Here is a 57,671-nt window from a genome sequence, read left to right as displayed (position 1 = left end):
CTTTGATTTACTGCATTGATCGACTCGTGCGGCGAGGGAAACGTCCCGCAAAGCCCGACGTTGAATCCAGCCCGCACGCATCGATCAATCGGTGATACCGAAATGAGCGACGACACCCTGGTCACTCCGGTTGAGACCAGACCCGTTCTGGATTACCCGTGCGGCGAGGCGGAGGTACCAGGGGCGGCGCGCGAGGTTGCGCCCGGGGTGTCGTGGATGCGTATGCCGATGCCGCTCAGCCTGATGAGTCACGTCAATCTGTGGGCCGTGCGGGACGGCAACGGGTGGGCGGCTTTTGACACCGGACTGCAGACCGGCGACACCGCAGAGGCATGGCGGGGGCTCTTCGCCGATGGTGGTGCGCTGGCGCAGGGTGGACTGACACGGGTCTTCGTCACGCACGCGCACCCGGATCATAGTGGCTTGGCAGGATGGCTGACGCGAAAGTTCGGCTGCCGGCTCTGGATGACACGGACGGAATACCTGATGTGCCGCGTTGTCGCGGCCGATGTCGGTCGCGATATGCCCGACGACGTCGTGAACTTCTATAGAACGGCAGGCTGGGACGAAGATGCGATCGACGTCTGCCGCACTTGCTTCGGCGGCTTCGGCAAGTATATGTACGCGCCGCCGGACAGTTATCGGCGCGTGCGTGACGGCGACGAACTGCGCATCGGCGATCACGTGTGGCGCGTCGTCGTTGGCACCGGGCACTCGCCGGAGCATGCGTGCTTCCATTGTTCTGAATTAAAGCTGCTGATTTCGGGCGATCAGGTGCTGCCGCGTATTTCGCCCAACGTTTCCGTCATCCCGACCGAACCGGACGCCGATCCGATGGGCGGCTGGCTGGATTCAATCGACAAGATGCGGCGGGAGATACCCGATGATGTCCTGGTTTTGCCGGGTCACGACGAGCCGTTTCGCGGGCTCCACCGTCGGCTCGGCTATCTGAAGCGTAGCCAGCACCTTGCATTGAATCGCGTGCGGGAGGCGTTGCGGGAACCGAGGCGAGCAGTTGACGTATTTGCGCAGTTGTTCTCGCGTCCCATAGGGCGCGATCCCGATCTACTGGAGGTGGCCACCGGTGAGAGCATTGCGCATCTGAACTATCTGCTGCAGCGGGGCGAGGCCGAGATGAAACTCGATAACGGCGGCATCGCGTGGTACCGCATGAAATGACGCAGAATCTCTCATCTGGCTCGAATTGCGCTGACCGGATCCTTGCAGGGATCGTCGCCAACACTACTGCGCTTCGAGCCATGTGGCGACCGCTTTGGCGTCGTCGGCATCCAGTGTGTGAGCAACGGACGTCATGACGGGGGCATTGGCGCGCGTCCCGTTCTTGAAGAACTCGATCTGCCGAAGCAAGTAGTTATGGTGTTGTCCCGCAAGCCGCGGAAATACGCCGGCACCCTGGCCTTGCGCGCCGTGGCACGACGCGCATGCCGGGGTGCCCCGGTCCGGGGCGCCATGCTCGAAAATATCCTTCCCTCGCGCCATCAGCGCGGCGTCGCCTGCGTTGCCATGCACCGGCTGCTGATGCGAGTAATAGTCGGCAAGCGATGCGATCGTCACATCGTCGAGCCGCGACGCGATGCCCCACATATACGCGCGCGCATGCGTCTCGCCCCGCGTGTGCTCGCGGAAGCCCTTGAGCTGCATGGCGAGATATTCCGGTGTCTGAGCGCTCAAGCGCGGGAACATGGGTGATTCGCTGTGTCCGCGAGCACCGTGGCAAGTGGCACAGAGCTGCTGGGCGAGACGCTCCCCGTCCTCAGCGCGAGCGAGCAACGGGAAGCTGCCGATCGCGATGACGATCGGTAGCAGTGACAACGGCAAGAGACGCATCTTCTTCACCTTTCCTTGCTGCCGGCCGAACCGCGGTGCAACCACACGACAGGCATCGGTCGCTTGCTTCGACACCAATGTTTTCCATAGCTGGCCAATGCTTGCAGTGTGAGAGTGCCGGAAGACGGCAATCTTGATTCAAGTCAAAAGCGAAAATATTTCGACGTCCTCGCCGTCCGGGGCGATCGCATGTTTCCCGTCGGACACCCATCCGGACCCTGGCGCGCACCGACGCATGCGGTTGCCGCGTACCGCGCGTCAGCGGCCCAGGCACGCGCGCAGCGTTTGCGCGTGACGGTGCGCTTCGGCCGCATCGGCGATGTTCGCGAACCCGATGATGAGGCCGCGCGGCGTTTGCCGCGTGTGGCTGTTCGTGTACCAGATCGACAGCGGCAACACCGCGAGCCCCGCGTCGCGGGCGCGCGCGGCAACGGCGACGTCGTCGACCGGCCCTTCGGGCCCGTCGACGAACCGCACCGCGAACTGGATGCCGCCGGACGGCAATTCGACGATCAGCCGCTCGCCGAACGCCTGCCGTAATGCGTGCACGATCAGCGTGCGTCGCTCGCCGTACAGCGTGCGCATGCGCTTCAGATGCCGGGCAAAGTGCCCCTGCTCGATGAAATCCGCCAGGGCCGCCTGCAACAGCGTCGGCGAGCCGGCATTCATGCTGCACGCCACGCGTTCGACGCGCTCCACCGCGCGCTCCGGCACGACCGCGTACGCAAGCCGCAAGCCGGGGTACATCGCCTTGCTGAAGGTGCTGCAATAGATCACGCGATCCCGCCGGTCGAGACTCTTCAACGCGGGCAGCGGGCGGCCGAGATAGCGAAACTCGCTGTCGTAGTCGTCCTCGACGATCCAGCCCGACGTTTTTTCAGCCCAATCCAGCAATGCGATACGCCGGGAAAGCGACAGCGTGTGCCCGAGCGGGCTCTGATGCGACGGCGTCACCAGCGCGAAGCGTGCGTGCGCGTCCAGTTGCATGCCGCGTTCGACGTCGATCCCGTCGGCGTCCACCGGCACCGGGACGAATTGCACCCCGGTCTCGGACAGGAAGCTGCGTGCGAGCAGATAGCCGGGATCCTCGAACCAGATGCGGTCGTCGGGACGCGCGAGGCTGCGCAGCACGAGTTCCAGCGTGGCACGGTAGCCGCTGGTGATGAACACCTGTTCCGGCATGCAGGTGACGCCGCGCGACAAGCCCAGATAGGTGGCGATGTGTTCGCGCAGCGGCCGGTAACCGGCCGGATGCGGATAGCCCAGCAATGTGCGTTCGCCGCTGCGCGCGCGCAGCGATACGAGCCGGTGCCATACCTTGCGCGGAAATGCGTCGAGCGCAGGGACCCCGGGTTGCAACGGGCGCGGCTCGCCGCTCATCGCGACGGCGATGGGCTGCGGGCGCTGCGCAGGCGGACTGTCGCGCGACATGCCCGGCGCCCGGAGCAAGTCGGCGTTTTCGACTTGCCATGCGTGTCCGTCGGGTCGCGCGGGCGCCGACCGCGTCAGCGATTTCGGCAGGGACGGCGATACGAACGTGCCTGCCGCGCCGCGCATTTGCAGATATCCCTCGTCGACCAGGATCGTGTAAGCCTGTTCGACGGTACCGCGTGCCGTGTTCAGCTGCGTCGCCAGACCGCGCAGCGCGGGGACGCGATCGCCGGGACGCAGGTGGCCCGCGGCGATCGCGGTCCTGAACCGCTCGCAAATCTGCAGATAGATCGGCAACTGATGTTGCCGGTCGATTTCGATGGTCAGTGTGGGCGTTTGCATGGACCAGTCCGATCGACGATTCCTGGTACTGATGGATAGGACATGATTCTTCCACAATTGCGCCACGCGATGCGACGGCCGACCAGTGGCTCGCCGCCGGAAGCTGATTCGCGTTCGCACGTCGATCCTCGCCCGCCGGCTTAGGTGTTTATACGAATGCTGATATCGATATCGCCTCAATCCAATATTTCATTGGAAGGTTATCGGACTTGCTCCTAGACTGATCCGGGGCCTGCATACCGGGCCGGCCGCGCGCGCCGGCCGGCTCGGCCCCGAACCGCGCCCGCGCCAAGCAGAAACAGAACAGCGCCGCGGCATACAACGACATCATCGGAGACGGACCATGACATTCATCTGGAAGCTGGCGGCCGGTGCGATCGTCGCCGCGGCGGCGGTACTCGCGCCGGGCGCGTTCGCGCAGCAAAAGCCGATCACGCTCGGGTTCTCGCAGGTCGGCGCGGAGAGCGCGTGGCGCACCGCGAACACCGTGTCGGTGAAGGGCGCGGCGAAGGACGCCGGCATCAACCTGAAGTTCTCGGACGCGCAGCAGAAGCAGGAGAACCAGATCCGCGCGATCCGCTCGTTCATCGCGCAGAAGGTCGACGTGATCGCGTTCTCGCCGGTCGTCGAATCGGGCTGGGAGCCCGTGCTGACCGAAGCGAAGGCCGCGCACATCCCGGTGATCCTGACCGACCGCGGCGTCGACGTGAAGGACCCGTCGCTGTACGTGACGATGATCGGTTCGGACTTCCTCGAGGAAGGGCGGCGCGCGGGGCACTGGCTGGAAGAGCGCTACAGGAACGACGCGGGCCCGGTCAACATCGTCGAGCTGCAGGGCACGGTCGGGTCGGCGCCGGCCAACGATCGCCGCGCGGGCCTGCTCGAAGTGATCAAAAGCAATCCGAAATTCAAGGTGATCGCGTCGCAGAGCGGCGACTTCACGCTCGCCGGCGGCAAGCAGGTGATGGAAGCGTTCGCGAAGACCTACGGCAAGCAGATCAACGTCGTCTACGCGCACAACGACGACATGGCGCTCGGCGCGATCCAGGCGATGGAGGAAGCCGGGATCAAGCCCGGCAAGGACGTGAGCGTCGTGTCGTTCGACGCGACGAAGGGCGGCTTCCAGGCGATGGTCGCCGGCAAGATCAACGTCGACGTCGAATGCAGCCCGCTGCTCGGCCCGCAACTGATGAGCGCGGTGAAGGACGTCGTCGCCGGCAAGCCGCTGCCCAAGCGGATCGTGACGAACGAGACGGTGTTCCCGATGAACGTCGCGGCGCAGGTGCTGCCGACCCGCAAGTACTGATGTCCTGCACGGGCCGCGGCGTCGCGACCGCCGGGACGGCAACCGCTTCGAGGGAGGGTTCATGACGCATCCGCCGGTGGTCGAGATGATCGACATCGACAAGGCGTTTCCGGGCGTTCGCGCGCTGCAGCGCGTGAGCTTCCGGCTGTTTCCGGGCGAGATCCACGCGCTGATGGGCCAGAACGGCGCGGGCAAGTCGACGCTGATCAACGTGCTCACCGGCGTGCATGCGCACGACGCGGGCGAGATTCGCGTCGGCGGCGCGCCCGTACGCTTCGCGGCGCCGCGCGAAGCCGAGGCGTCCGGCATCCGGACGCTCTACCAGGAAGTGAACCTGTGCGCGAACCTGTCGGTCGCCGAGAACATCTTCGCGGGCCGGCAGCCGATGCGGCGCGGCGCGATCGACTGGAAAGCGATCCATGCGCGCTCGCGCGCGGCGCTTGCCGAGCTCGACCTGTCGCTCGACGTCACGCGTTCGCTCGACGCCTATCCGATCGCCGTGCAGCAGATGGTCGCGATCGCGCGCGCCGTGTCGGTCGACGCGCGCGTGCTGATTCTCGACGAGCCGACGTCGAGCCTCGACGACGGCGAGGTCGCACGGCTGTTCGACGTGCTGCGCCGGCTGAAGGCGTCGGGCATCGCGATCCTGTTCGTCACGCATTTCCTCGAGCAGACCTATGCGGTGTCCGACCGGATCACCGTGATGCGCAACGGCGAGCGCGAAGGCGAGTACCTGGCGCGCGACCTGCCGGTCGATGCGCTGGTCGCGAAGATGACCGGCCGCGAGCGGATGTCCGACGCGCTGCGTGCGGGGGCGGCGGCCGCCGTGCCCGCCGCCGGCGCGGCCGTGCCGTTCCTGTCGATGCAGCGGGTCGGCCGGCGCGGGATGATGAGCGCGCTCGATCTCGACGTGCGGCCCGGCGAGATCGTCGGGCTGGCCGGACTGCTAGGCTCGGGGCGCACCGAAACCGCGCGGCTCGCGTTCGCCGCGGAGCGCACCGACACCGGCGCGATCGAGATCGACGGCGCGCGCAAGCGGCTGGCTTCGCCGCACGATGCGGTCCGGCAAGGGATCGCGTATTGCCCGGAGGACCGCAAGAAGGAGGGCATCGTCGCCGCGCTGTCGATCCGCGAGAACATCATCCTCGCGCTGCAGGCGCGGCGCGGCTGGTGGCGGCTGATCGGGCGTGCGCGCCAGCGCGAGATCGCCGACACGTATATCGCGCGGCTCGGCATCAAGGCGCGCGACGCGGAGCAGCCGATCGGACTGCTGTCGGGCGGCAACCAGCAGAAGGTGCTGCTCGCGCGCTGGCTCGCGACGGACCCGAAGCTGCTGATCCTCGACGAACCGACGCGCGGCATCGACGTCGCCGCGAAATTCGACATCATGGAGCGCGTGCTCGCACTGTGCGCGCAAGGGCTCGCGATCCTGTTCATCTCGTCGGAGATCGGCGAGGTCGTGCGCGTGAGCCATCGGATCGCGGTGCTGCGCGACCGGCGCAAGGTGGCGGAACTGACCGGCGCCGACGCGTCCGAGGAGCAGGTTTACCGGCTGATCGCGGGAGGCCAGCCATGACGCGCGTGCGCACGCTGCTTCGTCATCCGCTTGCGTGGCCGGTGCTGACGCTCGCGCTGCTGTTCGCGCTCGACGTCGCGCATCGTCCGGGCTTCCTGTCGATCGCGCTGCTCGACGGCCACCTGTTCGGCGCGCCGATCGACATCCTGAACCGCGCGGCGCCGCTCGCGATCGTGTCGCTCGGGATGACGCTCGTGATCGCGACGCGCGGGATCGACATTTCCGTCGGCGCGATCGTCGCGATCGCCGGCGCGGCCGCGGCGATCGTGCTCGAAGCCGATCCGTCGCGGGTCGGCGTGGCGCTCGCGGCCGCGCTCGGCGTCGGGCTGCTGGCGGGCGCGTGGAACGGCCTGCTCGTCGCGTTCGTCGGGATGCAGCCGATCATCGCGACGCTGATCCTGATGGTGGCGGGCCGCGGCGTCGCGCAACTGCTGACGGGCGGCCAGATCATCCCGATCGGCGCGCCCGGCTACCTCGCGCTCGGCGGCGGCTATCTCGCGACCGTACCGTGCGCGGTGTGGATCGCGCTCGCGACGATCGCCGCGACCGCGCTGCTGGTAAACCGCACGGCGCTCGGGCTGTTTATCCGCGCGATCGGCGTGAACCCGGTCGCGACGCGGCTCGTCGGGCTGCGCTCGGGTGCGGTCGTGTTCGGCGTGTATCTGTGCTCCGGCGTGATGGCGGCGCTCGCCGGCATCCTCGCGAGCTCGAACGTGCGCAGCGCCGACGGCAACAACGCGGGGCTGCTGCTCGAACTCGACGCGATCCTCGCGGTGACGCTCGGCGGCACGTCGCTGCTCGGCGGCCGCTTCAGCCTCGCCGGCTCCGTGCTCGGCGCGCTGATCATCCAGACGCTCACCTATACGACCTATTCGATCGGCGTGCCGCCGGAGGCGACGCTGGTCGTCAAGGCGATCGTCGTGATCGTCGTGACGCTGATCCAGTCCGACGCGGCGCGTGCGCTCGTGGTCCGCCAAGCGTCGCGGCTGCTGCCTTCCGCGCGTTCGCGCGCCACCCACGGAGCAACGCCCCGATGACCCGATTCCTTGGCCGGCTCGCCGACCCGCGCACGCTGCCGATCGTCGTGACGATCGTGCTGTTCGCCGCGCTGTTCGGCTTCGGGTCCGTGATGTACACGGGCTTCTTCTCGATGCAGGTGCTCACCGGCCTGCTCGTCGATAACGCGTTCCTGCTGATCGTCGCGATCGGGATGACCTTCGTGATCGTGTCGGGCGGCATCGACCTGTCGGTCGGCTCGGTCGTCGCGCTGACGACGATCTTCTGCGCGGTCGGCGCCGAGCGGCTGCACTGGCCGGTGTGGATCATCGTGCCGCTCGTGCTCGCGTTCGGCGCGCTGTACGGCGCGGCGATGGGCGCGCTGATCCATTATTTCCGGCTGCAGCCGTTCATCGTCACGTTGGCCGGGATGTTTCTCGCGCGCGGCGCGTGCTTCCTGATCACGACGCAGTCGATCACGATCAACGAGCCGACGTTTCATGCGATCGCGGGCATCAGCGTGCCGATCGGCGGCGGCACGCTGAGCGCGGGCGCGCTGATCGCGCTCGCGACGCTGGCCGCCGCGATCTACGTCGCGCATTTCACGCGTTTCGGCCGCAACGTGTATGCGATCGGCGGCAACGAGCGCTCGGCGCTGCTGATGGGGCTGCCGGTCGCGCGCACGAAGATCGGCGTCTATGCGCTGAGCGGGCTGTGCTCGGCGCTCGGCGGCGTGGTGTTCACGCTGTACGTGCTGTCCGGCTATGGGCTGCAGGGGCAGGGGATGGAGCTCGACGCGATCGCCGCGACCGTGATCGGCGGCACGCTGCTCACCGGCGGCGTGGGCTACGTGATCGGCTCGGTGTTCGGCGTCGGCATCCTCGGCACGATCCAGGTGCTGATCACGTTCGACGGCACGTTGAGCTCGTGGTGGACGCGGATCGTGATCGGCGCGCTGCTGTGCGTGTTCTGCCTGCTGCAGCGGATCATCGAGCGGCACGCGGCGCGGCGGCGCACGGGCGGCACGGGGCTTGGCGCGCAGCGGCCGCCGGCGCGTGTCGAAGGCGGCCGGCGCGCGCTACGCGTGAACCGCGACCCGGTACGCCGTCGTTTGACGATACAGCGCGCCCGGACGCAGGATGACGTCGTCGCGCAGGCCGGCCATGTTGACCTGATCCGGAAAGCCGCCGGCTTCGACGCATAGCGCGGCGTGTCGCGCGCAACGCGTGCCGCCGCTCACGCGCACGCCGTCCAGATAGTTGCCGGTATAGAGCTGCAGGCCGCGCTGATCGGTCGACACGACCAGCTCGCGGCCGCTTTCCGGATCGTAGATGCGCGCGACCGGCCTGACCGCACCCGCGCCGTCGCGCAGCACGAAGCAGTGATCGAAGCCGCGCGCCCGCGTGAGTTGCGCATGAGGCCAGTCGAGGCGCGCGCCGAGCGGCGCGCTGTGCCGGAAATCGAAAGCCGTGCCGGTCACGTCCGCGGCGCCGGTCGGGATCAGCGCGTCGTCGACTTCGAGGAACGCGTCGGCGTCGATGCTCAGCACGTGGCCGCGCACGTCGCCGCCCGCGCGGCCGCTGAGGTTGAAATAGCTGTGATTCGTGAGGTTGAGCGGCGACGGCGCATCGGCGACGCCGGTGTAGTCGATCGTCAGCGTGCCGTCGTCGTCGAGCGCGTAGCGAACCTGCACGCTCACGTTGCCCGGAAAGCCCGCGTCGCCTTCGGGCGAATCGAGCCGCAGCGTCAGCCCGCCGCAGTCGTCGACGACTTCCCAGCGCTGGCGATGAAAGCCGCTCGCGCCGCCGTGCAGCAGATTGCCGTTCTCGTTGCGATCGAGCAGGTAGTCGACGCCGTCGAGCGTGATGCGCGCGCCGGCGATCCGGTTCGCCCAGCGGCCGATCGTCGCGCCGAGGTAGACGCCCGATTCGACGTACTCCGCGGGCGTGTCGTGCGCGAGCACGATGTCGGCGAAGCGTCCGGTGCGGTCGGGCGCGAGCCACGACACGACGGTCGCGCCGAGGTCGCTGACGACGACGCGCATCCCGTGCGCGTTGCGCAGCGTGTAGCGCCGCACCGTGTCGCCGTCGGGCAGCGTGCCCCACGGCTCGGACTGCACACGTGCGACGCCGGGCGTCAGGCGGGGGGAATCGGTATCGATGTGCATGGGCGGATTCGATGTGAACGGCGGGCTTCAATGCGCGGCGACCGCGCGGTCCTGGTATTCGCGCGGCGTGCACCCCAGCTCGCGCCGGAACACCGCGTACATGTACTGCAGCGACGTAAACCCGCAACGGATCGCGACCTCGGCGCTCGACGCCTGCCTGCTTGCGAGCAGCGCCTGCGCCGCCTCGAGCTTGTGGCGCAGGATTTCCTGGTGCACGGTGCGCTGCAGTTCGCGCCGGAAGTGCTCTTCGAGCAGCGAGCGCGACACGCCGACATAGTCGGCGACCTGCTCGGTCTTGATGCCCTGGCACGCGTACTGGCGAATGAAGTGGCGTGCGCGCATCACGTGCGGGCTCGCGAGCGGCTGGTGGCGGGTCGATTCGAGCACGTTGATCCCGACCGGCGGCACCAGGATTCGCCGGTCGGAAAAACGCGCGCCGCGCAGCATCTGGTGCAGCAGATGCGCGGCGGTGCGGCCCATTTCCTCGGTGCCCTGGATCACGGAAGACAGCGGAATGCGCGTCAGCGTGCGCGTGAGCGGGTCGTTGTCGATACCGATGATCGCGACCTGTTCCGGCACCGCGAGGCCGGCGATCAGGCATGCCTGCAGCAGGTGCCGCGCGCGCGCGTCGGTCACCGCGATCACGCCGACGGGCTTCGGCAGTGCGTGCAGCCAGCCGATCAGCTGCTCGATCGCGTGATTCCACCCCGATGCGCTCGTCGACAGCCCGCGGTAGATCGGCGCGTCGAGTCCGTCCGCGTGCGCGAGCCGGTCGAACGCGAGCTCGCGCTGCTGCGCCCAGCGGTTCTGCTGCGCGACGGGCAGGCTGTACATCGCGAAGTGCGCGAGCCCGGCGCCGATCAGGTGCGTGTAGGCGAGCGACACGAGCTTCGCGTTGTCGGTCGCGATATACGGCACGCCGTCCGGATACTGCGCCGGATCCTCGTACGACGAGCCGAGCGCGACGATCGGCAGCGGCGAGCCCGCGAGCGCGTCGGCGACGGCCGGATCGTCGAAGTCGGCGATGATGCCGTCGCCGTCGAAGTGCTCGATGCCGGCGAGCCGGCAGCGGAAATCGTCTTCGAGGAACAGGTCCCATACCACGCGCGTCGAGCGCAGGTACTGGCCGATGCCGCTGATGATCTCGCGGTCGTAGACCTTGTTGGCGTTGAACAGCAGCGCGATGCGATGCGGCGTCTGGGTGGAAGGGGCGCGGGTCATCTCGGTCTCGTGGCGCGCGCCGTGCGGGGCGCCACGCCGTTGTCTCCGGGCGCGCGGGCGGGGCCGCGCGGTGCTCGTCTCTGTTGTCGGCGATTGTAGGACGGAACGCGTGCCGTGCGCAGCGTGCTGGCAAGAAACGTTAAGCGTGCTGCGCAATTTCGCAATTGCGGGCGCGGTTGGGGGCGGGCACGATCCAGCCAGATCGAATCCGGCGCGCGCCGTCGCGACGCGCGCCGCACCGCAACAAGAAACCGGACGGAGACGCCATGTCGTATTTCGAACAGATTCCCGCGATTCGCTACGAAGGTCCGCAATCGGACAACCCGCTTGCCTACCGGTATTACGACCGCACGAAGCGGGTGCTCGGCAAGACGCTCGAGGAGCACCTGCGGATCGCCGTGTGCTATTGGCACACGTTCGTATGGCCGGGCCACGACATCTTCGGGCAGGGCGCATTCCGGCGGCCGTGGCAGCAGCCGGGCGATCCGCTCGAGCGCGCGCGGCAGAAGGCCGATGCGGCGTTCGAGTTCTTCACGAAGCTCGGCACGCCGTTCTATACGTTCCACGACACCGACGTCGCGCCGGAGGGCGACGGCCTGCGCGAGTACGTCGAGAACTTCGCGCGGATGACCGACTACCTCGGCGAGCGTCAGCAGGCGACGGGCGTGCGGCTGCTGTGGGGCACCGCGAACCTGTTCTCGCATCCGCGCTTCGCGGCGGGCGCGGCGACCAACCCGAACCCCGAGGTGTTCGCTTGGGCGGCCACCCAGGTGCGCCACGCGCTCGACGCGACGCACCGGCTCGGCGGCGAGAACTACGTGCTGTGGGGCGGACGCGAAGGCTACGAAACGCTGCTCAATACCGATCTCGTGCGCGAGCGCGAGCAGTTCGCCCGCTTCCTGTCGATGGTCGTCGAGCACAAGCACCGGATCGGCTTCAAGGGCGCGCTGCTGATCGAGCCCAAGCCGCAGGAGCCGACCAAGCACCAGTACGACTACGACGTCGCGACCGTGCACGGTTTCCTCACGCAATACGGATTGCAGAACGAGATTCGCGTGAACATCGAGGCGAACCACGCGACGCTCGCCGGCCACTCGTTCCATCACGAGATCGCGAACGCGTTCGCGCTCGGCGTGTTCGGCAGCGTCGATGCGAATCGCGGCGATCCGCAGAACGGCTGGGACACCGACCAGTTCCCGAACAGCGTCGAGGAACTGACGCTTGCGTTCTACGAGATCCTGCGCCACGGCGGCTTTACCACCGGAGGCATGAACTTCGACGCGAAGGTGCGCCGCCAGAGCGTCGATCCGGAAGACCTGTTCTACGGTCACGTCGGCGCGATCGACGTGCTGGCGCTCGCGCTCGAACGCGCGGCGGTGCTGGTGGAAAACGACAAGCTCGACGCGTTGCGCCGCCAGCGCTACGCGCAATGGGACAGCGCATTCGGCCGCGAAATCCTGTCGGGCGCCTTCACGCTGGAGTCGCTTGCCGCCGACGCGCTCGCGCGCGGCGTGAACCCGCAGCATGCGAGCGGCGCGCAGGAACGGCTCGAGAACATCGTGAACCAGGCGATCTACGGGCTGCGCTGACGCCATGTACCTCGGACTCGATCTCGGCACGTCGGGCGTGAAGGCCGTGCTGCTCGACCGCGACGGCGCGGTGCGGGCCAGCGCGAGCCGGCCGCTGACCGTGAGCCGGCCGCGGCCGCGCTGGTCCGAACAGGCGCCGCACGACTGGTGGGACGCGGCCTGCGGCGCGCTCACGGCGCTTGTCGCCGATGCGCGCGCGGCCGGCATCGACCCGCACAACATCGGCGCGCTCGGCCTGACCGGGCAGATGCACGGCGCGACGCTGCTCGACGCGCACGGCGACGTGCTGCGCCCCGCGATCCTGTGGAACGACGGCCGCGCGGATGCGGAGTGCGCGGAACTTGAGCGGCTGGCGCCCGCGTTGCGCACGATCGCCGGCAACCTCGCGATGCCGGGCTTCACCGCGCCGAAACTGCTGTGGGTGCGCCGGCACGAGCCGGACGTCTTCGCGCGGATCGCACATGTACTGCTGCCGAAGGACTATCTGCGCTACCGGCTGACCGGCGCGTTCGCGACCGATCCGTCGGATGCGGCGGGCACGCTGTGGCTCGACGTCGCGAAGCGCGATTACGACGATACGCTGCTCGCCGCGTGCGGGCTGTCGCGCGCGCAGATGCCCGCGGTGTTCGAGGGCAATCGCGTCACCGGCACGCTGCTGCCGGCGGTCGCGCGCGCGCTCGGCCTGGGCGAGATTCCGGTCGTCGCCGGCGGCGGCGACAACGCGGCCGGCGCGGTCGGCGTCGGCATCGTGCGGCCCGGCGATGCGCTGCTGTCGCTCGGCACGTCGGGCGTGTATTTCGCGGTGTCGGACGGTTTCCGCGCGAATCCCGAATCGGCGGTGCACAGCTTCTGTCATGCGTTGCCCGGCACGTGGCACCTGATGTCGGTGATGCTGAACGCGGCCGGCTGCATCGATTTCACCGCGCAACTGGCCGGCTACGACGGCGTCGCCGCGCTGCTCGCCGACGCCGCGGCGAACGCGCATGCGGACCGCCCATGGTTCCTGCCTTATCTGAGCGGCGAGCGCACGCCGCACAACGACGTGAACGCGAAGGGCGTGTTCTACGGTCTGACGCCCGACACGCGGCGCGCGGATCTCGCGAACGCGACGCTCGAAGGCGTCGGCTTCGCGCTGCTCGACGGGATCGACGCGCTGCACGCGGCCGGGCTCGCGCCCGAGCGCATCACCGTGATCGGCGGCGGCTCGCGCAGCGCGTACTGGACGCAGATGCTCGCCGATCTGAGCGGCCGCGCGCTGACGCTGCGCGCGGGCGGCGAGGTCGGCCCGGCGCTCGGCGCCGCGCGGCTCGCGCATCTCGCGCTCGAACCGGATGCGCCGCTCGACGCCGTGTGCCCGCAGCCGCCGGTCGTCGCCGTGCGCGAGCCCGACATGGCGCGCCACGCGTGGTATCGCGACGCGCGGCGCCCGACGTTTCGCGCGCTGTATCGCGCACTCGAACCGGTGTTTGCGGCCGGGGCGTGAACAGGCCCTAACCGGTCGCCCGGCATTCGTAGCAGCAGTCCAATAAAGAGGAGTGGAGACACATGAAATCCGTGACGCGTCGTACCGTATTGAGTGCGCTGGCGGCCCTCGCGCTTTGCGCGCCGCTCGCGCATGCGAGCAAGGACAAGCCGGAGATCGGCTTCTGCATCGACGACCTTCGCGTCGAGCGCTGGTCGCGCGATCGCGACTATTTCGTCGCCGCCGCGACGAAGCTCGGCGCGAAGGTATCCGTGCAGTCGGCGGACGCGAGCGAGGCGCGGCAGATCTCGCAGATCGAGAACCTGATCTCGCGCGGCGTCGACGTGATCGTGATCGTGCCGTTCAATTCGAAGACGCTCGGCAACGTCGTCGCCGAGGCGCGCAAGGCCGGCATCAAGGTCGTGTCGTACGACCGGCTGATTCTCGACGCGGACGTCGATGCGTACATCTCGTTCGACAACCAGAAGGTCGGCGAGCTGCAGGCGCAGGGCGTCGTCGACGCGAAGCCGAAGGGCAACTATTTCCTGCTCGGCGGCGCGCCGACCGACAACAACGCGAAGATGCTGCGCGAAGGCCAGCTGAAGGTGCTGAAGCCGGCGGTCGACCGCGGCGACATCAAGATCGTCGGCCAGCAGTGGGTGCCCGAGTGGAGCGCGTCGACCGCGCTGCGGATCGTCGAGGACGCGCTGACCGCGAACAACAACCGGATCGACGCGATCGTCGCGTCGAACGACGGCACCGCGGGCGGCGCGATCCAGGCGCTCGCCGCGCAGCACCTGGCCGGCAAGGTGCCGGTGTCCGGGCAGGACGCGGACCTCGCGGCCGTCAAGCGGGTGATCGCCGGCACGCAGACGATGACCGTCTACAAGCCGCTGAAGCTGATCGCGAGCGAAGCGGCGACGCTCGCGGTGGATCTCGCGAAGGGCGCGAAGCCCGCGTTCAACGCGCAATACGACAACGGCAAGAAGAAGGTCGACACGGTTCTGCTGCAGCCGACGCTGCTGACGAAGCGCAACGTCGACGTCGTCGTGAAGGACGGCTTCTATACCCAGGCGCAACTGGCGAGCCAGTAACGGCGCAACGCACGCGGCCGGCCGCCGGTGCGGCCGACCGCCTATCGCGGGACATGAAGGCATGACCGAACCCTTGCTGACGATGCGCGGCATCGTCAAGGATTTCGACGGCGTGAAGGCGCTTGACGGAATCGACCTGACCGTGCGGCCCGGCGAGTGCGTCGGCCTGTGCGGCGAGAACGGTGCGGGCAAATCGACGCTGATGAAGGTGCTGTCGGGCGTCTATCCGCATGGCACGTGGGACGGCGAGATCCGCTGGGAAGGCGCGCCGCTCGTTGCGTCCGGCGTGCGCGACACTGAGCGCGCGGGCATCGTGATCATCCACCAGGAGCTGATGCTCGTGCCGGAGCTGTCGGTGGCCGAGAACATTTTCCTCGGCAACGAGATCACGCTGCCGGGCGGACGCATGCACTACGCGGCGATGGTCCGGCGTGCGGAGGAACTGCTGCACGAGCTGCGGATCGACGCGATCAACGTCGCGCAGCCGGTGATGAACTACGGCGGCGGCCACCAGCAGTTGATCGAGATCGCGAAGGCGCTGAACAAGCGCGCGAAGCTACTGATCCTCGACGAGCCGTCGTCGTCGCTGAGCGCGGCCGAGACGCGAATCCTGCTCGACATCGTGCGCGACCTGAAGCGCCGCGGCGTCGCGTGCGTGGTCATCTCGCACAAGCTCGACGAGGTCGAGGCGGTGTGCGACACGGTGACCGTGATCCGCGACGGCCGCCATGTCGCGACGGAGCCGATGCGGGCGCTGAGCACCGACCGGATCATCGCGATGATGGTCGGCCGCGAGATCCGCGACCTGTATCCGCGCGAGCCGCACGAGATCGGCGACGTCGTGCTGGAAGCCCGCCACGTGACCTGTCGCGACGTGACGAACCCGCGCCGCAAGCGCGTCGACGACGTGTCGTTCAGCGTGCGGCGCGGCGAGATCCTCGGCGTCGCCGGGCTCGTCGGTGCGGGCCGCACCGAGCTGATGCAGGCGATCTTCGGCGCGTACCCGGGCGCGAGCACGGCAAGCGTGCTGATGAACGGCCGGCCGCTTGCGATCCGCTCGCCGGCCGACGCGATTCGCGCCGGCATCGCGATGGTGCCCGAGGACCGCAAGCGCCACGGCATCGTGCCGCAGCTCGGCGTCGGCCACAACATCACGCTGACGGTGCTGCGGCGCTTCGCGACGCGCGGGCGGATCGACTCGGCTGCCGAACTGGACGCGATTCGTCACGAGATGCAGCGTCTGTCGGTGCGCGCCGCGCATCCATTCCTGCCGATCGCGAGCCTGTCCGGCGGCAACCAGCAGAAGGCCGTGCTCGCGAAGATGCTGCTGGCCGAGCCGCAGGTGCTGATTCTCGACGAGCCGACGCGCGGCGTCGACGTGGGCGCGAAGGCGGAGATCTACCGCCTCGTGTTCGCGCTCGCGAAGCGCGGCGTCGCACTGATCGTCGTGTCGTCGGAACTGCCTGAGGTGCTCGGCCTTGCCGACCGAGTGCTGGTGATCGGCGAAGGCGAGCTGCGCGGCGATTTCGTCAACGACGGCCTCACGCAGGAACAGATCCTCGGCGCCGCGCTGAAAGCCGGCCGGCGGCCGACCGAACCCACCGCAACGAGTCCGATATGAATTCCGAACTTTCCTCCTCCAACGCGGCGGCGCCGGATGCCGAGGCGCACCGCCTGACCGGTCGTCAGCTCCGCCAGGTCTTCGTGCGCTACAAGATCCTCGCGCTGCTGTTCGCGGTCGTCGCGATCTGGGTGTTCTTCTCGGTGCTGACCGACGGTGCGTTCGTCACGCCGCGCAACGTGTCGAACCTGCTGCGGCAGATGTCGATCACCGGCATGCTCGCGTGCGGGATGGTGTTCGTGATCATCGCGGGCGAGATCGATCTGTCGGTCGGCTCGCTGCTCGGGCTGCTCGGCGGCGTCGCGGCGATCCTCGACGTGAACCGCCACTGGCCGGTCGCCGCGACGGTGCCGGCCGTGCTCGCGCTCGGCGTGCTGGTCGGGCTCTTCAACGGCTGGTGGTCGACCTACCGGCGCGTGCCGTCGTTCATCGTCGGGCTGGGCGGGATGCTCGCGTTTCGCGGAATCCTGCTCGGCGTGACGGGCGGCTCGACGATCGCGCCCGTGTCGGACGGCTTCGTGTTCCTCGGCCAGGGCTACCTGCCGCGCGTGGCGGGGGATGGCCTCGCGCTGCTGCTGTTCGCGCTCGTCGTGCTGCTGGTCGTGCGGCAGCGCGGCACGCGGCGCCGCTACCGGCTCGCGGCCGCGCCGCCGTGGCAGGACGTCGTGAAGATCGCGGGCGCGGGCGCGGTGCTGTTCGCGTTCGTCGCGACGCTCGACCGCTACGGCGGTATTCCGGTGCCGGTGCTGCTGCTGCTTGCGCTGCTCGGCATTTTCTCGTGGATCGCGACGCAGACCGTGTTCGGCCGGCGCATCTATGCGGTCGGCTCGAATCTCGAGGCGACGCGGCTGTCGGGCGTCGATACCGATCGCGTGAAGCTCGCGATTTTCGCGCTGATGGGGCTGATGTGCGCGTTCGCCGGCATCGTGAACACCGCGCGGCTTGCGGCCGGCTCGCCGTCCGCCGGCACGATGGGCGAACTCGACGCGATCGCCGCGTGCTTCATCGGCGGCACGTCGATGCGCGGCGGCTCGGGCACCGTCTATGGCGCGCTGATCGGCGCGCTCGTGATGGCGAGCCTCGACAACGGCATGTCGATGCTGGACGTCGACGCGTACTGGCAGATGATCGTCAAGGGCGCGGTGCTGGTGCTGGCGGTGTGGATCGACGTGGTGTCGCGGTCGAACCGGCGGTGAGGCGGTGCCGGTCGCCGGTCAACGGGGGAAACACATGAAACGGAACACGTTTTTCGTGCCCGGCATCGTGAAGGCGGTGGCCGCGCCGTTCGCGACGCCGGATGTCGAACAGGACCACGAGCCGGTGCTCGACCTCGGTGATCCGCGCGACCGCCGCGTGATCGCGGATGCGCTGCGTGTGCTGCTGAGGGAGCGCTCAGAAGCGCTCGCGTTCGCGATGCGCATGGCGGACGAGCGCGACCGGCCGCGGCCCGACGCGAGCGATTTCGCGCTGTCCGACATCATTCGGCTGGCGCGCATCGTCGAGCGAGCGGAGCGATACGGCGACGCTGTGGATGAGGCCGCCCCGGTCGACGCGCGCTGACGCGCGAGGGGCTCGGCAGGCGCTGCACGCGCGCGTCGAACCTGATCAACAACCTGCCCGCAGGACTTATCGCAAGCTCGACGATCGACGTCGCGCGAAGCCCGCAAACGGTGATCGACGCGATCCTCATCGGCGTCGACCTCGGGCCGAACCTGTCCGTCACCGGATCGATCGCGACGATTCTGTGGCTCGCGGCGATTCGGCGGGAAGGGCTGCGAGTCGGTTTCGGCGCATTCCTCGCGCTCGGCGCGTGACGCACGTGACGCACGATGCCCGTCAGGAAACCGAACCGAACTAGAACGCGTAGGCGAGCGACGCGAACAGGCTGCGCGGTGCGCCCGGCGTGACCCACAGGCTGTTGTAGGAGCTGACGTAGGTGGTGCGATTGAACAGGTTGTTCAGCACGACCGACGCACGCAGGTGCTTGTTGACCTGCACGTAGCCGTTGAGCTGCACGGTCGCATAGGCGGGCAGCTCGAAGCCGTCCTGCGTGTTCGCCGTGTTGCCGGCCCGGCGCCCGACATAGATCACGCCTGCGCCGGCGCCGGCCTTGTCCGCGAACGGCAGCGCGGTTTCGTACATGAGCAGCGCGCTGCCGCTCAGGCGCGGAATGTCGACGAGGCGTGCGCCGGGCGTCAGCACGGTATCGCGCGTGACCTCGGCATCGACGTACGCGAGATTGACGATGCCGCGCATGCCATGGCCGAGGTCGCCGTTCCATTCGAATTCGACACCGCGGCTGCGCACCTCGCCGGCCGCGCGCGAGAAGCCGGCATTCGCCGGATCGGCGCTCAGCACGTTGCGCTTGGTGACGTGGAACGCCGCGACGGTCGCGAGCCAGCGCGCGCCGGCCCATTTCGCGCCGGCTTCGTAGCCATGCCCCTTCTCCGGGTCGAACGCGCGGCCGGTGACGTCGGCGCCGTTGTTCGGCCGGAACGAATACGCAGTGTTCGCATACAGCGACAGCGTGGGGCTCATTTCGTACACGACGCCGATGCGCGGACTCAACGCGGTCTGCAGCTGGCTGCTCGTCACACCCTTCAGGCGGTTCTCGACCGACTGGTGGAAGCGATCCCAGCGCAGCCCGGCGAGGATTTTCCAGTGCGGCCCGAACGCCAGCGTGTCCTGCGCGTAGATGCCCTGACCGTCATCGCGCTCGAGCAGGCTGGTCGCGGTGCGCGGCACGGGCGCCGGCTGGCCGTAGACCGGATCGAAAATGTCGATCGCATACGGCGCGGCGGCGGTCGGCGTCGAGCGCGCGACGAACTGGTCGTAGTTGAAGCGATATGCATCGACGCCCATCACGAGCGTGTGGCCGATGCCGCCGGTGCGGAACTTGCCGGTCGTTTCGATGCGGCCCTGCAAGTCGTTCGAATGAAACGCGACCTGGCGGTAGCGGCGCCACAGCGTGCGGCCGTCCGGCTGCAGCGCGAACGCTTCTGACGAGCGTCCGGACAGGTCGGTGGTGCGCTGCGCGAAGCCCGCGTTGATCGACCAGCCGGCATCGATGCGATGCTCGAGCGTGAACTGGTGGCCCGTGTTGCGCACGTCGTAGTCGCCGTCGCGCGGCTCGCCGAGGAAGCGCGAAGCCGGAATCGCGCCGAGCTGCCCGCCCACCGCCACCACGCCGCGATCGAGCGGCGCGCGCTGGCGCGCGCTCTCGAATTCGTAATGGAGCGTGGTATCCGCGCCGATGTCCCACGTGAATGACGGCGCGAACAGGTAGCGTTTGCTCGACACCGTATCGCGGAAGCTGCCGTTGTTCTCGTTCATCGCGACGAAGCGGTACGCGAGCGACTTCGTGACGGGCCCGGTCGAATCGAGCGTCTGGCGCAACGCGCCGTAGCTGCCGGCCGACACGCCGATGGTGTTCGAGCGCGCGAACTGCGGCTGCTTGGTCGTATAGCTGATGAGCCCGCCCGGATCGCCGCGGCCGTACAGCGCGGATGCCGGCCCCTTGAGCACTTCCATGCGCTCGAGGTTGGCGGTGTCGCGCGGGACGCTGATCCCGCGGTTCCACGAAAAGCCGTTGACGAGGTAGTCGGTGCCGGACGTGTTGCCGTCGCCGGCGAAGCCGCGCACCGCGTAGTTGTCCCAAAGGCCGCCGAAGTTGTTCTGCCGCGCGACGCCCGCGACCCAGTCGTACAGGTCCTCGCCGCGCGTCGCGGCGACGGTCTGGGCCAGTTTCGCGTCGACGCTGCTGACCGCGAACGGGATTTCCATCACGTCCGTCTCGGTGCGCGTCGCGCTCGTCGAGTCGGGCGAGCGAAACGGCGCGCTCGCGCGCTGCCCCGAGATCTCGATGGCGGGCAGCGACAACTCCTGCGCATCGGCTGCGCTCGCGCCGGCCGTGCCGACGATGATGGCCATCGGTGCGGCCGCCCAGTTCTTCCTGCTCATACCCGTCCCTTGATGTGGTCTGCGTTCGGGCACGGCGGACGGCCTCACGCCGACGTCTGTGTTCCAAACAGTACATTTGCGCGGAAATTTAATGCAAATGAGAGGCATTTGCAATCGTAAAGTCGTGCTGTTGCGTGTGACGCGAAGCGGCCGGCAACCGATGCGGCCGCCGTGGGTGAGCGGATATTTTTATCGCTATGGGTTGGGTGCGGACCGACGAGTGCGAATCAGGCGTGCTTCATATGGTCGAGATATAGCGTGAAAAGCGCGGATCGATCCGCGCGTCACGCCGCATGCGCGCGCTGCTCCGCCGGTGCGCGGCAGACGCGGTTTCGTCCCTGGCGCTTGGCGGTGTACAGCGCGAGGTCCGCTTGACGCGACAGCGCGTCGATGGACGGTGTGTGCGGATGGCGGGCGGTCGCGCATCCGATGCTCACCGTAAAGGCGGGAACCGCCTCGGCAAGTCCGGCGAGCCGGTTGCATTCCACTTCCCGGCGAATGGCCTCCGCGACTTTCGCGGCGCCGCTTTCATCCGTGTCCGGCAGCACCGCGACGAACTCTTCGCCGCCGTAACGCGCGGCGATATCGCCGCGCCGGCGCGTGTGAGCACGGATGCATTCGGCCAGGAACCTCAGCGCCGCGTCACCTTGCGCATGCCCATATCTGTCGTTGTACTGCTTGAAGTGGTCGGCATCGATGAACAGCACCGACAGGCTGGCGTCGTTACCGCGCTGGAGCCGTTCCCATTCGTCGGCCAGCGCGACATCGAGCGCGCGGCGGTTGCGCAGGCCCGTCAGCGGATCGGTGCGGGTGAGATCGGTCAGCCGTGTCTGCTTGCGAAGATTGTCCCGCAACGCGAATGCGAGCAGCCAGACGACGGCGCAGAAGAGCGCGCAGATGATCGATGCCGGCACGCCGACCGACCATGACATGCGTACGAAGCCGGCCAGCACGTCGTGCTCGGCGGGGGCGACCACCGCAATCAGCGGCGTACCCGGCACCCGCTGGAACGTATAGAGCCGCAAGGTTCCGTCGATGCGCGAGCAGGACGCATAGAATCCCGAGTCCTGGCTCAGCATGCGGTCGAACGCCCTCGATCGGCCCAGGCGGATCATCTGGTGATCGCTCAGCGGCGGATTTCTGGCGAGGATGGTGCCGTCCGCGCGCAGGATCGCGCTGATGCCGTGCGGCCCGACGTTCAGCCGGGAAAGCAGCTGATCGAAATAGTCGAGGTCGATGGCGACGACCGCGATCCCGTTGAACGCGTGGTCCGGCCCTTCGATGCGCCGGGAGAGCGCGATGGACTTCGTGTCGCCGCGCGAGCGCGCGCGATAGGCCTCGGACACGTAAAGGCCGACGTTCGCCGCGTCGCGATGGACCTTGAAGTAGTCGCGATCGCTGAAGTTCCAGTGGTGAGACGGGCCGCAGCAGCCGTCGATCAACTGGCCGAACCGGTCCGTCACGCCCATCCCGGTCACGTATTGCGCGGCCGCGCGCTGGAACAGCAGATCGTGCCGCAGCCCGGCATCCATGCGTCGGACCGCCGGCCTGCCGAGATCGGCGGCGAGCGACGTCAACGCGTTGTTGGACGTGTCGACGGTCCGCGCGATCTCGCTGACCAGCACCGCGGTGACGTTGCGCGACGTTTCATGCGCGTGCTCGACGACTTCGCTTCTCGCGGCCCAGAGCGTCATCGCGCTGAGGCCCAGCGCAGTGAGCGACATCAGTGTGCCGATCGCGCCGACGACAAGATGGTTTCGTCCCGCCCAGTCGGCGATCTTTTCGATGGAGATGGATGCGGGCATGCTACGCGCTCGAAAGGGAAGACCGGTGAGATAAAACGGGCTGCGCTGAAATCCGGGTTAACGGCAGGCAAGCGAGGAAATCGAGGTCCGGATGCGAAGCGAATCGGCGCGGCGTGGGCGCAAACGTGTGCGGCGGGCCAGGTTTGGTCGAAGCGGGTACGTCAGCCGGGCGTGCACGGCACCGGGGCTTCGGCGTGACGTTTCGCGGGCAATGCCGGGTCGACCGGTTCGCTCGACAGGGCCCGCATCTTGACGGCTGGACGGTCGACGCAGCGGAATTTGGAACCCGCGCCTGAATCGCCTTGGCAGCCGCTGCGTGTCTGCTGCGAAGGAAATTGCGATGCGCGCAAATGTGCGTTGGTGTCAGGGAAGCATTGGAGCCAATTGCCGACCTATGTTGTCGGCGGCGCGTTGTGCCGCTTGCCAAAGCGCGCACGATAATCGCTCGGTGACACGCCTGCATGCTTGGCGAACGCGCGCTGCAAAGCGTCCACGCTGCCGAATCCCGCGCGTTGCGCTATCCGTTCGAGCGGCCAGTCGGCCTGCTCCAGCAGAGACTTCGCGCGTTCGATCCGTGCTGCCAGGACGAACTGCACGGGCGACAATCCGGTTTGCTCGCGGAAATGGCGGGCGAGCGTCCGCTCGCTCATGTGCAGGCGTGCTGCCAGGGCTGGCACGCCGAGATTGCCGGTCGGATCGTCGATGATGGCGGTGAGCAGGGACCGCATGCGCGGCGTCGCGTTCGCCTGAATCTCGAGTCCGACGCTGAACTGTGCTTGACCGCCGGGACGGTGCACGAAAAGCACGAGTTCGCGTGCGACCGCGAGCGCGGTCGGTGCGCCGCAGTCTGCCTCGACAAGCGCGAGACACAGGTCGATGCCGGCCGTCACGCCGGCCGAGGTATGGAACGGCGGATCACTGACATAGATCGCGTCCGGCTCGACGCGAGCGTCGGGACACAGTGCCTGCAGAGTCGAACACTGCATCCAGTGCGTGGTCGCCCGTTTTCCGTTTAGCCAGCCGCCCGCGGCAAGCACGAACGCACCCGTGCAGATGCTGGCGATTCGACGCGTGTTTGCAATGCGCGTGCGCAGCCAGGGCAGCACGCCGGCGTCCGATGCCGCGTGACGCAGCGCGGCATCGCTGCCGCCGGCGATGATGATCGTGTCGATGTGCTCGGGCAGTGCCGTGAGTGCGGTTGGGCCGGCGAGTCGCAACCCGGCGTGCGTGACGATGTCGTCGCCGAGCTGCGATGCGAGCGTGAGCCGATAGGGTGCGGCATGATCCGGCAGGTAACGGTTCGCGACCGCGAACACTTCCATCGGACCGGTGATGTCGAGCGACTGCACGCCTTCTAAGCCGACGACGACGATGTCGCGCGCCGGACGGATTGACTGAGACATGGCAGAAAGTGCGGTGGAGTTGTCCTTGTGACCGCGGGCATGATCCTTGTAATTTTCCAGTCTTGCAATCGATTAACGCGGGCGGGCGATGCTGGAAAGAACGAGGAACAGGGCGACGCGCACGACGGTGGCGCTGTTTGCCTGCATGCAGTTTTGTGCGTGGGCGTGGGGTGCGTCGGCGCATGCGCCGGCGGAGCGCATGTTGCCGGACACACAGGCGCTGACGGTGTCCGCGCCAAAGGGCGGGCGCAAGCGGCCGCTCGTTGCGATCGTCGCGGACAACATGGGAACGGAGACGACCGATTTCATCGTTCCCTATTCGATCCTGAAGGCGTCCGGTGCGGTTGATGTCGTCGCCGTGTCGGTCGATGCGGGGCCCGTCGAATTGATGCCCGCGCTGCGCATGCTCGCCGATACGACCTTCGACCGTTTCGATGCCGCGATACCTGCCGGGGCGGATGTCGTGATCGTGCCCGCGATGCATCGCGCCGACCGACCTGCGGTATTGGCATGGCTGCAAAAGCAGGCGGCTGCCGGTGCGACGATGGTGGCGATCTGCGACGGCGCGGCGGTGCTCGCGAATGCCGGACTGCTGCGGCATCATACTGCGACGTCTCACTGGTACTCGCGCGGCGGCCTGCGCCGCCAGTTTGCCGATACGACCTGGGTTGACGATCGCCGCTACGTGATGGACGGCAATGTGATGACGACGAGCGGCGTGTCGGCGTCCATTCCCGCCTCGCTTGCGCTGGTGAGCGCGCTTGCCGGGCCCGCGGCGGCGCGTGAGACTGCGCGGAGCATCGGTGTGCAAGCCTGGAGCGACGCACACGACGGCAGCCGATATGGGTTGACCGCGCGTACGGTGGTGACCGCGCTGACGAATCGCGTAGCGTTCTGGCGGCACGAGACGCTCGATCTGCCGGTCGAGCCCGGTTTTGACGAATTGCCGGTCGCGTTGACTGCGGATGCGTGGGCACGGACGTGGCGCAGCGATGTCGTTGCGACGGGAGAGGGGCGGGAGGTCATATCAAGGCACGGGTTGAGGTTGTTGACCCGGCCGGAGAGTATCGAGCGCGCGCGGGTGACGATGCCGGACGGGCGGCGTGGAGATGCCGTGCTGCCCGGTGCGCTGGGAGATATAGCGGCGCGCTATGGCGCCGCTACGTCAGAGTGGATTGCGTTGCAGCTGGAATACGCGAACGACTAGCACGGCGTTCCCGGGATTTCATGGACAGTCGATAACCGACTGGCAGGAAGGTCGCCCGGCTGACCCTGACCAGAACCAGTCCCGATCGGAAGATGAAGCGGCCAATAGGCTCGGGCTATGGCCGGCAGAGCCAATCGATAGTTGTCAGCGTACGGAATTCCGCGTGTAATGGCCTGCGAAATTGGACGATGCTGACGAACGGATGGAGGAGCGACGCGTGAAGATCGTGGTAGCAGTGAAGCGGGTGGTCGACTGCAACGTGAAGGTCCGCATGAAGTCGGACGACACGTGCGTCGACATTGTGAACGTGAAGATGTCTCTCGGCGTTGCGCAAGCCGGACGGGTTCCGGAGGTGATCGATGCCATCTGATGCCGCGCTATCCGCCGGCGACGCCGCGCATCGAGCCGGCGGCGGACGCTCGATGCCTGCCCAGTCTTACCTGTTCGTGCCGGGGAACAAGCCAGAGCGGTTCGACAAGGCGCTCGCAAGCGGCGCCGATGCGGTCATCATCGATCTCGAAGATGCCGTCGAGCCTGAAGCGAAAACGTCGGCGCGCGACGCGATGGCACGGTGGATTTCACCCGCGCACCCGGTGCTCGTTCGGATCAACGCGCGGCACACGCCGTGGTTCGAGGCCGACGCCGCGCTCGGTGCGTTGAAGGGCGTGGCCGGCATCGTGCTTCCGAAGGCCGAGAGCGCCGACGACGTGTGCACCGCCGTCGCGCTCGCGCGCCGGCGCGTGCCCGTCTATCCGCTGATCGAAAGCGCGAACGGCATGTGGAACGCGCTCGATATCGCGAAAGCGCCGTACGTCGAGCGGCTGATGTTCGGCACGCTCGATTTCATCGCGGACATGGGCATGTCGGACGATGGCGTGCCGCTCAATCACTTCCGCTCGCAGCTCGCGTTGGTGTCGAGGGTCGCCGGCATCGAAGCGCCGGTCGACGGCGTGACGCCGGATATTCACGACGGAGAACGGATCGAGCGCGACGCGTTCAACGGCAAGCAACTGGGTTTCGGTGCGAAGCTCTGCATCCATCCGAAACAGATCGGGTTCGTGCACAAGTGCTACCGACCGAGCGAGGACGAGGTTCGCTGGGCGCGCCGGATTCTCGATGCGATGCGCGATTCCAGCGGCGGCGTGGTGACCGTCGACGGCAAGATGGTCGATCGGCCCGTGCTGTTGCGCGCCACGCGGATCGCCGGGCTGGCCGCTGCCGTCGAAGCCGCTTCGAACGAGGCGGCCGGCGAATGATGCGCAGCGATGTACTCGCGCAATACGGCCGACGCGAATCGATGGAACCCATGCCGTGATCGTCATCGGCGGCGGGTCGGGTTGCCCGGACCTGTTACGTGCATCTTCGACGAGGAAGCCGGCCCGGGTATCAACCGGGGCCGGCGTTCTTTTTTGTCGCGGCCGGTATGCCCGTCCGTCGGCAATCAGGCTTGCGATACCCCCGGGCTGACCGCCGCGCCGTCCGCGCCGTCCGTGCCCGGCGCGACTTCTTCCAGCGCCTGCCGTCCGGTTTCGACGCGCAGCAGCCCGATCGCGACACACAGCACGCCGAGCGTCGCGCTGATCATCGCGATCACGCCCGATACCCCGAACGCCTGATAGAGCGCGAGCGCCAGCGCGGGCGTGCCGATCGACGACATCCGTCCGCACATGCCCGCCGCACCGGTGCCGCGCAGCCGTACTTCGGTCGGGAACAGTTCGGGGATGTAGCCGAACAGCCCGAGCGTCGTGATCGTGTAGATCGCACTGACGAGACAGAACCCGACCAGGATGATCGCCGCCGTATCGCGCAGCGACACGTACAGCCAGCCGAGCGCGATGCTGAGAATCGACGCGATCACGATCCCCCTCGCGCGACCGATACGGTCCGCGATCAGGTAGCCGATCAGGCCGCCGACCGGCGAGCCGATCGACATCAGGAATACGAACCCGAGCGACTTGACGACGGACAGCCCCTGCGTGACGAAGAAGGTCGGCAGCCACGCGATGAAGCCATAGAGCCCCACGTTGACGCCGATCGCAGTCAGCGCGGCGACCACGGTGCGCCCGCGCATCCCCTTCGAAAACAGCACGCCGATCGGCACCTTGCCGACGTGCAGGTCGATCGTGCGCCGCACCGGCGGCAGCGTGCCGACCTGCTCGCTCACCTCGCGCTCGATCGCGGCAAGTGTCGCTTCGGCTTCGTCCAGCCGGCCGACCGATTCGAGCCAGCGCGGCGATTCCGGCATCCGCTTGCGCATGAACCAGACGACCAGCGCACCGGCACCGGCCAGCGCGAACATGTAGCGCCAGCCGAGATGCGGAATGATCCAGTACCCTGCGGCCAGCGCGGCAAAGAGGCCGCTGTTGGTGATGATCGCGAGCAGCGACACCCATTTGCCGCGTGTCTCGGGCGGCACGAATTCGGCGAGCGTGCCGGCCGCGACGACCAGTTCCGCGCCCAGCCCGATACCCATGATGAAGCGCAGGGCGATCAGCCACGCGATGTCGGGCGCGAAGCACGCGGCGATCGACGCGAGCCCGAACACCGCGAGATTGAGCTGATACGAGTACCGGCGGCCGAGCCGATCGCCGACGTAGCCGGCGACGAACGCGCCGATCATCATCCCGACGAACGTCGACGACACGAACATCGCGCCATGCCGCAGGTCGGTGAATCCGTCCTTGACCATGGCCGCGACCGCGCCGTTGGCGAGGTAGATGTCGAACGCATCGAGGAATGCGCCGCCGGCGATGAGTCCGAGTATCTTCCAGTGGAACCTTGAAGTCGGCAGCCGGTCGAGCCGGCCGGCGGCATTGACGGTGTTGGCCATGATGTCTCCGGTGGTGTGGCGCTCTCGCGTCCTTGGTCAGGCGCGGAGACGCTTCGATATGGGGGTGAGGGGCGCGCTTCGATCAGCGCGGAACGGGCCGGTCAGACAGTGCCGGATGCGTGCAACGCGTGAATCTGTTCGTCGCCATAGCCGAGTTCGTGCAGAACGGCATCGGTATGCTGGCCGAGCGCCGGCACCGGGTCCATGCGCGGATGGTCGGTCGGCCCGACGCCGGGCGGCAACAGCGCAGGGATCTTGCCGACAGGCGTGTCGACCCGGGTCCAGCGATGCCGGGCGGCGAGCTGTTCATGCGTCCAGACGCCATGCATGTCGTTCATCCGCGCGTTGGCGATACCGGCTTGCTCGAGCCGGTCGATCACGTCGGCGGCCGTCAGGGTCGAGAATGCACGGACGATGACGGCCGTGAGTTCGTCGCGATTCGCGACACGGCGGCTGTTCGAGCCGAAGCGCTCGTCGGCGGCCAGCCCGGGCATGCCGATCACGGCATCGCAGAAGCTTTTCCATTCGCGCTCGTTCTGCAGGCCCAGCATCACGGTGTTGCCGTCGCCGGCCTTGAACGGACCATACGGAAAGATCGTCGCGTGCGACGCGCCGGCTTGACGGGGCGGCGACTGACCGTCGATCGCGTAGTAGAGCGGATAGCTCATCCATTCGACCATGCTTTCGAGCATCGACACGTCGATGTGCCGGCCGCGCCCGGTGCGCCCGCGCTCGATGAGCGCGGCGAGGATGTTCGTGTAGCCGTACATGCCCGCCGCGATGTCGGCGATCGAGCAGCCGGCCTTGGCCGGCTCGCCGTCGGAGCCGGTGATGCTCAGGAATCCGGACTCACTCTGGATCAGCAGGTCGTACGCCTTCTTGTCGCGGAACGGTCCGTCGAGCCCGTAGCCGGAGATATCGCAGACGATCAGCCGCGGATGGCGCTCGCGCAGCATGTCGTAGTCGAGCCCCAGGCGCTGCGTCGCGCCGGGCGCGAGGTTCTGCACGAACACGTCGGCATCGGCGAGCAGCTTGTGCACGATCTCGAGCGCCGCGGGCTGCTTGACGTCGAGCGTGATGCTTTCCTTCGAGCGGTTGGTCCACACGAAGTGGGACGCGAGTCCCGACACGCGTTCGTCGTAGCTCCGCGCGAAATCGCCGACATGCGGGCGTTCGATCTTGATCACGCGCGCGCCGAGATCCGCGAGCTGCCGCGTGCAGAACGGCGCGGCGATCGCATGCTCGAACGTGACGACCTTGATTCCTTCAAGTGGGCGCATGCTGGACACTCCCCGTCAGAACGAACGCGGCAGGCCGAGGATATGCTCGGCGACATACGACAGGATCAGGTTCGTCGAGATCGGCGCGACCTGGTACAGGCGCGTTTCGCGGAACTTGCGCTCGACGTCGTATTCGCACGCGAAGCCGAAGCCGCCGTGAAACTGCAGGCACGCATTCGCGGCTTCCCACGATGCATCGGCCGCGAGCAGCTTCGCCATGTTCGCCTGCGCGCCGCACGGCTCGTGCGCGTCGAACCGGCGCGCGGCTTCGAAGCGCATCAGGCTAGCAGCCTCGACATTGACGAACGAACGGGCGATCGGGAATTGCACGCCCTGGTTCTGGCCGATCGGGCGGCCGAACACGACGCGATCCTTCACATACTGCGACACCTTGTCGACGAACCAGTAGCCGTCGCCGATGCATTCGGCCGCGATCAGCGTGCGTTCGGCGTTCAGGCCGTCGAGGATGTACCTGAAGCCCTGGCCTTCCTCGCCGATCAGGTTTTCCGCGGGGATTTCGAGGTTGTCGAAGAACAGCTCGTTCGTCTCGTGGTTCACCATGTTCGGGATCGGGCGGACCGTCATTCCGTTGCCGATCGCGTGATGCAGATCGACGATGAAGATCGACATTCCTTCCGACTTCTTCTTCACGTCCGACAGCGGCGTCGTGCGCGCGAGCAGGATCATCAGGTCGGAGTGCTGGACGCGCGAGATCCACACTTTCTGGCCGTTGATCACGTAGCGGTCGCCTCTGCGTTGCGCTGTCGTCTTGATCTTCGTCGTGTCGGTGCCGGTGGTCGGCTCGGTCACGCCCATCGCCTGCAGCCGCAGCTCGCCGCTCGCGATCTTCGGCAAATACTTCTGTTTCTGCTCGGCGGAACCGTGGCGAAGCAGCGTGCCCATGTTGTACATCTGGCCGTGACACGCGCCGGAATTGCCGCCCGCCCGGTTTATTTCCTCCATGATCACCGACGCTTCGGTCAGGCCGAGGCCGGAGCCGCCATATTCCTGCGGAATCAGCGCGGCGAGCCAGCCGGCTTTCGTCAGGGCGTCGACGAATGCTTCGGGATAGCCGCGCGCTTCGTCGATCTTGCGGAAGTATTCCGCGGGAAACTCGCCGCACAGGTCGCGAACGGCTTCACGGATGTCGTGGTAAGCATCGGTTTGATTCATGGAGCGTATCGAGGGAATCGTCGGAATGGCTCAGGCGAGGGTCGCGCGAGCGGACATGGTTAGCCAGCCGTCATGGTCCTTGGCCCAGAGATCGACGGTTCTGCCGTCGTCGGCGACGCGGCCGCATACGCCGAACGTGTTGCCGACGAAGGTCGGCCGCATCGCGCGGTACGCGTATTCGCGGACCGTCGCGCCGGGCAGCGAGCGCGTCACGAGGTCGAGCAGCAGGGTCGAGATCAGCGGCCCGTGCACGACGAGGTCCGGATAGCCTTCGACGTCGCGTGCGTAGGCCCGGTCGTAGTGAATGCGATGGCCGTTGAACGTCAGCGCGGAATAGCGGAACAGCAGCACTTCGTCCGGCGTGATGTCGCGCTGCCATTGCGCGTCGTCGGGCGCGGCGTGCGGCGCGGGCGCGACGGCGCCGGGCGCGGCCGGCCCGCGATAGACGATGTCGTGTTCTTCGCGGATCGCGACCGCGCCGGCGGACTCGATCACATGCTCGACGGTGACGAAGCCGAGCGGGCCGCTGCGCCCTTCCTTGCGTTCGATCGACAGCACGCGCGACGTGCGCGTCGCGATCTCGCCGATCGTCAACGGGCGCCCGAACGTCAGTCGGCCGCCGGCCCACATGCGCCGCGGCAGCCCCAGATCCGGGAGGAAACCGCCCTTGCGCGGATGGCCGTCCGGGCCAAGCTCGGACTGCTGCGCGATCGACCAGAAATAGAGCCAGTGCCACGCCGGCAGCAACGCGTCGCCCGCCGCAGGGCGCGTCGGATGGTCGAGCGTGGCGGCGAATGCCGCGGCACGTTCGGCGCTGATCAGGTCGATCGCGACCTGTTTGACATCGTCGCCGGCATGCGACCGGGGAGTGTTCATCGTCACCTCCATCGCCGGATACGCCGGCTGTCTTGACCTGGATTGAAGCGACTTTATGTGAAGCGGGAGCGCAGCGGAAATACCGTTTGAATGTGCCGGTCATAGGGGTACCCTATGACTTTCGCCTTGCCCGAACGATCATGGACATTCGTCAGCTCCGTTACTTTGTCAGCATCGTGGAATTCGGCAGCCTTGGAAAAGCGGCCGAAAAACTGTTTGTCGCGCAGCCGTCGCTGAGCCAGCAGATCGCGAAGCTCGAAGGCGACATCGGCGTCACGCTGCTGGTGCGCAGCCCCCAGGGCGTCAAACCGACCGCGGCGGGGCAGGCGCTCTACCGGCATGCGCGGCTCGTGCTCCGTCAGATGGAGCAGCTGCGCCAGGAAGTGCGGGAAGGCGCGGGCAGCGAGTCGGGCACCGTCGCGGTGGGCTTTCCGACGACGATGACGTCGATCCTCGCGATGCCGTTGTTCGAACGGGTGAGGGCGCGCTATCCGGGCATCCGGCTGCAGTACATCGAGAGCATGAGCGGGTTCATCAACGAACTGCTGGCGAACGGGCGGCTCGATCTCGCGATCCTGTTCCGCGAATCGAACACGACGGGCATCACCGCGATGCCGCTGTTCGACGAAGTGCTGCATCTGCTCGGCGAGCCGGGCGGCGCCGTGGCGCCGCGTGCGCGCACCTGCAGCCTGGCATCGCTCGCCGGCGTGCCGCTCGTCGCGCCCGGCGTGCAGAACGGGCTGCGCTTGCTGCTCGAGCGCACGTTTGCCCGCGAAGAGGTGCCGCTCAACATCATCGCGGACGTCGATTCGTTGCCGACGCTGATGTCGCTCGCGCAGTCGGGCATGGCGTGCACGATCCTGCCCGCATCCGTGATGGCGCTGCGCGAGCCGTCGAACCGGCCGAAAATGCGCCGGATCGTCGATCCGGAGATCCGCCGCCCCGCGAGCCTGTGCTGGTCGAATACGTCCCCCGTCAATTCCGCCACGCTGGCCGTCCGTCAAACGATCGTCGAGCTGATCGGCGAACTGGCCGCGAGCGGAACGTGGACCGGCATCACGCTGCGCGCGGCCGATTCGGCGCAGTCGTGACGCGCGGGCGCGGCTTTTTCGCGTCGGTCGCTCGACGAGACCACGGCGACTTTTACACGTAGACGACCTGCATGCGGCAGCACCTCGTCGACAGCATTCGGAATGCGAACGAAAACCGCGAGCGCAATTTTGCGACACAAGATGCGCGCCGAAGCCGTCGGCGCGGGGTGCTTACCGCACACGCTCCACGCGGGTCATCCGGCCCGCAGCCAGCAGACCGAGGGCAAGCAGCGCCGCGACATACGCGGCGACGCTCGCCCACGCGCCATGTTGCCAGAACGCGCCGCCGACCGACCCGAGCACGCTCGACCCGAGATAGTAGGCAAGCAGGTAGAGCGAAGCGGCATGCCCCTTGGCGGATCCCGCGAGATGGCCAACCCAGCCGCTCGCGACCGAGTGGGCGACGAAGAAGCCGATCGTGACGAGCACGATGCCGATGATGATCGCGACGAGCGAGTGCGATAGCGTCAGCACGAGGCCCGCCGCGAATACCAGAATCCCGCCGACAAGAATCGGCGCCCGTCCGAGACGGTCGGCGAGCGCGCCCGCGCTCGATGAAGCAACCATCCCGAACAGGTACGCGCCGAAGATCAGGCCGCATGCGGTCGGGCTCAGGTTGAAGGGGGCGGCCGTGAGTCGAAACCCGGCATAGTTGTATACCGTCACGAACGCGCCCATCACCAGGAAGCCGATCGCGAAAACGAACGGAAGCCGGGCGTGATGCAACTGCTCGTTCCACAGCCGCACGTGGTGGCGCAGCGTCAGATCGGTTCGCTTCACGAAGCGTCGCGATTGCGGCAGCAGCATCACGAAGGCGACCGCGGCGAGGAGATCGACGACGCCGATCGTCAGCATGGCCGTCCGCCATGAGAAGTGCTCCTCGAGCGCGCTCATGCCGATCCGGCCGATCATGCCGCCGAACGCGGTTCCGCCGACATAGAGCCCCATCGAGAAACCCAGCCCGGTGGACGCGATTTCCTCGGCGAGATAGGCCATCGCGACCGCCGGGACGCCGCCGAGCGCGAAACCCTCCAGCGAACGCCATACCAGCAGCAGATTCCAGCTTGGCGAGAGCGCTGCGAGCACATTGAACAGCGCGGCAAGCGTCATCGACGCGAACATCAGCCCGCGCCGCCCGACGCGTTCGGAAAGTGCACCGGCGCACAGGATGGAGACCGCGAGCATCCCGGTCGACAGCGACAACGATAGGGAGCTGGAAGCTGCGCCCAGATCGAACTCGCGTGCGAACGCGGGAAGTAGCGGCTGGACACAGTACAGCAGCGAGAAGGTGGAAAAGCCGGCAAGGAAGAGCGCCAGCGCGATGCGCTTGTACGCCGCCGAGCGCGGGGAAACGCCGGCAGGCAGCGCGTCGGACGCGGTTTTCTGCGTGCCGGGCATGGATGGGGAAATCGAAGGGGAGGACATGGATGCACTCGATGTGCGGGGAATGCCCGAATTCTTGCGCACCGTCATGTATATGTCCAATATATGAAATGAACCGTAGTGATATGTTTTAGCACTGGCTGGCAAGGCGGTCCGACTCACCGTGAGGTCACATAGCGAATGGAACTTCGGCATCTCCGATATTTTTTGGCCGTGGCGGCTACGTCGAATTTCACCAAGGCGGCTGACACGCTCGGCATCGGCCAGCCGCCGTTGAGCCAGCAGGTCAAGGCGCTCGAGAGCGAACTCGGCGTGGAGCTGTTCAAGCGGACTGCGCGCGGTGCCGAGCTGACTTTGGCGGGCGAGGTCTTCGCCGAAGAGGCGCGACGCGTGCTCGACGATGCCGAGCGTGCCGCACGAGCGGCCAGGCGAGCCGCGCGCGGAGAAATCGGGCATCTGCGGGTCGGCTTCACCGGAACGGCGGCGTTCAATTCGAAAGTGTCGGATTTGATACGCCGCTTCCGGGAGGCGTTTCCGGATGCGGAGCTGACGTTGCAGGAAGCGACTTCGGGCGTCCTGCTGGAGGCGCTGGATGCCGGGCGCCTTGACGTCGCGATCGTGCGGCCGGTGCGCCGTGTCGCCGCGACGCTGCGTGTATCCGACTGGGACGAGGAGCCCATGTTTGTCGCGCTGCCCGTTGCTCATCGGTTGGCGCAGCGGCGGCGAATCGATTTGGCCGAGCTGGCCGACGAGTCGTTCGTGCAAGTGCCGCGGGAGGCCGGCAGTGCGCTGTTCGACGACATCGTCGCCGCATGCAATGCCGCCGGGTTCGAGCCGCGCATGGCGCAACCCGCGCCGCAAATCACGTCCGCGGTGACCCTGGTCGCGGCCGGGCTGGGCGTCTCTATCGTGCCGAAGGCGATTACGCAGGTGCAGGTTGCAGGGGTGAGCTATCGGCCGATCGCGGGCAATGGACTCCGCGCAAGGCTGGCAATCACGTCGCGATGCGATGACCCGTCTGCCGTGGTCCGCAACTTTCTTCTGCTTGCGGGGCAGAAGGTGGGGTAACTGCATTTGGCGTCGGAACAACTGTGGTCGCCGGTGCTGGAGCCGGTCGTGGATTATGCGCTGCGGCGCATAATTACGGACTTTGTTGATGCCCATATATCATTCGATCGTGATATGGGCCGCCAAATAAAATCGCATAATTTCGACGTCGTGAATGGCGGGATGAATTGATTTGCGTGGAATTATTGTTAGTAAAAATGCCGCTATTTTGTATGAATTAATTATTGAAAATCGCGTTTAAACGTCGCGCGTTTTGTCGTAGACTGCGTTTCGCTTCGATGCTTGTCGCTCGAACCGGTGGCTGCGGGCCGCCGGCGCCGGAACGCCGTTGATCGGCCGATTTCCGTGCAGCGCCCTGTCGGGCGCCGAGACCAAGCCGTTTGCAAGCGGCCGATGAATCGCGCCGATCATTGATGCACGGAAAATAATCGAATCATTCGGAATTGTTTATCCGTGCAATCGACGGATTATTTCGAAATCGCGCTCGCCGCCGTGTGCGATTCGGAATGAAATCGGGCATTTCGGATCGCATCGGCGCCCGTTGTCGGGATTCGATCGAACAATTTCGCGATTTGCCGGTCAAGCGGCCGGTTCGTCTCACGCAGTCGAGTGTCAATCGGCTGCCGGCTCGTCTTCGCGAGGTCGGCGGCCAGTCAGGTAGGGATTCACCCGCAATCGTCAATCGACGCGTCCGCACGGACGCGCCCGGACGTTCGTTCACCACTTGCACCACCAGCATGGAGTACCTGCACCATGACGACATCCACTCTCGATTCGCCGCGCGTTTCCGAACACGAATTGCGCGCCACTCCGCCGCGCAACATCGTCGATCTGCTGTTGCGGGCCGCACGGCTGCATCCGCATACGGGCGTGCGTTTCATCGCCGCGGAATCCGAGGAAAAGGGCGCTTTCGTCACGTATCCCGAGCTGCTCGACGAGGCGCGCCGCATCCTGGGCGGTCTGCGCTCGCGCGGCTACCGGTCCGGTATGAAGGTCGCGCTGCTGCTCGAGCACGCGAACGATTTCATCCCGGCGTTCTGGGCGTGCGCGCTCGGCGGATTCGTGCCGTGTCCGCTCGTGCCGATCCGCAACGATCCGGAGCGTTGGGCGAAGCATCTCGCGCACGTCGACACGCTGCTCGACCATCCGCTGCTCGTCACCACCGAAGCGCTGAAGAGCGATCTGCCGGACGGCGCGTTCGCCGTCAACCTGAACGCGCTGCGCGCCGGCGCGCCCGACGAATCGGTTCATGCGGCGCAACCGTCGGACCCGGCCGTCTTCGTGCTCACGTCGGGCTCCACCGGCAATTCGAAGGCGGTCGTGCTCACGCACGGCAACCTGCTCGCATCGATGGCGGGCAAGAACGACAGGCAGCAGCTCGCCCGCGCGGACGTCACGCTCAACTGGATCTCGTTCGATCACGTCGCCGCGCTGCTCGAAGCCCACCTGCTGCCGCTCTACGTGGGCGCCGTGCAGCTCCATGTCGAATCCGCGGCGATCCTGACCGATCCACTGCGCTTCCTGCGGCTCATCAGCCGCTATCGCGTCACGATGACCTTCTCGCCGAACTTCCTGTTCGGGCAACTGAACGCCGCGCTCGAAGCGATGGGCGACGAGGCGCTCGCGGCGTGGCGCCGCTCGGTGGATCTCTCGTCGCTGCGGCACGCCGTGTCGGGCGGCGAGGCGATCGTCGTCGCGACCGGGCAGCGCTTCCTCGATCTTCTCGCGCCGTGCGGCCTCGCGCCCGACGCGCTGTGGCCCGCGTTCGGGATGACCGAGACGTGCGCGGGCTCCGTGTATTCGCGCGAATTTCCGCACGGCGACGCGGGCCGCGAGTTCGCTTCGCTCGGCCTGCCGGTGGCCGGGCTGCAGATGCGCATCGCGGACGACCGCAACAACGTGCTGCCGGAAGGCGAAGCGGGCGAGTTCCAGGTGCGCGGCCCGATGATCTTCCAGTGCTATTACAACAATGCCGAGGCGACGCGCGCGGCGTTCACGAGCGACGGCTGGTTCCGCACGGGCGATCTCGGGCGCATCGAGCGCGGCCGGCTGTGGCTCGTCGGACGCAGCAAGGACAGCATCATCGTCAACGGCGTCAACTACTTCAGCCACGAGCTGGAGACGGCGCTCGAAGCGCTCGACGGCATCAAGCGCTCGTTCGTCGCGGCGTTCCCGACGCGCAGCACCGGCGACGAATCCGAGCAGCTCGTCGTGACGTTCACGCCGTCGTTCCCGCTCGACGATGATGACGCGCTGTATCGCGTCATCATCGCGATCCGCAACAGCACGATCCTGCTGTGGGGCTTCCGGCCCGCGTTGATCCTGCCGTTGCCGGAAGACGAGTTTCCGAAGACCAGCCTCGGCAAGACCCAGCGCACGATCATGCGCAAGCGGCTCGAAGCGGGCGGCTACGACGGCTGCAAGGCGTTGGTCGCCGATCTCGCGAACCGGCAGATGGGCGGCTACGCCGCGCCCGAGGGCGACACCGAGGCCGCGGTCGCCGCGATCTTCGCGGAGATGTTCCAGGTCGCGCCCGACGCGATCAGCGCGACCGCGAGCTTCTTCGATCTCGGCGGCACGTCGCTCGACATCCTGAAGCTCAAGCGCCACGTCGAGCAGCGGCTCGGCGTCGTCGACCTGCCGATCGTGACGATTCTCCAGAATCCGACCGTGCGTGCGCTGGCCGCGCGCGTCGCGCCGGGCGAGCGCGTGACGGCGGGCGAATACGACCCCGTCGTGCCGCTGCAGCTCACGGGCGGCAAGACGCCGCTCTTCTGCGTGCACCCCGGCGTCGGCGAGGTGCTCGTGTTCGTCAATCTCGCGAAGTATTTCGTCAACGAGCGCCCGTTCTACGCGCTGCGCGCGCGCGGCTTCAACGAAGGGGAGGCGTATTTCTCCAGCTTCGACGAGATGGTGAGCACGTATGTCGACGCGATCCGCAAGCGGCAGCCGCGCGGGCCGTACGCGGTGGCCGGCTATTCGTACGGCGGCGCGGTCGCGTTCGAGATCGCGAAGGTGCTCGAATCGCAGGGCGAGCGCGTGGATTTCGTCGGCAGCTTCAATCTGCCGCCGCACATCAAGTACCGGATGGAAGAGCTCGACGAGGTGGAAGGCGCGGTCAACCTCGCGTTCTTCCTGTCGCTGATCGACAAGCAGCAGTCGCTGACGCTGCCGCCGCAGTTGCGCGCCGCGATGCCGGAGCAGGACCCGCTCGCGTACCTGATCGACCACGCGCCGGCCGGGCGGCTCGCCGAACTCGACCTCGATCTGCCGAAATTCCGCGCATGGGCGGGGCTCGCGCAATCGCTGCTGACGCTCGGGCGTTCGTACGTGCCGTCGGGCAGCGTGCAGGCGATGTCGATCTTCTACGCGATCCCGCTGCGCGGCACGAAGGACGACTGGCTGAACAACCAGCTGCGCCGATGGGACGAGTTCACGCGCGCGCCGAATCGCTACATCGACGTGGCGGGCGAGCACTACACGCTGATGGGACCCGCGCACGTCGCGACGTTCCAGGCGGTGCTGCGCGCCGAGCTCGATCGAGCGCTCGGCGGCAAATGACCGATGTCCGACATCACGATGAACAAGGAGAAGCGGCTCATGGCAGTGTCTGTCAACGAAGCGCGCGGTGACGCCAAACGGCGGCACGCGAAGCGCAAGGTTCTGATCACGGGCGCGACCGGCCAGGTGGCGCGGCCCGTCGCCGAAGCGCTGGCGGCGCGGGACGAGGTGTGGGCGATCGGCCGGTTCGGCGACGCGAGCGTGGAGGACGCGTTGCGCGCGAAGGGCGTGAACACGTGGCGGTGGGACATGGAGCGCGACACGCTCGACGGCCTGCCCGACGACTTCACGCACGTGCTGCACGCGGCGGTGAGGCGTGGCGAGGACGGCGATTTCGACAAGGCGATCGAGATCAACACGGTCGCCACCGGGCGCCTGATGACGCATTGCCGCCACGCGGAATCGTTCATCTACGTGTCGAGCGGCAGCCTGTATGCGCGGCAGGCGCTCGATCATCCGTATGCGGAGACGGACCCGCTGAACGGCGTCGCGCACTGGCTGCCCGCCTATCCGATCGTGAAGATCTCGTGCGAGGGCGTCGTGCGCGCGTTCTCGGCCACGCTCGGCCTGCCGACCGTGATCGCGCGCCTGAACGTCGCGTACGGCCCATACGGCCACGGCGGCGTGCCGGTGCTGCTGTACCGGCAACTGCTCGCCGGCAAGCCGGTGCCGGTGCCGCGCGAGGGCCAGAACTGGGCGTCGCTGATCCACACCGACGATCTCGTCCGCCAGGTGCCGCTGCTGTGGGAGGCGGCGAGCTCGCCCGCGCTCGTGCTGAACTGGGGCGGCGACGAGGCCGTCGGCATTCAGGATTGCCTGCAATACGTGGCTGACATCACGGGCGTCGATGCGCGTTTCGAGCGCAGCGACGTGACGCGCGAAACCTATGCGTTCGACAACACGAAGCGGCGCGCGCTGATCGGCGATTGCACGGTGCACTGGAAGCAGGGCGTGCGCCGGACCATCGAAACCCACTTCCCCGGCGCGGTGAAGACGCTGCCGGCCGAGCAGCGTTGACGCGCGAGACAGGAGCTATTTGCCATGTCGATCAACATGCAGACCGTGCGCGACTCATACGAGGCCTTCCACCGTCGCGACCTGCCCGGCGTGCTCGCGGCGCTCGCGCCGGACGTGCGCTGGACCCATCCGGACGGCATGAGCCCGTACGGGCTCGGCGGAACCAAGCGCGGCCACGACGAAGTGATCGCGTTCATCAGGCACGTGCCGACGCACATCGCCGAGATGCGGATCGCGCCGGACGAGTTCATCGAGTCCGGCGAGCGGATCGTCGTGCTCGGCACGCGCCGCGTCACCGCGGCCAACGGGCGCAGCGCGACGCTGAAGTTCGTGCACGTATGGCGGTTCGAGAACGGCCGGGCGATCACGTTCGAGGATCACTTCGACACGGCCGAGATGATCAGGCTGATCGCGGACTGACCGTACCGGCTCGCGCGGCGGCGGGCCGCATTCATACGCATTCTTACGCATTCGTATTTCGATCGATCGAAAGGAGAAATCTGATGACGGAATTGCAGGCGGGACAGCCCCCGCATATCGCGATACTGCAGATGGTCACCGGCAAGTGGCACGCGCAGGCGCTCTATGTCGCCGCCGAGCTCGGCGTTGCAGATCTGCTGGCGGAGCGGGAGCGGACGGCGGACGAGCTGGCCGCGGCGACGGACACCCACCCCGAGGCGCTTTACCGCGTGCTGCGCGCGCTCGGCAGTCTCGGCGTGTTCGTCGAGGAGGAGGGCCGGCGGTTTCGCAACAGCCCGCTCGGCGACACGCTGCGGCACGACGCGCCGGGCTCGATGCGCGGCTTCGTGCGGCTCGCGGGGATGGACACCGGATGGCGGGCATGGGGGCAACTGATGTACAGCGTCAAGACCGGACGCAGCGCGTTCGAGCATGTCGTGGGCGGGCCGGGCTTCGCGTACATCGATGCGCATCCGGAGATCGCGGCGATCGTCAACGACGCGATGACGAGCGTCAGCGAACTGGAATCGCCGGCGGTGGCACGCGCCTATGATTTTTCGCAAGCGCGCACGATCGTCGACGTGGGCGGCGGCCACGGCTTTCTGCTTGCGACGCTGCTGCTCGCGAACCCGAACGCGAACGGCGTGCTCTTCGAGCTGCCGCACGCGTGCGAAGGCGCGCGACAGCTTTTCGCGAAGCACGGGCTGACCGGGCGGGTGAAGGTCGTCGCGGGCGACGCGAGCAAATCGATCGACGTGCACGGAGACGTCTTCGTGATGAAGCACGTGATCTGCGACTGGGACGACGAGCAGGCGACGCGGATCATGACGAACTGCGCGAAATCGATGCGCCCGGGCGGCAAGCTCCTGCTCGTCGAGGCAGTGCTCACACCGCCGGGCGAGCCGCATTTCGCGAAGCTGCACGATCTCGAAATGCTGATCATGAGTTCCGGCGGGCACGGGCGCACGGCCGAAGGGTACGGGCGGCTCTATGCGGCGGCCGGGCTGTCGATGACGGCCGTTCATCCGACGCAAGGCGCGCATAGCGTGATCGAGGGCGTCAAGCCGTGACGGCGGGTGCGGCGGATCGCGGCGAGCGGCGCGGGCGGCTCGAGCAGTCCGCCGCGCTCACTCCGCTCGCATGAGTTTCGTGAGCACGTTCGCCCGGTGCCGGTCGCACGCCGTCCGCGGATCGCCGGTTGTTGAATGAAGCCGGTAAAAGTCCCCGGATGTCGAGTCTTCTGCGGCCCTGTGAGGCCGCATTACCTCGACGCGTTCGAGTGCCGCGGCGATTTACGCTCCGAGCTTGAAGAACTCGACCGTGGTATGAAGGTTTCTGCTTTGCGATCGGAGGGAATCGGACGCGGCTGTAATTTCCTCGACCAGCGCCGCATTCTGCTGGGTGGACTGATCCATCAGGGAAACGGCTTGATTGACCTCGTCGATTGCGCGGCTCTGCTCGCGCGCCGACGTCGCGATTTCGGTCGTGATGGTCGCGACGCCGGAGATCGCGTTGGTCAATTCCGCGATGGTCTTTCCCGCGAGCGTGACTTCCGCGGCGCCCGCATGCACGTTTCCGACGGATGCTTCCAGTAATGCCTTGATCTCTTTCGCGGCGCCTGTCGACCGTTGCGCGAGGCTGCGCACCTCCGCGGCGACCACGGCGAATCCTCGGCCGCTTTCTCCGGCTCGCGCGGACTCGACCGCGGCGTTCAGCGCAAGGATGTTGGTCTGAAACGCGATTCCCTCGATCATGCCGACGATTCCGACAATGCGGCCCGATTGTTCGACGGCATTTTCCATCGTCTGCACGGCGGTCGCAACGGCCTCGTTGCCGCGTCGCGCCGCTTCCACCATGCCCGAAGCGATCTCGTTCGCGTTCATCGCCAGGTCGGCCGTGCCGCGCACCGTCGATGCCAATTCCTCCATGCTGGCGGCCGTTTGCTGGATGGACGCCGCTTGCTGCTCCGTGCGGGCCGACAGGTCGAGATTGCCGGCCGACACCTCACTGGCGGCCAGCTCGAAATGATGGCTGGCGGACATCACCTTCACCAGTACGCCGTGCAGCTTTTCAACGAAGCGGTTGAATTGTCCTGCAAGATGGCCCACTTCGTCGTTGCTGACGAGCGGCAGACGTCGCGTCATATCGCCGTCGCCGGCGGCGATTTCGTACATGGATGCCGCGAGATTGCGAATCGGATTGGTCATTCTTCGCCCAAGCGCGGTCATGATGAGTAACGCGATGGCCAGAACCAACAGACCGGTTGAAATCAGCATGATCGTCAGCCGGTTTGCCGCGGCCATCATTTCCGACTCGGGTACAAGCGCGTAGTATTTCCAGCCATTTCGCGGTGACGTGTACACGTATGAGCGATAGGAGACGCCGTTCATGTCGATGCTGACGAGGCCGTCCTTCGCCATTGCCAGTTGCTCGTATCCGGGGCCGATGCCTTTGATATCCCGGAACTCGTGCGACTTCTCACGTGGGTCGATGAGCAGCTTCCCGCGGTTGTCCGTAACGATCAGATATCCGGTGTCGCCAAATCGAATGCCGCTCGTGAGGCGGGCGAAACCGTCGAGTGAAATGTCTCCTTCCAGAGCACCGATGACCTCGCCCTGGCCATTCTTCACCGCACGAGCGAACGAGATGATCGCGCCGCCTCCACCGGCCGCGCTAAGGTAGGGATCAGGACGTACAACCTGCTCCGGGGACGTCATCGCGAGCCTGTACCATGGCCTGACTCGCGGATCGTAGTGATCTCCGTTGAGGTTTTCCGGTGGCCATTGAACATATCCACCCCAGCGAGTGCCGATATCAAGGTAGCGCATGTTCGGATGCGCATCACCGAATTGCTTAAGCAGTCCAAAGATAGATTTTTCGACTTCGCCGTTCGCGTCCGGCGTCATCGGACCTCCATGTTTCAGATAATCGGTGATGCTTTGATCGGCGGCCTGCAACTGCACCGTTTTCGACAGGTATGTCAGGTTTTGCTCGACTTCCCGGAAGTTCGTGTCGAGCGATTCGTCAGCTTGGCCGATTCTGGCCCGACTTGCCTGCTCGAAAGCGTCGACCGCCTGGCGGCGTACGTTAATCGCACCCAATGTAGTCAACATGACGACGGTAATACCCAGGGCAGCGCCGGACACTGCGCTGAACTTGAAGGCGATAGACGTTGAGCGTTTCACGATGACCTCTACGTTGCTTCAGATGATCCATAGAGACGATCCCGTGAACCACGAATAATGGCACCGGCCGCACGGAACGATTGAGCCGGTTGTCGGCTTCCGCGATGTTTACTTGAGCCCATCCGGCGACATTTTCAGTAGATTCTTCGCAGCGTTCTTCGCGGTGTCGCTTCGATAAAAGATTGCGTCGCTCCGGCGATAGAGCGCGGCAGCGCGTGATGGTGGGCGAGGGCAATCGCCCAACGCCGATTTCAAGCCGGTCAAGCCGCTTTTGTCTCGCGGAGCGACGCGTTGTCGTAAGGGGAAGGGAGTATGTCGCGTCAGCAGTAGTGATTGGCGTCGCTTCGTGGTCTGATCTTCGCATGTCGTCCGGCGTGCTCGACGACACTTCCCGGAAATTGCTTTCACTTATACGGAATCCTTGAGAGTCACTACCTTGAGACAAGATCTGCATATTTTTCTGCATCGCGAAGCCCGCGCCGAAGCGATCATCGACGCGCCCTGGCCGGGTACGCCGGTCAGTGGCGATCCGCATACCGTGACGCTGAACGGGTACGAGTCACCCGACAAGAAGCAGCTGATGGGGATATGGGAATCCTCGCCGGGCGTCTGGAAAGTCGACTACCAGGACTGGGAATACTGTCACTTCCTCGAAGGTCGTTGTGTGCTGACGCCGGAGGGCGGGGAGCCGATCCATCTGGCGGCCGGAGACGTGTTCGTCATCGAGCCCGGCTTCAAGGGCACCTGGGAAGTGATCGAGCGGGTGCGAAAGTATTACGTATTCTCGTTGACTGGCGCCGCCTGATCGCGCCGGGAATGCCCCGGATGCGGCATCTCTTCGACATCCGGGGCTCGCTCCGTCACGTTGCAGTCGCGTTTCGATCCTAATCGACGACCGACCAGTCGGTCTCGCATTCCGGCATCGGCAAGTCGGTTGAATGCTGTTCGTCGTCGTGATCGCGATAGCGGCACGCGGTCGGCATGGTGAGAATGCTGATAGCCTGAGGCGGACACGAAGTGCCCGCGAACGACGACGCGCGTTTCGCGTGCCGGCCGGCAAGCGAAGCCGGCGGCCGACGGATCGCGTCGACCGGTTTCATCCAACACTGACGATTCATGGCTGCCGTGACTCCTACCCCCATTCAGTCCATCCTGATCGCGAACCGCTCGGAAATCTCGATCCGCGTGATGCGTGCCGCCGCCGAACTGAACATGCGCACGGTGGCGGTGTATTCGAAGGAGGACCGCCTCGCGCTGCATCGCTTCAAGGCCGATGAGAGCTACCTGATCGGTGAGGGCAAGAAGCCGCTCGCGGCGTATCTCGACATCGACGACATCCTGCGCGTCGCGCGGCTGGCGAAAGTCGACGCGATTCACCCAGGCTACGGCTTCCTGTCCGAGAACCCGGATTTCGCGCAGGCGGTGATCGACGCCGGCATCCGCTGGATCGGCCCGTCGCCCGACGTGATGCGCACGCTCGGCAACAAGGTGGCCGCGCGCAACGCGGCGATCGCGGCCGGCGTGCCCGTGATGCCCGCGACGGCGCCGCTGCCGGACGATCTCGACGCGTGCCGGGCGCTGGCCGCGGAAGTCGGCTATCCGCTGATGCTGAAGGCGAGCTGGGGCGGCGGCGGTCGCGGGATGCGCGTGCTGGAAAGCGCTCAGGACCTCGAAACCCTGCTGCCGGTCGCGCGCCGCGAAGCGTTGGCCGCGTTCGGCAACGACGAGGTGTACGTCGAGAAGCTCGTGCGCAACGCGCGGCACGTCGAGGTGCAGGTGCTCGGCGATCTGCACGGCACGGTCGTGCATTTGTACGAGCGCGATTGCACGGTGCAGCGGCGCAACCAGAAGGTGGTCGAACGCGCGCCGGCGCCGTATCTCGATCACGCGGGCCGACAGGCGCTGTGCGAATCCGCGCTGCGCCTGATGCGCGCCGTCGGCTATACGCACGCGGGCACGGTCGAATTCCTGATGGATGCCGACACCGGCCGGTTCTACTTCATCGAGGTGAACCCGCGCATCCAGGTCGAGCACACGGTGACCGAGATGATCACCGGGATCGATATCGTGAAGGCGCAGATCCGCATCACCGAAGGCGGACGGATCGGGCTCGCCGAGGACGCGATGGATGGCGACGGCACACTCGCCGCGCGCGCGGCAGGCGTGCCGGAACAGCACGCGATTCCGCTGAACGGCAACGCGCTGCAGTGCCGGATCACGACCGAAGACCCGGAGAACGATTTCCTCCCCGACTACGGGCGGCTCACGGCGTACCGCAGCGCAGCGGGCTTCGGCGTGCGGCTCGATGCGGGCACCGCCTATGGCGGCGCGGTGATCACGCCGTACTACGATTCGCTGCTCGTCAAGGTGACGACCTGGGCGCCGACGGCCGCCGAGTCGATTCATCGGATGGATCGCGCGCTGCGCGAGTTCCGGATTCGCGGCGTCACGTCGAACCTGCAGTTCCTCGAGAACGTGATCAACCATCCGTCGTTCATCGCCGGCGACGTGACGACACGCTTCATCGACAAGACGCCGCAACTGCTCGAGTTCGCGAAGCGCGGCGACCGCGCGACGAAGCTGCTGCGCTATCTCGGCGAGCTGAACGTGAACGGCAACGCCGAGATGAACGGCCGCACGCTGCCGGCATTGCCGTTGTCGAAACCCGTGCTGCCGAAGGTCGACACGGCCGTCGCGATTCCTGCCGGCACGCGCGATCGACTGCGCGAACTCGGGCCCGAAAAATTCGCGAGCTGGATGCTCGACCAGAAGCAGGTGCTGCTGACGGACACGACGATGCGCGACGCGCACCAGTCGCTGTTCGCGACGCGCATGCGCACGGCCGACATGCTGCCGATCGCGCCGTTCTACGCACGCGAGCTGTCGCAGCTGTTCTCGCTCGAATGCTGGGGCGGCGCGACGTTCGACGTCGCGCTGCGCTTCCTGAAGGAAGACCCGTGGGAGCGGCTCGCGCTGCTGCGCGAACGCGTGCCGAACATCCTGTTCCAGATGCTGCTGCGCGGCTCGAACGCGGTCGGCTATACGAACTACGCGGACAACGTCGTGCGCTTCTTCGTGCAGCAGGCCGCGCGCGCCGGCGTCGACGTGTTCCGCGTGTTCGACTCGCTGAACTGGGTGCGCAACATGCGCGTGGCGATCGATGCGGTCGGCGAGAGCGGGATGCTGTGCGAAGGCGCGATCTGCTACACCGGCGACCTGTTCGACACGTCGCGTTCGAAGTACGACCTCAAGTATTACGTCGGCATCGCACGCGAACTGCAGCGGGCCGGCGTGCACGTGCTCGGCATCAAGGACATGGCCGGCATCTGCCGCCCGCAGGCGGTCGCGACGCTCGTGAAGGCGCTCAAGGAGGAAACCGGGCTGCCCGTGCATTTCCATACGCACGACACGAGCGGGATCGCCGCGGCGTCGGTGCTCGCGGCGGTCGGTGCGGGCTGCGATGCGGTGGACGGCGCGCTCGATGCGATGAGCGGGCTCACGTCGCAGCCGAACCTGTCGAGCATTGCGGCCGCGCTGGCCGGCGGCGAACGCGCTTCCGGGCTGGATCAGGACCGCCTGCACGAAGCGTCGATGTACTGGGAAGGCGTGCGCCGCTATTACGCACCGTTCGAATCGGAAATCCGCGCGGGCACGGCCGACGTCTACCGTCACGAGATGCCCGGCGGCCAGTACACGAACCTGCGCGAGCAGGCGCGCTCGCTCGGCATCGATCATCGCTGGACCGAGGTGTCGCGCGCATATGCGGACGTGAACCGGCTGTTCGGCGACATCGTCAAGGTCACGCCGACGTCGAAGGTGGTCGGCGACATGGCGCTGATGATGGTCGCGAACGATCTTGGCGTGGACGACGTGCGCAATCCGGACAAGGACATCGCATTCCCCGAGTCGGTCGTGTCGCTGTTCAAGGGAGAACTCGGTTTCCCGCCCGACGGCTTCCCGGCCGAGTTGTCGCGCAAGGTGCTCAAGAGCGAACCGCCTGCGCCGTATCGTCCCGGCGACCAGATTCCGCCGGTCGATCTCGACGCGGTACGCGAGCGGGCCGAGGCCGCGTGCGAGCGGCCGCTCGACGACCGGCAACTCGCGTCCTATTTGATGTATCCGAAGCAGACGGTCGACTATTACGCTCACGTTCGCGCCTACAGCGACACGTCGGTCGTGCCGACGCCGGCGTTCCTGTACGGGCTGCAGCCGCAGGAGGAAGTCGCGATCGACATCGATCCGGGCAAGACGCTGCTCGTGTCGCTGCAGGGGCAGCATGCCGATGCGCAGGACGGCATCGTGAAGGTGCTGTTCGAGCTGAACGGTCAGTCGCGTTCCGCGCTCGTCGAGCAGAAGCGCGTCGTGCCGGCGGGCAAGGAGCGTCATGGTCTGCAGCGTGCCGATCCGGCGAATCCGCTGCATATCGCTGCGCCGATGCCGGGCTCGGTGGTGACGGTGGCCGTGCAGCCGGGGCAGCGCGTGACGGCCGGCACGACGCTGATTGCGCTCGAGGCGATGAAGATGGAAACGCACATCGCGGCGGAGCGCGATTGCGAAATCGGGGCCGTACATGTGAAGCCGGGCGAGCGGGTCGCCGCGAAGGATCTGCTGATCGAACTGAAGGGCGCGGGGTAAGGTCGGCTGACCGTTCCATGACCGTTGCCGGGCTCACGTCGCATGTGACACTAAAAGTTAAACGAATTGTGATCACTCGCCGCCGCAAAATTTTGCACAATGGCGGCAGGGCGGCATCCGCCGCCATCCGACCCCGACCGAGACCCCGACGCGCCGCGTGCGGCGCCGCTCCGACATGGACCATCCGAAGGACCACCCGAAACGCATCCTGATCGTCGAGGACGACGCCGACATCGCCGACGTGCTGAGCCTGCACCTGCGCGACGAGCGCTACGAGGTCGTGCACAGCGCGGACGGCGCCGAGGGCCTGCGGCTGCTCGAGCAGGGCAACTGGGACGCGCTGATCCTCGACCTGATGCTGCCGGGCGTCGACGGCCTCGAGATCTGCCGGCGCGCGCGCGGGATGCAGCGCTACACGCCGATCATCATCACGAGCGCGCGCTCGAGCGAGGTGCACCGGATCCTCGGTCTCGAACTCGGTGCCGACGACTATCTCGCGAAGCCGTTCTCGGTGCTCGAACTGGTCGCGCGGGTCAAGGCGCTGCTGCGCCGCGTCGACGCGCTCGCGCGGGATTCGCGCGTCGACGCGGGCACGCTCGACGTCGCGGGGCTGTCGGTCGACCCGATCGCGCGCGAGGCGAGCGTCGACGGCGTGCGCATCGACCTGACCCCGCGCGAGTTCGACCTGCTGTATTTCTTCGCGCGGCATCCCGGCAAGGTGTTCTCGCGGATGGACCTGCTGAACGCGGTGTGGGGCTACCAGCACGAAGGCTACGAGCACACGGTCAACACCCACATCAACCGGCTGCGCGCGAAGATCGAGGCGGACCCGGCCGAGCCCGCGCGAATCCTCACCGTGTGGGGACGCGGCTACAAGCTGGCCGCGCCGGGGCAGCGGGACGCACCATGAAGCTGACGCTCACCCAGCGGCTGTCGCTCGTGTTCTCGGTGCTGCTGCTCGCGTGCTCGGGCGCGTCGGCGTGGCTGCAGATCCGCGCGAACGACATGCGCGAGATGGAAGTCGTGCAGGGCCTGTCGCGCGATCTCGCCGCGCACATCGCGAACATCACGCCGCTGGCGGACGCGAACGGCCTGCGCCCGGACGCCGTGCGCACGCTGTTCGGCCAGCTGATGGGCGTGAACCCGAGCGTCGAGGTGTACCTGCTCGACGACGCGGGGCGGATCAAGGGCGACGATGCGCCGCCCGGGCACGTGAAGCGCGACCGCGTCGATCTCGCGCCGGTGCAGCGCTTTCTCGCGGGCGAGCCGCTGCCGATCCTCGGCGACGATCCGCGCAGCCCGAGCGCGCGCAAGATCTTCAGCGCCGCGCCGCTGCGCCGCGCGGGGCAGGCGCCGGCGGGCTACATCTACGTGGTGCTGCTCGGCGAGGCGCACGACCGGCTCGCGGCGCGGTTCGACGCCGGCAACGTGCTGCGCACGACGCTGTGGTCGATGGCGCTCGTCGCGCTGTTCGGGCTGCTGGCGGGCCTGACCGCGTTCAGCTTCATCACGCGCCCGCTGCGCCGGCTGACCGACGCGATGCGCCGCTTCGACGCGGACGGCGAGCCGGACACGCAGCCGGCCGTGCCGCGCTCGCCGCCCGGGCGGCGCGGCGACGACATCGCGCTGCTCGAATCGACGTACGCGCAGATGGCCGACCGGATCGGCGAGCAATGGCGCGCGCTGACGCGGCAGGACCAGCAGCGGCGCGAGCTGATCACGAACATCTCGCACGACCTGCGCACGCCGCTCACGTCGCTGCACGGCTACCTGGAGACGCTGTCGCTGAAGACCGACTCGCTCGGCGACGCCGAGCGCCGGCGCTACCTGTCGATCGCGCTCGCGCAGAGCGCGAAGGTCGGCCGGCTCGCGCAGGCGCTGTTCGAGCTCGCGCGGCTCGAATCGGGCGGCGTGCAGCCCGAGCGCGAGCCGTTCTCGCTCGTCGATCTCGTGCAGGACGTGTTCCAGAAATTCGAGCTGGCCGCGAAGGCGCGCGACGTCGCGCTGCATGCGCGGATTCCGCTGCGCGTGCCGAACGTATCGGCGGATCTCGGGATGATCGAGCGCGTGCTGACCAACCTGCTCGACAACGCGCTGCGGCACACGCCGGAGCACGGCGAGGTCGAGATCGCGCTGGCGTCGCGCGACGGCACGGTCGTGGTGACGGTCGCGGACACCGGCCCGGGCATTCCGCCGGAGCGGCGCGAAGGGCTGTTCCGGCGGCCGCAGCGGCCGACGGGCGCGGGCGGCGCGGCGCAGGGCGGCGGGCTCGGGCTGTTGATCGTCCACCGGATGCTGCTGCTGCATGGCAGCACGATCCGGCTGGTCGACCGGGCCGGGCGGGGGGCGGTGTTCGAGTTCACGTTGCCGGCGGCGCGCGGCGCGGGCGATGCGGCGAGCCGTTCGGGCGGCATGCACTGAGATCCCGCCCGCCGCGCCGCTCATGCGTTCCGCTTACGCGCCCCGCTTGCGCCGCACGTCGCTCGGCGTCCTGCCGGTCCAGCGCTTGAACGCGTGGCGGAACCCCACCGCGTCGCTGAAGCCGAGCGTCGCCGCGATGTCCTCGGTGCTGAGCGTGGTCGTGCTCAGGTAGTCGATCGCCAGCGCCTTGCGCACGCTCGTCAGCAGTTCGCTGTATGACGTGCCTTCGGCCTCGAGCTTGCGGCGCAGCGTGCGCGCGGTGATGCACAGCGTCTGCGCGATCGCGTCGAGGTCCGGGAACTGCCCCGGCATGCGCGTGAGTTCCTGGTAGACGCGGCGCGTGACGCCCGACTGGGTGCGCAGTTCGTCGAGCAGCCGCGCGCAGTGCGACGACACCTGCGCGGCGGTGATCGGGTTCGCGAGCTGCGGCGCGCGCGCGAGCCACGCGGCCGGGTAGCTGAGCACGTTGCGCGGCTGGTCGAACGCGAGCGGGCATTCGAGCGCGTCGGACAGCATGGCCGCGTGCGGCGGCTCCGGCTGCGTGAACTGCGCGCGCGCCGGCACGCACCACGCGCCCATCACGTCCTTGATGATCGTCACGTGCAGCGCGAACTGCATGTCGATCAGAAAGCGGTACAGCGGCTCGTCGAGACAGGGCAGCGGCATGGTTTCCCGATCGGGAAACAGCCACGACGCCGTGTCGTCCTGCACGACCCAGCCGATTTCGAGCATGCGGTTCGCGAGCTGGTGGTATTTGACGGCCGAGTCGAACGCGTGGGCCATCGATTCCGAGCACAGCATCGCGTAGCCGTACATCCCGTAGCTCGACACGTGCAGCCGGTGCCCGACCCGCACGCCGAGATCCGGGTTGCCGTAGGCGCGGATCGCGTTGCCCGCGGCCGTCAGGAACTGCTGCGACGACGTGAGCGTGAACGGATCGGCGATCGCGGCGGGATCGAGATCGGTTCCCGCCAGCACCGCGCCGGTGTCGAGCCCGAGGTCCGATGCAACCTGCAGCAGGACCGCGAGCTTGGACGGCGAGAAGCGCTTCTCGCGCAGCATGGCGGGCAGCGCGGCGTCGGGCGACCGATCGCCGGGGGGCCGTGTCTTGGCCGGTTTCAACGGCGAGTCGCGCAGCATGGGGTGAGTCCTGAGTCCGATTCGATACCGATTCCGGGTACGCGATTCTGCCCTCGAATGCGTTGGGTCGCCACAGGGTTCACCCTGAGCGCGGCCGCGGCCCGTGGGCCGGCAACGTCAGAATTTGCTCGGTGACGAGTTCGGCCCATCGACGATATTGATTCGGCCCGGGATGGTACCGGTCGATTGCCATCTCGGCGGGATTCGCGGCCCACTCGAGCGACACGTAACGTCGCGCGGGATGGAGGTCGACCCAGCGCCGCAAGACCCGATCGAGTCGAATGGCGTAGCGGCCGAGATACCACCGCAGCGGATGCGGTGCGGCCGGCAGGATGCGCAACGGCGGCAATCCTGTCACGACGATGCCGGCGGCGCCGGTTCGCAGTCCGAGATGATCCGCGAGCGCGATATAGTCGCGGATGAATTGCCCCGGCTTGCGCTGGGACGTGACGTCGTTCGTGCCGAGCGCCGTGACGAGGTAATCGGCCGGCCCGATCTTGCTGCCCATCAACAGCTGCAGCGCCTCGTCCGTATTGACGCCGGACTTCGCGATCAGTTGCCATTCGACCCGCCGGCCCGTGGCGGATGCCAGGAGCCGCGCAACCGGCTGTGCCAGTGCATGTTCCTGCTCGTCCACGCCCACGCCCGCCGCCGAGGAATCGCCGACCACCAGAATGCGCAGGGGCGCCGTCGAACCATCGTCCGCGCCCTCGCTCCCTTTACGGGGACCGTCGGCCTCGGGCAGGCGCAGCGCGGTTCTGCGCAACCAACGTGCCTGAGCCAGCAGGATCGGGCCAAGCGCGTACTTATATAGCGTCAACATGGAGCAAGAAGATCGAGGTGATGCGCTTTCGCAGTGAAGAATCGCGGAGGCTACGCGACTTCGTTCAGAAAGGCCAGCGTGGCCGCCATACCGGTCTTGTCGCGCAAGATCTTCCGATGACCTTGCGAGTCGGCGATGAATACGGCGTCGGAAACGCAGCTGATGCGAGCTTCGGCGTTGGCTGCGGGACGACATCCGATGCGTGTCCGCTTCGATCATCTTTACGGCCGCGTCGATCATTTGCAAAGCGCGGCCGGCGGGCGATAGTCGGCATGCGTGAGACGACCTGCGCCCGAGCGGCTCGGGGCGTCGACCGAGCGGCGCCAGCATCGATCCGGGAGCGGTTCCCGCGATGCGCGAAGCCTGCGCGCCGGCCGCACAAGGATACCTACATGATCAAGAGACACTGGACCGCGTCGTATGGCGCGATCCCCGCCGAGATCGACGCCGATCGCCATCCCTCGATGAATGCGCTGCTGGACGACGCGATGCGCCGGTTCGCCGACAAGCCGGCGTTCCGCGCGTCGGGCCGGACGCTGACCTATGCGGACGTCGATCGCCTGTCGACCGCGCTGGCCGCCTATCTGCAGCAGGTCGTCGGGGTCCGCAAGGGCGATCGCGTGGCCGTGATGCTGCCCAACGTGCCGGCGTTTCCGGTCGTCTTCATCGCCGTCGCGAAGATCGGCGCCGTCCAGGTCAACGTCAATCCGCTCTACACCGCGCGCGAGCTCGAGCACCAGCTCAACGACGCGGGCGTCGAGACGATCGTCGTGTGCGGCGGCTCGACGCGCACGTTCGCGGACGTGATCGCCAACACGCCGCGCATCCGCACCGTGCTCACCGTGGGCCGCGGCGATCTCGGCGTCGTCGACGTGCCCGACGCCGTGCGCGAAGCGCTGCCGCGCGACGCGATCGCGCTGACGGACGCGCTCGCCGCAGGCGAGCGGCTCGCCTGCGAGCCGGTCGCGCTCGGCGGCGACGACCTGCTGCTGCTCCAGTACACGGGCGGCACCACCGGGCTGTCGAAGGGCGCCGCGCTGTCGCACCGCAACCTGCTCGCGAACATCGCGCAGTTCGGCGTGCTCGTGTTCGATGCGCAGCGGCCGGGCGAGGAAGTCGTCGTCACCGCGATCCCGCTGTATCACATCTTCGCGCTGACGGTGAATTTCCTGTCCTATTTCGCGATCGGCGCGGAGAACTGGCTCGTCGCCAATCCGCGTGACCTCGACGCGTTCGTCGACGTGCTGAAGGCCGCGCGGCCGACGGTGTTCGTCGGCGTGAACACGCTGTACGCGGGGCTCGCGAACCACCCGCGCCTGAAGGAGATCGACTGGTCGCGCCTCACGCTGTCGGCGGGCGGCGGCACGGCGGTGATCGACGTGATCTCGGCGCGCTGGAAGGCCGTGACGGGCTGCTTCATCCGCGAAGGCTACGGGCTGTCGGAAACCTCGCCCGTGGTCACGTTCAATCCGCCGTCCGTCGACACGTTCACGGGCACCACGGGCCTGCCGCTGCCGTCCACCGACGTGAAGCTGCTCGACGACAACGACCGCGAGGCCGCCATCGGCGCGCCCGGCGAAGTCTGCGTGAAGGGGCCGCAGGTGATGCGCGGCTACTGGCAGCAGCCGGAAGCGAACGCGCGGGCGTTCACCGCGGACGGCTACTTCCGCACCGGCGACATCGGCGTGTTCGACGACCAGGGCTTCCTGAAGATCGTCGACCGCAAGAAGGACATGGTGATCGTGTCGGGCTTCAACGTCTACCCGAACGAGGTGGAAGCGGTGGCGACCGCGTTCCCCGGCGTGGCCGAATGTGCGTGCATCGGCGTGCCGGACCCGAAGACGGGCGAGGCGGTCAGGCTGTTCGTCGTCGCGGCGGAGGACGCCGTCGTCACCGAGGCGGACCTGATCGCGCATTGCCGCGCGAACCTCGCGGCGTACAAGGTGCCGAAGGTGATCCGCTTCGTCGAACGGCTGCCGAAATCGACCGTCGGCAAGATCCTGCGGCGGGAACTCAGCCACGCCGATTGATGCGGGGGCGGCAGCGCGGCGGCGGGGCGTCCGCGGCGGCGGCGGCAAGCGCCGTCCGCCGGCGCCGGGTCAAGTACAATGCCAGCGGTTCGTTGGACGCGTACGCGATGACCGGCCCAGATTCCAGTTCCCCCCAGCCTGACCGACCGTCGGCGTCGCCGAGCGCGACGGTGCCGATTTCCCTCGTCAACGGTTTTCTCGCGAGTGCGGGCCTGCCGCCCGACGTGATCCAGCGCTATCTGCGCGGGGCCGGCATCCCGGGCGAGCTGCAGGGCGAACCGAATGCGCGCGTGACCGAGGAGCAGTTCTCGACGCTGTACCGCACGCTCGCGATCGACCTCGACGACGAAATGCCCGGCATCTTCTCGCGCCCGCTGCGCGGCGGCACGCTGAAATACCTGTGCCTCAGCCTGCTCGATGCCCGCAACCTCGAAACGGCGCTGCATCGCTTCGGTCAGTTCTTCCACATCGTCCTTGACGATTTCTACGTCGAATCGAAGCGCGATGGCCTGATCGGCCAGGTCGTGATCCGGCCGAATCCGGCCCTCGGCCCGCTTGGCCCGCTCGGCCAGGAGCTGATGCTCAAGCTCGTGCACGGCGTGTGCTCCTGGATGATCGGTCAGACGATTCCGCTGCTGCAGGTCGAGTTCGCGTGTCCGCGGCCGCGCCATGCGGTCGACCATCTCTACTTCTTTTCGGGGCCGGTGCAGTTCGACTGCAGCCGCACGCTGATGCGCTTCAGCGCGGGCTACCTCGACGTGCCGATCCGGCAAAGCAAGCGCAACCTGCGGAAATTCCTCGCCCGCGCGCCCGGCGACTGGATCTTCGAATCGTTCAGCGAGCAGCTCGTCTGCCATCGCGTGCGGCAGTATCTGTCGGGCCGGCTGCCGGACCTGTCGACGATCGAGGAAGCCGCCGCGAGCCTGCACTGCTCGGTGCGCACGCTGAGCCGCCACCTGCTGGCCGAAGGCACGACGTTCCAGGTGCTGAAGGACGAACTGCGGCGCGACATCGCGATCCAGCGGCTCACCGACACCCACGACACGATCGCGGCGATCGGCGCCGATCTCGGCTTCGACGATCCGAGCGCGTTTCATCGCGCGTTCCGGCACTGGACGGGCAGCACGCCCGGCACCTACCGGCGGCGCACGTAGCGTTGCGGCGGCCTCTCGCGTTGTTTCCGTTCGGGATGCAACGGGACGTCGATTGACGCGGGCTTCGGATCACGCGCGAAAGCCGCCCTGCCTCAGAAAAACAGCAGGGCCGCCGCGCGGTCCGATGCGGCCACGGCGTCGGTTGCCCACACGCGCATCCGTTCGGCGTAACGGGTGACGGCATGCCGGACGCCGTGACCGCTTCCCGCGTGCTCGGCCAGGAGGGCGGCCAGCGCGCCGGCGCCCTTGAGCGCGGTGTTGGCGCCTGCACCTCCCGCGGGGCTCATCGCATGGATCGCATCGCCGAGCAGCGTGACGGGCCCGGCAGGCAGCGGTACGTCGGGTCGCCCGCGGCGAACGGGCAGCGCGGCGACGGCGGACGGCGGCGTTTCGTACAGCAGGCGCTGCAGGGCCGGATGCCAGTGCCGCGCGACTTGCTCGAGCGCGGCCGGCAAGCGGGGCGCGACGGCGGACAGGCTGTCCAGCCCGAAACGACCGCGCGGCCCGATCAGCGCCCAGTAGAAGTAGTCGTCCGGCGGCGAAAGCCGGCAGCGCGGCACGGTGCTCGCCGCGCGCGCGGGCAGGTCGGCACGGAAGCGCATGTCCTCGAGGACCGCGGCGCAGCCGTCCGCAAAAACCACGCTGGTTCCGCCGCGCAGCACGGTTTCGTCGCGTTGCGCGACGTCGGCGTGCGGCAGCCGGGTCTTGCCGTAGACGCAGATGCTGCCGGTGTCGGCCGGTGCGGCGGCAGGGGTGAGCTGCGATCGTATTGCGGAGTTGACGCCGTCCGCTCCCACCAATACGTCGCAATGAACACGATCGCCGTGTGTGAACAGCGCTTGCACACGTCCGTCGGGCAGCACCTGGTAGCGGTCGATCGCGTGGCCGAAATGGACATGGTGCTCGATGCCCGCCATCAGGATCTCGCGCAGGGTCAGCCGGTCGATGCTCAGGTCGGCCAGGTCTTCCGGTTCCGATGCTTGCGGATCCGGTTGCCAGCAGGCCGGCACGCGCGCGGCAGCCGGTGTGAGCCGGGGCGTCAGGAACCGCGTGCCGGCTGTGCGCTGCGACGCCGACGCGCGGAGCAGCGCGTAGAGCCCGGCGGGCAGGCTGGCGGCCAGCGCGCGCTGCCCCGTCGCGTCGATGCGGATGCGGAAACCCTGCCGGCGGCTGTCGAGCGCGGGATCGCGCTCGTACACGTCGAAGGCGATGCCGGCGCGTTTCAGCGCCTGGGCGAGGCACAGGCCGCCCAGGCCCGCGCCGACGATGGCGACATGGATTTTCTGCATGGGAACGTCTCCGAAAATCGCGCCGAATGGCGCTGTCCGGCGCACATTGTTCCGTGATCGCGATCACGCACGATAACGGCATATGGCCATCGAATGCCGTAAACTGGCCAACATGAAAGAAGCCGCGGCGACCGAGACGACCTTCCCCGATTTCAGCGAGTGGCTGGACGGCCCCGCGCTGATCGCGCTGCGCGGCAACGACGATCCGGCGAGCGCCTATCGTCTTGGCACGCGCGAATACGACTGGCACACGCATGCGCGCGGTCAGGTGCTCTGCGTGGAGGCGGGATTGATTCATGTGCATACGCCGCACGGCGCGTGGCTGCTGCCGCCGCGCCGCGCCGGCTGGGTGCCGCCGGGCGCGCCGCACCGGGTGCGGGTCAGCGGCGCGCCGAGCGGCTGGGCGCTGCTGGCCTCGCCGGCGTTCTGCGCGGGCTTGCCGGCCCGGCCGTGCGTGATCGGCGTCAGCGAGGTGCTGCGGGCGCTGGCATATCGCGCGATCGACTGGGACAAGCAGGCGGCGCTGGCGCCCGAGCACGAGCGGATGGCCGCGGTGATCCATGACGAGATCCGGCGCGCACCGCACGAGGCGCTGCATGTGCCGATGCCGGGCGATCCGCGGCTTGCGCGCGTGGCGCGGGCCATCCTCGACGAGCCCGGCAGCCCGCGCACGCTCGATGCGTGGGCGGCGTTCGGCACGATGTCGCCGCGGACGCTGCGGCGGCTCATGATGGCGGAGACTGGGCTGAGCTTCGCGCAGTGGCGCCAGCAGGCGCGGCTCGCTCACGGTCTCGACCTGCTCGCGCGCGGCCGGCCGGTCGCCGAGGTGTCGGACGCGCTGGGCTATGCGTCGCCCAGCAACTTCATCGCGATGTTTCGCAAGGCCCTCGGCGATTCGCCGGCGCACTATTTTTCCCGCCGGCCCAACGGGCAGCCGGACTGAGCGCGTTGCATCCCGTGGCCGATTTTGTCAGTAGGTGGGCCGGATATGACAATGGGAATCCGGAAACATGGCGTTACGATCTGCCGAACGTTGCCATTCGCTGGCCGATTTTGCCGTATCGGCCAGCATGGCGAACCCCTAATTTCCGCCTGATTGGAAGATCGACCATGAGCTATACCGCCCCCGTCAAGGACATGCTGTTCGTGCTGAAGGAACTGGCCGGCATCGACGCCGTCGCGCAGCTGCCGGGTTTCGAGGACGCGGGCTTCGACACCGCGCAGGCGG

At 67.3% G+C, this 57,671-nt stretch carries 42 protein-coding genes and 3 pseudogenes; 29 read left to right on the top strand and 16 right to left on the bottom strand.

All coding sequences use genetic code 11. From position 1 onward, the window contains the following. The first annotated feature begins 102 nt into the window (after positions 1-102). Positions 103-1,179, top strand: a complete 1,077-nt coding sequence (locus HWX31_RS34120; RefSeq protein WP_174961576.1) for an MBL fold metallo-hydrolase — start codon at positions 103-105, stop codon at positions 1,177-1,179. A 63-nt stretch (positions 1,180-1,242) separates the two neighbouring features. On the opposite strand, the gene HWX31_RS34115 is transcribed toward HWX31_RS34120, so the two are convergent. Beyond that, the gene (locus HWX31_RS34115; protein ID WP_080403647.1) at positions 1,243-1,848 is read right to left on the bottom strand and encodes a c-type cytochrome; all 606 of its coding nucleotides are present in this window, start codon (positions 1,846-1,848) and stop codon (positions 1,243-1,245) included. Between the two features lie 258 nt (positions 1,849-2,106). After that, entirely contained in the window at positions 2,107-3,621 is a 1,515-nt protein-coding gene (gene pdxR / locus HWX31_RS34110; protein ID WP_174961578.1) for a MocR-like pyridoxine biosynthesis transcription factor PdxR, read from the bottom strand. A 343-nt stretch (positions 3,622-3,964) separates the two neighbouring features. On the opposite strand from pdxR, the gene HWX31_RS34105 reads away from it, so the two are divergent. From HWX31_RS34105 to yjfF, 4 genes are all read left to right on the top strand, one after another. Next, a complete protein-coding gene (locus HWX31_RS34105) occupies positions 3,965-4,927 on the top strand; it encodes an ABC transporter substrate-binding protein (protein WP_174961580.1) in 963 nt (320 codons plus the stop codon). A gap of 61 nt (positions 4,928-4,988) precedes the next feature. After that, positions 4,989-6,503: a sugar ABC transporter ATP-binding protein gene (locus HWX31_RS34100; RefSeq protein WP_174961582.1), complete on the top strand. Its 1,515-nt coding sequence runs from the start codon at positions 4,989-4,991 to the stop codon at positions 6,501-6,503. After that, complete coding sequence (locus HWX31_RS34095) at positions 6,500-7,540, top strand: ABC transporter permease (RefSeq protein WP_174961584.1); 1,041 nt, start codon at positions 6,500-6,502, stop codon at positions 7,538-7,540. The genes HWX31_RS34100 and HWX31_RS34095 overlap by 4 nt, the downstream gene beginning before the upstream one ends. Further along, on the top strand, positions 7,537-8,703 hold the full coding sequence (yjfF, locus tag HWX31_RS34090) for a galactofuranose ABC transporter, permease protein YjfF (protein ID WP_244143925.1): 1,167 nt from the start codon (positions 7,537-7,539) through the stop codon (positions 8,701-8,703). Before HWX31_RS34095 ends, yjfF begins: the two co-directional genes overlap by 4 nt. Here yjfF and HWX31_RS34085 read toward each other — a convergent pair. Further along, positions 8,650-9,543, bottom strand: a pseudogene (locus tag HWX31_RS34085) (aldose epimerase family protein); the annotation flags it as partial. The gene yjfF and the pseudogene HWX31_RS34085 overlap by 54 nt on opposite strands. Positions 9,544-9,693: 150 nt before the next feature. Continuing rightward, positions 9,694-10,887, bottom strand: coding sequence for a XylR family transcriptional regulator (locus tag HWX31_RS34080; protein ID WP_059616213.1), 1,194 nt, complete (start codon positions 10,885-10,887; stop codon positions 9,694-9,696). A 266-nt stretch (positions 10,888-11,153) separates the two neighbouring features. On the opposite strand from HWX31_RS34080, the gene xylA reads away from it, so the two are divergent. The 7 genes and pseudogenes from xylA to HWX31_RS34045 form a co-directional block, all read left to right on the top strand. Then, on the top strand, positions 11,154-12,476 hold the full coding sequence (gene xylA / locus HWX31_RS34075) for a xylose isomerase (protein ID WP_174961588.1): 1,323 nt from the start codon (positions 11,154-11,156) through the stop codon (positions 12,474-12,476). Between the two features lie 4 nt (positions 12,477-12,480). Then, positions 12,481-13,959 carry a xylulokinase gene (gene xylB / locus HWX31_RS34070; protein ID WP_174961590.1) on the top strand — a complete coding sequence of 493 codons (1,479 nt, stop codon included), beginning with the start codon at positions 12,481-12,483 and terminating at the stop codon, positions 13,957-13,959. 62 nt (positions 13,960-14,021) lie between these two features. Next, on the top strand, positions 14,022-15,032 hold the full coding sequence (xylF, locus tag HWX31_RS34065) for a D-xylose ABC transporter substrate-binding protein (RefSeq protein ID WP_174961592.1): 1,011 nt from the start codon (positions 14,022-14,024) through the stop codon (positions 15,030-15,032). 61 nt (positions 15,033-15,093) lie between these two features. Beyond that, positions 15,094-16,653, top strand: a complete 1,560-nt coding sequence (xylG, locus tag HWX31_RS34060; RefSeq protein WP_174961594.1) for a D-xylose ABC transporter ATP-binding protein — start codon at positions 15,094-15,096, stop codon at positions 16,651-16,653. After that, on the top strand, positions 16,650-17,849 hold the full coding sequence (locus HWX31_RS34055; RefSeq protein ID WP_174961596.1) for a sugar ABC transporter permease: 1,200 nt from the start codon (positions 16,650-16,652) through the stop codon (positions 17,847-17,849). The genes xylG and HWX31_RS34055 overlap by 4 nt, the downstream gene beginning before the upstream one ends. 34 nt (positions 17,850-17,883) lie before the next feature. Then, complete coding sequence (locus HWX31_RS34050) at positions 17,884-18,213, top strand: hypothetical protein (protein ID WP_244143924.1); 330 nt, start codon at positions 17,884-17,886, stop codon at positions 18,211-18,213. Positions 18,214-18,248: 35 nt separating this feature from the next. Next, positions 18,249-18,467 (top strand): annotated as a pseudogene (locus HWX31_RS34045) (ArsB/NhaD family transporter); the annotation flags it as partial. A 40-nt stretch (positions 18,468-18,507) separates the two neighbouring features. Here HWX31_RS34045 and HWX31_RS34040 read toward each other — a convergent pair. From HWX31_RS34040 to HWX31_RS34030, 3 genes are all read right to left on the bottom strand, one after another. After that, positions 18,508-20,613 (bottom strand): TonB-dependent siderophore receptor, encoded by a 2,106-nt coding sequence (locus tag HWX31_RS34040; protein WP_174961598.1) that lies wholly within the window; start codon positions 20,611-20,613, stop codon positions 18,508-18,510. A gap of 284 nt (positions 20,614-20,897) precedes the next feature. Continuing rightward, positions 20,898-22,418, bottom strand: coding sequence for a sensor domain-containing diguanylate cyclase (locus HWX31_RS34035; protein WP_174961600.1), 1,521 nt, complete (start codon positions 22,416-22,418; stop codon positions 20,898-20,900). Between the two features lie 392 nt (positions 22,419-22,810). Further along, positions 22,811-23,821, bottom strand: coding sequence for a GlxA family transcriptional regulator (locus HWX31_RS34030; protein ID WP_174961602.1), 1,011 nt, complete (start codon positions 23,819-23,821; stop codon positions 22,811-22,813). A gap of 145 nt (positions 23,822-23,966) precedes the next feature. On the opposite strand from HWX31_RS34030, the gene HWX31_RS34025 reads away from it, so the two are divergent. The 3 genes and pseudogenes from HWX31_RS34025 to HWX31_RS34015 all read left to right on the top strand — a co-directional run bounded on the left by HWX31_RS34025 (position 23,967) and on the right by HWX31_RS34015 (position 26,284). Then, positions 23,967-25,028 carry a DJ-1/PfpI family protein gene (locus tag HWX31_RS34025; RefSeq protein ID WP_415493035.1) on the top strand — a complete coding sequence of 354 codons (1,062 nt, stop codon included), beginning with the start codon at positions 23,967-23,969 and terminating at the stop codon, positions 25,026-25,028. Positions 25,029-25,245: 217 nt separating this feature from the next. Then, positions 25,246-25,386, top strand: a pseudogene (locus HWX31_RS34020) (electron transfer flavoprotein subunit beta/FixA family protein); the annotation flags it as partial. Positions 25,387-25,450: 64 nt separating this feature from the next. Further along, positions 25,451-26,284: an HpcH/HpaI aldolase/citrate lyase family protein gene (locus HWX31_RS34015; protein ID WP_415493037.1), complete on the top strand. Its 834-nt coding sequence runs from the start codon at positions 25,451-25,453 to the stop codon at positions 26,282-26,284. A 185-nt stretch (positions 26,285-26,469) separates the two neighbouring features. On the opposite strand, the gene HWX31_RS34010 is transcribed toward HWX31_RS34015, so the two are convergent. The 4 genes from HWX31_RS34010 to HWX31_RS33995 form a co-directional block, all read right to left on the bottom strand. Beyond that, complete coding sequence (locus HWX31_RS34010; protein ID WP_174961606.1) at positions 26,470-27,858, bottom strand: MFS transporter; 1,389 nt, start codon at positions 27,856-27,858, stop codon at positions 26,470-26,472. A 101-nt stretch (positions 27,859-27,959) separates the two neighbouring features. Beyond that, the gene (locus HWX31_RS34005) at positions 27,960-29,138 is read right to left on the bottom strand and encodes a CaiB/BaiF CoA transferase family protein (RefSeq protein ID WP_174961608.1); all 1,179 of its coding nucleotides are present in this window, start codon (positions 29,136-29,138) and stop codon (positions 27,960-27,962) included. Between the two features lie 15 nt (positions 29,139-29,153). Then, a complete protein-coding gene (locus HWX31_RS34000; RefSeq protein WP_174961610.1) occupies positions 29,154-30,311 on the bottom strand; it encodes an acyl-CoA dehydrogenase family protein in 1,158 nt (385 codons plus the stop codon). A gap of 30 nt (positions 30,312-30,341) precedes the next feature. After that, on the bottom strand, positions 30,342-31,187 hold the full coding sequence (locus tag HWX31_RS33995; RefSeq protein WP_174961612.1) for an HTD2 family dehydratase: 846 nt from the start codon (positions 31,185-31,187) through the stop codon (positions 30,342-30,344). Between the two features lie 140 nt (positions 31,188-31,327). Here HWX31_RS33995 and HWX31_RS33990 point away from each other — a divergent pair, with 140 nt between their 5' ends. After that, entirely contained in the window at positions 31,328-32,278 is a 951-nt protein-coding gene (locus HWX31_RS33990) for a LysR substrate-binding domain-containing protein (protein ID WP_174961614.1), read from the top strand. Between the two features lie 171 nt (positions 32,279-32,449). Here the strand turns inward: HWX31_RS33990 and HWX31_RS33985 are convergent, their stop codons facing one another. Then, complete coding sequence (locus HWX31_RS33985; protein ID WP_174961729.1) at positions 32,450-33,703, bottom strand: MFS transporter; 1,254 nt, start codon at positions 33,701-33,703, stop codon at positions 32,450-32,452. Between the two features lie 138 nt (positions 33,704-33,841). Here HWX31_RS33985 and HWX31_RS33980 point away from each other — a divergent pair, with 138 nt between their 5' ends. The 5 genes from HWX31_RS33980 (at position 33,842) to HWX31_RS33960 (ending at position 40,836) form a co-directional block, all read left to right on the top strand. Next, positions 33,842-34,729, top strand: a complete 888-nt coding sequence (locus HWX31_RS33980; RefSeq protein ID WP_174961616.1) for a LysR family transcriptional regulator — start codon at positions 33,842-33,844, stop codon at positions 34,727-34,729. Between the two features lie 753 nt (positions 34,730-35,482). Beyond that, positions 35,483-38,290, top strand: coding sequence for a non-ribosomal peptide synthetase (locus tag HWX31_RS33975; RefSeq protein WP_174961618.1), 2,808 nt, complete (start codon positions 35,483-35,485; stop codon positions 38,288-38,290). A gap of 39 nt (positions 38,291-38,329) precedes the next feature. Next, the gene (locus tag HWX31_RS33970) at positions 38,330-39,307 is read left to right on the top strand and encodes an NAD-dependent epimerase/dehydratase family protein (protein ID WP_174961621.1); all 978 of its coding nucleotides are present in this window, start codon (positions 38,330-38,332) and stop codon (positions 39,305-39,307) included. Between the two features lie 24 nt (positions 39,308-39,331). Beyond that, positions 39,332-39,727 carry a nuclear transport factor 2 family protein gene (locus tag HWX31_RS33965; RefSeq protein WP_174961623.1) on the top strand — a complete coding sequence of 132 codons (396 nt, stop codon included), beginning with the start codon at positions 39,332-39,334 and terminating at the stop codon, positions 39,725-39,727. 83 nt (positions 39,728-39,810) lie between these two features. Further along, complete coding sequence (locus HWX31_RS33960) at positions 39,811-40,836, top strand: methyltransferase (RefSeq protein ID WP_174961625.1); 1,026 nt, start codon at positions 39,811-39,813, stop codon at positions 40,834-40,836. A gap of 222 nt (positions 40,837-41,058) precedes the next feature. Here the strand turns inward: HWX31_RS33960 and HWX31_RS33955 are convergent, their stop codons facing one another. Then, complete coding sequence (locus HWX31_RS33955) at positions 41,059-42,951, bottom strand: methyl-accepting chemotaxis protein (RefSeq protein ID WP_174961627.1); 1,893 nt, start codon at positions 42,949-42,951, stop codon at positions 41,059-41,061. 436 nt (positions 42,952-43,387) lie between these two features. Here HWX31_RS33955 and HWX31_RS34795 point away from each other — a divergent pair, with 436 nt between their 5' ends. The 4 genes from HWX31_RS34795 to HWX31_RS33935 all read left to right on the top strand — a co-directional run bounded on the left by HWX31_RS34795 (position 43,388) and on the right by HWX31_RS33935 (position 50,007). After that, entirely contained in the window at positions 43,388-43,756 is a 369-nt protein-coding gene (locus HWX31_RS34795; RefSeq protein WP_415492954.1) for a cupin domain-containing protein, read from the top strand. 311 nt (positions 43,757-44,067) lie between these two features. Further along, positions 44,068-47,586 (top strand): pyruvate carboxylase, encoded by a 3,519-nt coding sequence (locus HWX31_RS33945; protein ID WP_174961629.1) that lies wholly within the window; start codon positions 44,068-44,070, stop codon positions 47,584-47,586. A gap of 175 nt (positions 47,587-47,761) precedes the next feature. Further along, positions 47,762-48,496: a response regulator transcription factor gene (locus HWX31_RS33940; protein ID WP_059609215.1), complete on the top strand. Its 735-nt coding sequence runs from the start codon at positions 47,762-47,764 to the stop codon at positions 48,494-48,496. After that, entirely contained in the window at positions 48,493-50,007 is a 1,515-nt protein-coding gene (locus HWX31_RS33935) for a sensor histidine kinase (RefSeq protein ID WP_174961631.1), read from the top strand. The genes HWX31_RS33940 and HWX31_RS33935 overlap by 4 nt, the downstream gene beginning before the upstream one ends. A gap of 33 nt (positions 50,008-50,040) precedes the next feature. Here HWX31_RS33935 and HWX31_RS33930 read toward each other — a convergent pair whose 3' ends face one another. Further along, complete coding sequence (locus HWX31_RS33930; RefSeq protein ID WP_174961632.1) at positions 50,041-51,147, bottom strand: AraC family transcriptional regulator; 1,107 nt, start codon at positions 51,145-51,147, stop codon at positions 50,041-50,043. A gap of 79 nt (positions 51,148-51,226) precedes the next feature. Continuing rightward, on the bottom strand, positions 51,227-51,970 hold the full coding sequence (locus HWX31_RS33925) for an SGNH/GDSL hydrolase family protein (protein ID WP_174961634.1): 744 nt from the start codon (positions 51,968-51,970) through the stop codon (positions 51,227-51,229). 392 nt (positions 51,971-52,362) lie between these two features. Here HWX31_RS33925 and HWX31_RS33920 point away from each other — a divergent pair, with 392 nt between their 5' ends. After that, entirely contained in the window at positions 52,363-54,000 is a 1,638-nt protein-coding gene (locus HWX31_RS33920; RefSeq protein WP_174961636.1) for an AMP-binding protein, read from the top strand. Continuing rightward, complete coding sequence (locus HWX31_RS33915; RefSeq protein WP_174961638.1) at positions 54,000-55,154, top strand: AraC family transcriptional regulator; 1,155 nt, start codon at positions 54,000-54,002, stop codon at positions 55,152-55,154. The genes HWX31_RS33920 and HWX31_RS33915 overlap by 1 nt, the downstream gene beginning before the upstream one ends. Before the next feature lie 92 nt (positions 55,155-55,246). Here the strand turns inward: HWX31_RS33915 and HWX31_RS33910 are convergent, their stop codons facing one another. Next, entirely contained in the window at positions 55,247-56,488 is a 1,242-nt protein-coding gene (locus HWX31_RS33910) for an FAD-dependent oxidoreductase (protein WP_244143923.1), read from the bottom strand. A 67-nt stretch (positions 56,489-56,555) separates the two neighbouring features. Here HWX31_RS33910 and HWX31_RS33905 point away from each other — a divergent pair, with 67 nt between their 5' ends. Together HWX31_RS33905 and HWX31_RS33900 are read left to right on the top strand one after the other, a co-directional pair. Beyond that, positions 56,556-57,386 (top strand): AraC family transcriptional regulator, encoded by an 831-nt coding sequence (locus tag HWX31_RS33905; RefSeq protein WP_174961640.1) that lies wholly within the window; start codon positions 56,556-56,558, stop codon positions 57,384-57,386. Between the two features lie 167 nt (positions 57,387-57,553). Then, the coding region (locus HWX31_RS33900; protein ID WP_133118012.1) for an acyl-CoA dehydrogenase N-terminal domain-containing protein at positions 57,554-57,671 on the top strand (118 nt) is incomplete at its 3' end.

The sequence above is a fragment of the Burkholderia ubonensis genome (assembly GCF_902833085.1).
In the GTDB taxonomy this organism is placed as follows: domain Bacteria; phylum Pseudomonadota; class Gammaproteobacteria; order Burkholderiales; family Burkholderiaceae; genus Burkholderia; species Burkholderia ubonensis.
This window is presented reverse-complemented; position numbering and strand designations above follow the sequence as displayed.

Bases quoted from the DNA above. Each gene is read 5' to 3' on its own strand.
- HWX31_RS34120 (WP_174961576.1), top strand. From the start codon at position 103: ATGAGCGACGACACCCTGGTCACTCCGGTTGAGACCAGACCCGTTCTG.
- HWX31_RS34115 (WP_080403647.1), bottom strand. From the start codon at position 1,848: ATGCGTCTCTTGCCGTTGTCACTGCTACCGATCGTCATCGCGATCGGC.
- pdxR (WP_174961578.1), bottom strand. From the start codon at position 3,621: ATGCAAACGCCCACACTGACCATCGAAATCGACCGGCAACATCAGTTG.
- HWX31_RS34105 (WP_174961580.1), top strand. From the start codon at position 3,965: ATGACATTCATCTGGAAGCTGGCGGCCGGTGCGATCGTCGCCGCGGCG.
- HWX31_RS34100 (WP_174961582.1), top strand. From the start codon at position 4,989: ATGACGCATCCGCCGGTGGTCGAGATGATCGACATCGACAAGGCGTTT.
- HWX31_RS34095 (WP_174961584.1), top strand. From the start codon at position 6,500: ATGACGCGCGTGCGCACGCTGCTTCGTCATCCGCTTGCGTGGCCGGTG.
- yjfF (WP_244143925.1), top strand. From the start codon at position 7,537: ATGACCCGATTCCTTGGCCGGCTCGCCGACCCGCGCACGCTGCCGATC.
- HWX31_RS34080 (WP_059616213.1), bottom strand. From the start codon at position 10,887: ATGACCCGCGCCCCTTCCACCCAGACGCCGCATCGCATCGCGCTGCTG.
- xylA (WP_174961588.1), top strand. From the start codon at position 11,154: ATGTCGTATTTCGAACAGATTCCCGCGATTCGCTACGAAGGTCCGCAA.
- xylB (WP_174961590.1), top strand. From the start codon at position 12,481: ATGTACCTCGGACTCGATCTCGGCACGTCGGGCGTGAAGGCCGTGCTG.
- xylF (WP_174961592.1), top strand. From the start codon at position 14,022: ATGAAATCCGTGACGCGTCGTACCGTATTGAGTGCGCTGGCGGCCCTC.
- xylG (WP_174961594.1), top strand. From the start codon at position 15,094: ATGACCGAACCCTTGCTGACGATGCGCGGCATCGTCAAGGATTTCGAC.
- HWX31_RS34055 (WP_174961596.1), top strand. From the start codon at position 16,650: ATGAATTCCGAACTTTCCTCCTCCAACGCGGCGGCGCCGGATGCCGAG.
- HWX31_RS34050 (WP_244143924.1), top strand. From the start codon at position 17,884: ATGAAACGGAACACGTTTTTCGTGCCCGGCATCGTGAAGGCGGTGGCC.
- HWX31_RS34040 (WP_174961598.1), bottom strand. From the start codon at position 20,613: ATGAGCAGGAAGAACTGGGCGGCCGCACCGATGGCCATCATCGTCGGC.
- HWX31_RS34035 (WP_174961600.1), bottom strand. From the start codon at position 22,418: ATGCCCGCATCCATCTCCATCGAAAAGATCGCCGACTGGGCGGGACGA.
- HWX31_RS34030 (WP_174961602.1), bottom strand. From the start codon at position 23,821: ATGTCTCAGTCAATCCGTCCGGCGCGCGACATCGTCGTCGTCGGCTTA.
- HWX31_RS34025 (WP_415493035.1), top strand. From the start codon at position 23,967: ATGCAGTTTTGTGCGTGGGCGTGGGGTGCGTCGGCGCATGCGCCGGCG.
- HWX31_RS34015 (WP_415493037.1), top strand. From the start codon at position 25,451: ATGCCTGCCCAGTCTTACCTGTTCGTGCCGGGGAACAAGCCAGAGCGG.
- HWX31_RS34010 (WP_174961606.1), bottom strand. From the start codon at position 27,858: ATGGCCAACACCGTCAATGCCGCCGGCCGGCTCGACCGGCTGCCGACT.
- HWX31_RS34005 (WP_174961608.1), bottom strand. From the start codon at position 29,138: ATGCGCCCACTTGAAGGAATCAAGGTCGTCACGTTCGAGCATGCGATC.
- HWX31_RS34000 (WP_174961610.1), bottom strand. From the start codon at position 30,311: ATGAATCAAACCGATGCTTACCACGACATCCGTGAAGCCGTTCGCGAC.
- HWX31_RS33995 (WP_174961612.1), bottom strand. From the start codon at position 31,187: ATGAACACTCCCCGGTCGCATGCCGGCGACGATGTCAAACAGGTCGCG.
- HWX31_RS33990 (WP_174961614.1), top strand. From the start codon at position 31,328: ATGGACATTCGTCAGCTCCGTTACTTTGTCAGCATCGTGGAATTCGGC.
- HWX31_RS33985 (WP_174961729.1), bottom strand. From the start codon at position 33,703: ATGTCCTCCCCTTCGATTTCCCCATCCATGCCCGGCACGCAGAAAACC.
- HWX31_RS33980 (WP_174961616.1), top strand. From the start codon at position 33,842: ATGGAACTTCGGCATCTCCGATATTTTTTGGCCGTGGCGGCTACGTCG.
- HWX31_RS33975 (WP_174961618.1), top strand. From the start codon at position 35,483: ATGACGACATCCACTCTCGATTCGCCGCGCGTTTCCGAACACGAATTG.
- HWX31_RS33970 (WP_174961621.1), top strand. From the start codon at position 38,330: ATGGCAGTGTCTGTCAACGAAGCGCGCGGTGACGCCAAACGGCGGCAC.
- HWX31_RS33965 (WP_174961623.1), top strand. From the start codon at position 39,332: ATGTCGATCAACATGCAGACCGTGCGCGACTCATACGAGGCCTTCCAC.
- HWX31_RS33960 (WP_174961625.1), top strand. From the start codon at position 39,811: ATGACGGAATTGCAGGCGGGACAGCCCCCGCATATCGCGATACTGCAG.
- HWX31_RS33945 (WP_174961629.1), top strand. From the start codon at position 44,068: ATGGCTGCCGTGACTCCTACCCCCATTCAGTCCATCCTGATCGCGAAC.
- HWX31_RS33940 (WP_059609215.1), top strand. From the start codon at position 47,762: ATGGACCATCCGAAGGACCACCCGAAACGCATCCTGATCGTCGAGGAC.
- HWX31_RS33935 (WP_174961631.1), top strand. From the start codon at position 48,493: ATGAAGCTGACGCTCACCCAGCGGCTGTCGCTCGTGTTCTCGGTGCTG.
- HWX31_RS33930 (WP_174961632.1), bottom strand. From the start codon at position 51,147: ATGCTGCGCGACTCGCCGTTGAAACCGGCCAAGACACGGCCCCCCGGC.
- HWX31_RS33925 (WP_174961634.1), bottom strand. From the start codon at position 51,970: ATGTTGACGCTATATAAGTACGCGCTTGGCCCGATCCTGCTGGCTCAG.
- HWX31_RS33920 (WP_174961636.1), top strand. From the start codon at position 52,363: ATGATCAAGAGACACTGGACCGCGTCGTATGGCGCGATCCCCGCCGAG.
- HWX31_RS33915 (WP_174961638.1), top strand. From the start codon at position 54,000: ATGCGGGGGCGGCAGCGCGGCGGCGGGGCGTCCGCGGCGGCGGCGGCA.
- HWX31_RS33905 (WP_174961640.1), top strand. From the start codon at position 56,556: ATGAAAGAAGCCGCGGCGACCGAGACGACCTTCCCCGATTTCAGCGAG.